Here is a 57671-nt window from a genome sequence, read left to right on the forward strand (position 1 = left end):
AAGTGATGATTCTGCCCCGCCATCGGCCCCAACCCACCCATTTGCCAGAACAACCACTGCAAGGTTTCGTTGCGCCCTCGTAGATCGCCAGGAATGAACTGATGAGTTTTATCTGCCAGGTACAACAAAATGGCGCCCGATTCGAAGACTGACAACGGCTGACCACCGTCCAGTGGCACATGATCGACAATGGCTGGAATGCGGTTATTGGGCGCGATGTTCAGAAACGATGGAGTGAACTGCTCCCCCTTCCCGATGTTCACCGGCACGATGCGATAAGGCACACCCGATTCCTCAAGGAACAAAGCGATCTTGTGGCCGTTTGGAGTAGTCCAGTAATGCAAATCGATCATGACCTGGCACCTTTACTGAGCAATCTGCGGGAACATTGCCTTACGGGCGTCAGCATCCATCTCGGTCTTGTAACTGTGCTGGGTCTTCAGCTCTTCGGTTCGCTGTGCTGCCGGTCGAGCATTGATGTCATCAAGGAGCCGTTTCACGTTTGGAAGTTTTACCCAAGCGTCATTACCTAGGATGAAAGGTACCGCGCGCGCCCACCCCCATACGGCCATGTCCACCAGCGTGTACTCACCTCCGAGCATGTAAGGCCGTTTGGCCAGGTGCTCGTTGATGATGGTCCAATGACGCCAGGCTTCGAAGGTGTAGCGGGTAACGGCGTAGTCTTTTGGCTCAGGTGCGAAGTGCTTAAAGTGGACAGCCTGTCCAGAGTACGGGCCGATGCCGGTCGCGACGAACATGAGCCAGGAGTACATCTCCCCTCGCGCCTTGAGATTGTCAGCAGGCAGGAACATCCCGGTCTTTTCGGCTAGATAGAGCAGTATGGCGTTGCTGTCGAATACCACGTTATCACCATCAATCAGAGCCGGTGTCTTGGCATTCGGATTGATCTTAAGAAACGCCGGATCGTGCTGTTCACCCTTGCGCGTATCAACAGGGATGAGTTCGTACTCAAGGCCTGACTCCTCCAAGAACAGCGCAACCTTCGCGGGGTTAGGAGACGGGTGATAGTAGAACTTGATCATGTTGACTCCGTACAGTGGCCTTCATTGAGTGTCGCAACGAGCCAAGGGCGGAAGCCCCAGGCTGGTGAGTGCAATTCCAATAGCGTCGGTTACACACGCAGGATCCGGATTGATCCGTGCCAACACGCGAATCCCAAGTAATACGCTGAGCAAGTGATGAGCGCCCTGCTTTGCATCGATCCCTGTGGCGACTGCGCGTTGCAAGCTGAAGGCACGTAGGCGGCTTTCAAAAAAACTGCGGATGGTCTCAAGTTCTTCTGACACTGCCTGACGCAAGTCTGCATCTTCTGCATTCGTTTCGAGGGCAGAGTTCACCAACAGGCATCCACGATGAAGTGGATCGGTTAGCGTGCGATTCAGCACTTCAGCAAAAAACCCTGTAATGGCCATTCCTGCGTTTGGCAAAACCTCAAGGCGGCGGATGCGGTCACGCACGCTGCACTCCAAGTAGTGCTCAAGGGAACGAAGATAGAGACTGCGTTTGTCGCCAAATGCGTTGTAAAGGCTCGGCTGGTTTAGGCCGGTGCACTTGACGAGATCTCTCGTCGAAGTGCCTTCATACCCCCGCGTCCAGAATGCTTCGACTACAGCGGTAAGAACCTTTGATTCATCAAATGCACGAGGGCGAGCCATGGACTAAATATCTCTGCGGGTTTGTCGTCGACCCTATCATAGGTTTTGTATCAACCGCCACAATATAAAATAGCAAAAAACCTCACCTGAGCCGAGCTTCCATAGCCAGCGAAATCAGGATCCATTTGGACATTCCTGGAGACAGGAGCGGATAGCGCCTACATTCAGCCCTCCACCTTTCTCACAAAGCTTCAGTCGGCATCAGTAGTCGCTCGATGAGCGTGAGGGGAAATTTGATGGACGACCTGAAGGCTTTCTGACGCAGCATAGGGAGTGCAATGCCCATCAAGCTGGGAACTAAAACAGCCCAAGCCGCGGTTGCACGCAAAAAGCTGTAGTCAAACTCCATAGCCTCAAGTCGGAATCGGAAAGACGTCTCTAAAGCACGCATCTGTCCTGCCAGGGACAACATACTATGAGGCAGCGTGACACAATGCCCACCTAAACAAACGGCGCCATGAGGCGCCGTTTTGATGGTGCAGTATCGAGCCTCGGCCCACTCGGCTGGCCGATTCAGACCGATGCTGGGATCGCTGGGAAATCGATGGTGGTGTCATTTACTCGGTTGAACAGGTTGGTAAAGGTGATGATCGATATCACCAGACTGATTTCTGTCAGCTGTACGTCGCTATAACCGACTGCTTTGATAGCGTCAAATTGATCCTTGCTGACTGTACCGGATGTCTTGACAAGCAGAGTCACAAAGCTGATCAAGGCGTCCCGCTTGATGTCGCCGGTCGGACGTCCCAAACGAATGTTTTGAAGTACTTCTACACTCAGGCCAATCATTTTAGCAATCGTAAAATGCGCGGTTTCGCAGTAATCACAACCGGTGAGATTGCTCACCAACAACTTGATAACTTCCTGATCCTGCTTGCTCAGTGTGCCTTTGGCCAGAGTGCCGTCTGCGCCGAGGATTGCACCCAGACCTGCTGGAATCAGAGCACCGATTGCAGCGTAGGCGTTTGGCACCATACCTACAGCTTTTTTGATGTTGGCGTAAAGTTCAGCTGTCGCGCCGGTAGCAGTGCTGATTGCTGGGGTTTGAATACGGCTCATGGTGTGACTCCCGGGTAAATCGTTAATGGGTGAGCCGTTACTTTATAAAACACCCCCATTACAGGTAAGCTCGAAAACCCTCACAAATAACCTTAATCGTATCAATTTGGAAAAGTCTGCTATGTCACCCCCATTGGATTGGTTAAGCCAGTTGCTGGCAATGGTTCCTGTCTCTGGGCACTTGGATACCCGTTGCTACTACGGCGCACCTTGGCAGGTTACCTATGACCTTTCGCCTGCAGGGGAGATGCCATATCACATCGTGCTCAAGGGGTCGGCGATAGTAAATGCACAAAGAGATTACCCCGCGCAGCAATTGGATGAAGGGGACATCATCCTATTCGCCCACGGAACAGAACACGTTCTCCACGACGGTGGCGCAAAAACACCTCGAGAAGCGAGCTTTAAACAGGAGCTGAATTTCGTCGTCAGTGAAAACAACGAAATCGGTGAGCGACTGGACATGCTCTGTGGACGCTTCATTGTCCGACCACCGTATGACCGCCTCCTGCGCACGTATCTACCTCCCCGACTGATCGTACGCTCAGTGCCGGAGACTCCGATCAGTTATTCGACCGCAAGCCAACTGGCAAACCTCGTTAACCTGATGCGCCATGAATCCGCAACTCCGACTCTTGGTGCCCACGCTATGCTTGGCGCGCTTTCCGCAGCCTTGTTCACCCTTGCGCTACGTCTGGCCGGTGAGGACGAGGAGGCCCCGTCAGGGCTTTTGGCAATGGCCGGACACCCTCGTTTGGCACCTGCGTTGAACGCTATTCTGCATGACCCTGGGCACCCATGGACTCTGGAGAACCTTGCCGGACTCTGCAATATGTCACGGGCAACTCTCGCCAGGCATTTCAAGGAGCGAATCGGCTCTACCACAAATGACTTCATCACAGACGTGCGCATGACGATGGCGATCACCGAACTAAAAAATCCTTCGCACTCTACTGAACAGGTCGCGGAGCGCGTGGGATACCAATCAATCTCTGCCTTCCAAAAAACATTCAGACAGCGCATTGGAATGAGTCCCGCGCAATGGCGCAAACATCGCGACACGTAGCCATCGAAACATAAATCACCTGTGGATCTACCGGTCTTCGAGCATCAGGCAACGACGTAAAAGGTACATTCCGCGGACGGTTATTCGACGCTCACCTAGCCTGGAAGTTTTTTGCCACGCATTCGGTTTTGATATCAACGCATCCCTTCTTTGATGGCCACGAAATACTGAAACCGAACCTATCGAGCGCACCAGATATGGCACTGAGAAACGAGCTGCTGCCTGATTTTCGACGATACCTTTTCGCCACCACGTCCGGAAAGACACGAGCGTGCTTTGTGCGGTGTTGTTTTTCGATGTACAGCGCCCTACTACTTACTGCTCTTCTGTAGAGCAATTTGGGTATCAGAGCCTAACTGCGGCTCGGTAGGCAGCAGACTGAAATCCCGCAGGCTCCGTGGATCGTGAGGGTTGCCAATCAGCATTCGCGTTGGTTTGAATCCAGCGTTCACGATGCTTTTTGCAGGATCGAATTCATCGAACCGCAGCCCCGCAAGATCCACCCAGCTATGAATAAAGTGCGATGTACTGTAAGGGCGCGCTAGGTACTCAAGGGGCTCCACCATCGCACCTTGTACTGACTTCCAGCTGGGCGATTTCCACACAATGAAGGGCACGGTATACATCGGCCGTGTCGGGGCTGCTTCATTACGACCCAAGACATCCGGAGCGACAGGGTCGTAGACAGACTCTCCGTGATCGGACAGGTACAGCAGAAAGCCGTTGGGGTCGGTTTCACTGAATCGCTTGATCAGCGACGACACTACGTAATCGTTGTAGCGTACGGCATTGTCATAGGCGTTGTAGAACGCCAACTGGCTTTGTGTAACGTTGGCCGGCACCCCTGTTCGATCCTTGAAATAGTCGTACGGCTCAGGGTAGCGGTACTTGTAGCTCATGTGCGTACCGAGCAGGTGAACCACAATCAGCTTTCGCGGGGCATCGTCGTCCAACACCTTTGAGAAGGGTTCAAGCACATCCTCATCGTACTGGCTGGTCTGGTTCTGGTCACGATTGTTGTTCAGGTACGTCTGCTCATCAGCCTGCTTCGAGAACAGCGTTAACATGGTGTTGCGCTTGGTCATGGTCTGCTGATTGGTGATCCAAAAGGTTTTGTAGCCGGCTTGCTTCATCACGCTGATCACCGTCGGAGTGCTAAGGAAAAGTTCCGGATGCTCCTCGTCTGCAAACGTCAGAACCTGCTCCAGCGTCTCGATTGTGTAGGGCCGCGGTGCAATGACGTGATCGAACACCTCCAATTGACCTCGCAGTTGATCCAGGTTTGGCGTGGTCTGCCGGGAGTAGCCATACAGACTCATGCGCTGACGGTTAGTTGATTCTCCGATGACCAGCACCAGCGTTGAGCGCTGTCCGGCATGGATATCGGAGAGGTTCTTCAACGGAGGTATCTGCGCCTGTACAGTCAGCATTTTCGACATTTCATCCAGTTGCTGAAGGTACTGGTGATAACCAACGACCATTTGCCATAGCGCCGCAGCCTCAATGTTTTCTTCGAATTTGGAGATCGCAAGGCTTAGTGTTGGGCGCTTGCGCAACTGATTGACCGCATTGAAACCTGCCCCCACTACGACGAACATCGCGCAACACACAACGATCGCGCTGCGAGACAGGTATGCGGGCCGAACACGAGTCCAGAGCGCCAACCCGCCAATGCTATAGGCGGCGAGCACGCTAACAATTGACCAGGAGAAATAGTGCCCCAAATATTCGGACGACTCCTGCATGTTCGAATCAAACATGATGAAAATTACGCTTTGGGAAAACTCCTGACCGTATATCAAAAAGTAAACCAAGCCTGAGAGCGACGATGCCCAGAGGACAATGCCGATCAGCCCCCCCAGTACCCGCGCTCTGGCTGGGAAAAGGATCAATGGAATCAACCACAGCAGCGTGACCATCGATGCCTGAATCATTCCTTTCCAACCTGCCACACCTGCATGAACAATCAGCAGTTGCGTCACCCCTGAGAAGTACCAAAAAAAAATGAAACTCCAGATTAGACCAGGCCAATCTGTAGGTTGCCGGACTGAATCAGATTTCTTCGCGCTCATGAAACCCTCTTTGTATTCAAACAACGTCCCTCAGCACCACCCTCGCTGCAGGTGCCGGATCACGTCGATGTTTCGAGAAGAACAGCAGTACATGCCGACTGTTTAAACAGCCCCTATCGCAAGCGAACGATTAGGCACCGTTCATCATTTGCCTGATCAGATCCAAACACCTGCTCTGAACTTCAGGGAGAGGCAGCTTCGCGTCGACATCAACGATTCGCGCGCCGCCGAAACGCAGCAACGGTGTCGCATCCACTTTTCTTTTGATCAACTCTGGGATGTGATCAGGCTTGCGCGCCAAAGCAGTTTCCACGTCAATATTCAAACGAATCACCAGGGTGGGTCGGTAACGAGCCATGTGCTGATATAAAGCAAACTCATCAATAGCGAGCAAAGCCGTCAAATAACCACGTGGTCGCGCTGCGCTAAGACCCGGTCCATCGTAAAAACCAGATATCTCTACTTGCGGATAGCGATCACAGATGATCAGCCCGGCCTTTTTACGCACATTCAGCATCTGCTTGAACCGACGAGCCCGCATCCTGGAAAAGACGTAAATGGTCAGCGCAGTGAAGAGACCGGGAATGCGTTCTTCCACGGTACGTGCTTGCAGCGCTTTGGATGACAAACTGCGCTCTAATATAGGGCCTATCAGTGGCCATGCTCGAATCTTCAATCCGATTGAGCCGGAGCCAAGCCCGAGATACAAATAGGTTGCTCCATCGCCTTTCAAGGCGTCGCACAAATAGGACGCGATCGTGGTTTTGCCCGCTCCGTCAGAACCGATAATGGCAATCAAAGGTGCTGCTGAGCGGTGGCGTTCTCTGGACGGAATGTAAAACTTGGAATCATTACCAGGCATAAATCACTCAACCATTTTCTAAATGAGGAGACACAGCTGCTTTTGCCCGTGCGATGACTTCCTCAAGAGGCAAGCTGCTATCCAAATCCAGAATGGGTGCACCTTGGTATTCGAGCTGCGGAACACTTGCGATTTTCAGTGCGAGAGACTCATAACGATGATCCGGTTTGCGCGCAAACGCGGTTTCCAGGTCAACGTTCAAGCGGATGACAAGATCCGGTCGGTAGCTGATCATGTAGGCGTAAAGCATCCGTTCACACCCAGCGAGAAAGCGAACAAATCCGTTGCGATGCTTGACCTTCAGAAGTCCCGGACCATCGATCTTCATGTTCGCCACTGCAATCTGGGGATAGCGATCAGCAACAACAGCAATCCCGCGGCGACGAAGCGCCATCATCTTTCGGTATCGCCTCCATCGCCGAACAGACAATAGAAAAACTACTAAGGCAACGAGTGTGCTCGGCCCTTTCCCAGTACTACGAAATGAAGAGTTACTGCGAGCGGAATTCGCAACAATCAAACGTCCGATGGCGGGGCCCACCAACGGCCATTTCACCACCGCTTCACCCAATGATTTGGACTGGATACCCAGGTGACAACTCTGCGCGTCCCGTGATTCTTTTATCCAGGCAAGAACAGCGTCGGACACAGTAGATTTGCCGGCACCATCGCACCCCACGAAAGCAATCAGTGGTGCCAGTTTGCCTGGTAAAACATCTGAATGAGGCGTTTGAGGGTATACAACCTCATCTTGAATATCCCGCTTCGTATCCTTGCCAGCCACCGTCTGTTTTTTATGGATTGTGCTGCTCATTGAAGGTTCTCCACCTCGATCATTGGGGGCAGTACGGAGTCACTCATTACTACTGAATGTCTCGTTCGTCGTCGCTGTAAAATTGAAGACGCTCGTTACCCGCCCATCCCTCACCTGCATGACCCGGTCAGCTAGTTCGATCAGGCGAGGTCGGTGAGAAACGGCGATGATGGTGATCTCTGGCGTCAGTGCTTTAAGGGATGTGCAGATATCGAACTCCGATTCGGGATCAAGCGCACTAGTCGCCTCATCGAGAATCAGGAGGCGCGGACGATGAGCCAGAGCGCGGGCAATCACGATGCGCTGACGCTGCCCGCCGGAGAGTTTTCCGCCGCGCTCACCGACGACAGAATCCATACCATTGGCAAGGCTCTGTACGAAGTCCCATGCTCCTGCCTGGCGCAGTGCCCGTTCTGCGTCCTCGCGCGTCAGCGCCGGTTCACCTAGCGTAACGTTCGCGAACACGCTGTCATGCAACAAAAGGGTTTCCTGAGTGACGTAGCCAATCAAGCGGCGCCACTTACGGCGATCGAGGTCATTCAGGGAGGTGCCGTCAACACGTATTGTTCCTGCCTGAGGATTCAGCAATACGCAAAGCAGGTCGAGTATGGTGGTCTTACCCGCTCCAGAAGGTCCAACCAGCGTGGTCATCGTTCCGACTTCAAATGAAAAGGATGTCTTTTCAAGAATCGTGCGTTGCTCGTAGGTGAACGACACGTTGTCGAAATCGATGTGTTGGTGAAGCGTGGGCTCACCATTACCGCCTTGAGGTTCTACTTGGGATTCAGCAGTCTCTACCGCACGACGTAATGCCCAGAATGCACTCTCCTGCCCCGCCATACGGTGATATCGCTGTTGCGCCTTGTGCATTAGGCCAAGCACGCGAACGACCATAAAGATCAGCACCATCACCGATGACAACGGTAACTGCCAGACCACTAAACCTGCGTAGAGCCCGGCAGCCGCGAGGATGGCTAACAAGGGCTCCTGCAGGGCACGCAGTGTCTCCCGGCTGGTCACCTCTTTTTCCATCGCCGCATTTAGCTCGGTGGCTTGGTGTCGCAACAGAGAGTCGGCGATGTCTTCTCGTGCCATGGCCTTCAAAGGCTTAACCGATCCGAGCGTGTCGGTGAGGCTCACCAATAAATCCTTCATGAGGCGAGTCTGACTTTTACCTGCGCGACGCGATGTTTTGACCAACCCTCGAAGACCAATAAGAATGGTCAACCCCACAATCAGGCATACCGCCGCCGCCTGCCATGACACGATCAGCGCAATGGCTGCGTAAGCCACAGCCTGGATCGATAGTGCAAGCATATTGGCTGCGTGTTCATACGCAGTGGACGCTCGGTAGGCTTCCGTCGCCACCGCATTGGCCAACGCCCCACCTGGTTGATGCAGGTAGTACTCCCACCGGCTTTCCAATGTGGCGTTGATCAGATCCACCCGCAGGTCAGTGGCCACACGTGCAACGGTGTACCCCACTTGACGGTTGGCCAAAAGGATCAAAAAACTGCTGATTGCCATGCCGACGACAATGACAATCAACAATGCCGGTATCGTCGGCTCCAGCCCCATGCTCTGCAGTGCGTCGATAACGCGCACACCAAATTTCGAATGAGCGTTGTCGCCCAACATCACCGAAACTAGTGGCAACATGGTGGTCAGGCTCACGCTCTCCACCATTCCAGCGATCACGAGACTAAACAACATCAAGGCGGTACGTCCCGGGTAGGATCGACCAAACGCAAAGATAATTCGCATAGCACCCACAGGTAATAACAGGCTAAGCGCCTTCAATATTTTTGTCGCACGCCCCAACCTGATGACTCAGCTCAAAAGCGGGCTCGCTATCAACCAAACAACCCGACCACCGTCAACCGACCAAGCTCGCCGTTGAACGTAGCATCGTGAAAGCATGGATAATCTGGTCGATCTGATCAGGGGTGTGGGCAGCACTGACGCTGCATCGAACCAGCGTCACTCCCGCTGGGGTCGCAGGCGGCAGTACCAAATTGACGTAGACACCGTGCTCGATCAGCGCATGCCAAAACTGCAGGCCTTGTTCTTTTGTACCCACCATGACGGGTACGACCGGGCTGACATTCGGGCCTAACGAATAGCCGAGCTTCTCCAGCCCGTGGTACAGACGATGGGCATTGCTCCAAAGCTGATCTCGAAGCTCGGGACGTGTCGCGATCGAACGCAGCGCTGACCGAACCGACGCGATGGCCGAAGGCGACGGTGATGCCGTAAAGATGTAAGGTCGACTTGCATAACGCAGTATTTCCATACTGCTGCTCTTGCCTGCTGCAAAACCGCCAATCGCTGCCAGACTTTTGCTAAAGGTGCCCAGCAGAATGTCGACCTCGCTCTCTACACCGAGTGCTTCGGACAGACCTCGTCCATTGGCCCCCATAACTCCGAAGGAGTGGGCTTCGTCAACAAGCAGATATCCGCCAAGCCTTCCCTTGATCTCAACGATTTCTCTGAGCGGCGCGGTATCTCCCAACATGCTGTAGATGCCCTCTACGATAATCAGCGCATGTTTGGCACGTTCGCCCAGGCGAAGCATCCGTCGTTCGAGATCCTTGGCATCGTTATGCTGAAACCGGATAATTTCAGCGCCGCCCAGCGCGCACGCGTCATAGATACTGGCATGACAATCTGCATCCAGAAGCACTACCTCTCCTGGCCCAGCTAACGAACCGATCACCCCCAAGTTCGCTACGTATCCCGTGGAAAACACGATGACTGAGGGCCGATTCAGAAAGGCCGCAAGCTCAGCCTCTAGCGCCATATGACCACCATAGCTGCCGTTAGCCATTCGCGACCCTGTGGTGCCCGTACCGTCTATAGCCAGTGCCTGTTGAGCGGCCTCAATGGCGCCAGGATCAAAAGTCAGCCCCAGGTAATTGTTCGTTCCTGCGAGGATGACGTTTTGATCGCCTATGCGCCCCTCGGTAGGCGAATACACCGCATCAATACACGTACCAAATGGACTCGGCGTCGTATTCTGCAGAGTAGAACGCTCGGCTGCCAGGCGGATGAAACGGTCATACAACCCCATGGCTTTTCTCCACATAGGCCACCACAGAACTAGCCAACTGTTGTGGGGTTCTGACGTCCATCAATATGTTGATGGGGATGGACAGGTCGTACTCGTCTTCCAACTTCATCAATAGATCCATCATTTTGACGGACTCCAAACCCAAGTCGTTGACCAAGTCACTCTCGGCGCCCACTTCTTCCGATAACGGAACGATTTCTCGCAGGCATCTCAGGACATTTTTTAGAGTCGTGTCTAGCGTAACCATGGCCAACCTCTTGGACGATTGAATTGACGCGTTTTTAGAACAGCCGGTCTTTCAGCGCGCGACGCAGCTTTATCTGGGGTACCCACCCAATGGCATCGGTAATGACAGCGTTGCTGCATGTCCAATCGTCGTGAACGAGCTCTTTGACCTTGCTGGTCGTAAGCATCGGCTCACCCGGAATCAGGTAGGACAAAATGAGGTTCAGTCGCGCCAGGCTGTTCAGCGCAACATGGGGAATAGTCATCTGACGTACAGGTGCCTTGCGTACATCAACCCCAATACACGCCAAGCCATTCCAACTGTATCCACCCAACGCACCGTCACTGATCTCATACATCGCCGGCCTCGCCAACGGAGTAGTGATCCATTGCAATACGGCAGCGGTGAGATCAAACACATGGACGAAACTCAGGCGCGAATGGCCCGCACTCAACCTGATCAACAACCCACGCAGCAACCAGGAAAACAAAGGTTGCAACTCTCGATCGCCCGGGCCATACACAGCGGTAGGCCTGAAAATACTGACTTCGATCTTTCCGGCCCCATGAAGGACTTCTTGCTCCGCGTAATACTTGGAATTCGAGTACCAGGAAAGCTCGGGATGACGTGCTGCCAGGGACGACATATGCAGAAATCGCTCACAGTCTCCGCCGACACGTGCGGCTTCCATGACTCGACGGCTACCGTCGACGTTGGTGACATGAAAGACACACTCCTCTCGCCCTCTGACGGCTCCCGCACAGTGAACAACCGTGCGTGCGCCCATCACCAGCTCAGACAGAGACCGTGAATTTTCAAGCGAGCCTCGCACCCAATAAATTCCGTTGCGTAGACCTGACTGCGTCCGACTCAACGCACGAACATTGAACCCTTGGGTTACCAACATTCGCCCAATCAGGCTGCCGATGAATCCGCTCCCTCCGGTCAGGGCCACTGTCGGCACCATCACGCGGAACCTGCGACGGCGAAGGTTTCCTGGCGCACCACCAGCTGACTGAGAAAGCGCTTACGCGCTTCAGCTCGCGCAGGTTTGCCTGATGAGGTGCGAGGAATGCTATGTGGTGGAACGAGCTCGATCATGGGTGAGAGCCCGAACTCACTGTGGATCTTGGCAAACAAGGTGTGCAGTAGTCGTTCGCGCGCCTCTTGAGCGACGATCCGACATTGCACCTGTACTACTACCGACGTCTCCCCGTTGTCTTGCACAATGAACACGATGGCGTCTCCCGGCCTGACCTCGGGCTCTGATTCGGCGACCAGCTCGATATCCTGGGGCCAGATGTTCCTACCCCGGATAATGATCAGGTCCTTCTTGCGCCCGGTGACATACAAGTCACCGTCAAGCAGATAACCCAGATCACCGGTGTCCAGCCATCGTGTAACTTCCAGCTGCTGTCTCGACTCCTGATCCTCAAAGTACCCTGCCATGAGGCTTGGGCCAGAAATGACAATTCGACCGATGCATCGCTCGGCGAGTGCATGGCCAGTGTCATCTAGCACCTGTAGTTGATGACCCGGCAGAGGGCGACCACAATTAACAAATGTGCTGACGGCCGCGGATTGTTCAGTGGCTTTAACTGCCCGCCCTTCTAGTTCCAGAATGTCCCGGTCCACTCGATCAACCTGCCCGCCAGCTCCAGGCGCTGCGAAGCTGACGGCTAACGTATTTTCGGCCAGGCCATAACATGGCATGAATGCACTTGCTTTAAAGCCCGCAGGAGCAAAGTGCTCGGCGAAGCGGTTCAGCGTGGAAATCGCAATGGGCTCCGCGCCTACACCAGCCACCCGCCACTTCGAAAGATCAAGGCTTTCGACCTCTGCAGAACTGCAGCGTCGTACGCACAAGTCGTACCCAAAAGGCGGTGCGACAGACACCGTACCTCTGTTACGACTCATCAGATTCAACCATTGCTTGGGGCGCATGGCGAAATCTCGTGTCTGCAGATAGTCAACCGATAGCTGAGTGGCGACCGGAGTCAGGACGAAACCAACCAACCCCATGTCGTGGTAGTACGGCAACCACGAAATGCAACGATCGTGGGGCTGTAGCCTGATTCCATGAAGACTGATGCCTCGAAGATTAGCCATTACTGACTGCTGCGTTACGACCACGCCCTGAGGAAAGCGGGTACTACCTGAAGTGTACTGCAGGTAGGCAATATCATCCGGTTGCGGACGCACGAGTTTGACGTCGGACATGGCGAGCGCTTCGACCGAATCAAAGTCACCAGTGAATTTCAGTGCGGAGGCATCTACAGCCTCATTCACATACGGTAACCACTCTCGGCCGCCGACAATTGCCGAGGGAGAGCAACTGGCCAGCAATCCTCGCAGCTTTTCAACGTACGCATGATGGTGTCCTACCCCTGCGGGAATAGGCAGTGGCACCGGAATGAGACCTGCGTATTGACATGCAAAAAAAGCTTTAACGAAGCAGGGTGTCGTGTCTGCGATGAGTGCTACACGATCTCCCTTCCTCAGACCAATACCTAATAACTTCTTGGCCGCGGCTACGGCTCGAGCCTGCAATTGTCTGTACTCAACAACGGCCACTAGATGACAACGTCGGTCGTAGAAATTCATGCCCGTCTGGCCAAGCGCCGCGTAGTCAAGCGCTTCAGCCAATGAAGAAAAATCTGCAAATCGTTGAGGCAGTGAACGTACAGCGCTTGTCTCTGACAAATAGAGAACGGTCATAGGTCTGAGCTCTTTATCAGGCGCACTACTAAATTTCGCGCTAAGTTTTAGGTCACTACATGCATGGGAGAAAACTTCGCCCTACGCAATTAGCGAACAATCCAAAATCATGTCACCAGCCGACAAGTCATATAGATATCTGAAAATTTCTAATTCGTGCGCCTAGGCATTCCTGCTCTAAAAATGCATAAAGTCAATCCACAGCAGCTGATAAGCACCGTCATTTAAGACCCACCTTCAAACATATCATACGAAAAAAAACAGCTTAGCCACCGATGACAGACCAGCCAACTTATGATGCAACCTCAACGAAGGCACATCATGTTCAACGCATGGCTCACCTAGCAATCCGCACACCTGAAAGCAACCGAAAACCGGGCATTTCAGAGGAGTTTCATTCTCCTCGCTGGTTCTATGGCTTATTCGCTTTGTCGTGTTATATATAGCCGTAACGAAATATTTCAGCAACAGATAAATACAGTTTTTTATCGACCGAGCTCAATGGTTCGCAGACACGCGAATTGACTAACCATCCATTAATGCAGAAAACAGATAACAGTCATGGACAAAATGAACCCTTCAATAAAAACAACAATGGTTAAAGATCAGCAAGATCTTGATATCTTTATTTCGCTTCCTGGCATGCTATATAAGAATGATCCTTGTTGGATTGAGCCGCTGCACTTAGAACGGCGTGAACATCTGTCAAAAAGGAATCCAACTTCCGAACATATTACTTGGCAAGCTTGGATCGCAACGTGCGAAGGCGTACCTGTGGGTCGCATCCTCGCGCAGATCGATACGCTGCACCAAGAGCTTCATGGTGCAGATACCGGTCATTTCGGGATGCTTGATGCAATTGACGATCCAGAGGTGTTTCTCAGTTTATTCACCACCGCGGAAGCATGGTTGCAAGCGCGTGGAGTCAAGCAAATTACCGGGCCATTCAGCATGAATATCAATCAAGAGAGCGGATTACTGGTTGAGGGTTTTGATACGCCTCCTTCGGCCTTCATGAATCATCACCATCCTTACTACCAAAGGCACCTGGATACTCTAAATTACCGCGAAGCCGTCGACCTTCTAGCCTACTGGATGCGTACCGACGAGCTGAATTTCCCTGCAGGGCTTCAGAGGATGATGAATCGCGAACGCTCTCGAATTCGCATCAGGATGCTAGACAGGTCAAGGTTCAACGAAGAGATGCAAACGCTGCGCGATATTTTCAACGATGCCTGGGAGAACAACTGGGGCTTCGTACCCTTCACCGAAAGAGACTTCGGCGACATGGGCAAGCAACTGAAATTCCTGGTGCCGAATGACCTCATCTACATCGCTGAAATAGACGATGAGCCCTGTGCATTTATCGTCGCCATGCCGAACATCCATGAAGCAATCGCACCCTTGAAGGGCAAGCTTTTGCCTTTTGGTTGGCTCCGGTTGCTATGGAAATTGAAGATCGCCGGCACTCGAACGGCACGAGTTCCATTGATGGGCGTCAGGCAACGTTATCAATTCAGTAGGCAGGGGCCGGTATTGGCGTTGCTGCTGATAGAGGCGCTCAAAGCTCCCTTTGTAAGACGCAAACTCGATGCTTTGGAGATGTCATGGATTCTTGAAACGAATACCGGCATGCGCACGATTCTTGAACGCATTGGTGCGACAGACTACAAGCGGTATCGACTCTATGAAAAACGTATCTGAGCCGGTGCGCTTTTCAGCGCTAGTACTGGCGGGTGATCGACAAGCCAATGATCCTGTAGCTGCTATGAGTGGTTTGGGGTGCAAGGCCCTCACGAAAGTCCAGGGTATACCGATGCTTCATCGCGTACTGGCTGCCTTGAGAGCTAGCGATCGCGTTGCTGAAATTACTTTGATGGGACCTTCGCGCCAGGCTTTAGAAAATGATCTGCGCATGCACACATTATTGGGACGCAGAGAAGTTTTCGCTCTGGAACCTGCCTCCACGCCCAGCGCCAGTGCGCTACGGGGACTACTGCATGTAAAAGCCCGCCCCGTATTTGTCACGACAGCTGACCATGCACTTCTGCGCCCGGAAATCATTGACTATTTCCTTGATCGCTCACGCGAGAGTGGTTGCGACGTCTCTGTAGCTTTAACGCCTCTGGAAACGGTGACGACGATGTTTCCTGGCCATCGTCGCACCGCAATCAAACTCAAGGGTGGTCCTTATTGCGGCAGCAATATGTTCGCGTTCATGACGCCGCAAAGCGAGAAGCTCGCTGCATTCTGGCGATCTGTCGAAGAGCAGCGCAAAAGCCCGAGAAAGGTGATCGCAAGCGCCTTGGGGCTGAGCGCGACCTTGAAGTACCTCATGGGGACGCTATCGCTCGAACAGGCGCTGGAGCAGGTCTCATCACTGGTGGGATTGAAGATCGGCGCTGTCCTCATGCCATTTGCGGAAGCTGCCGTGGACATCGACTCCATGAGTGATCACGCGCTCGTGGAGCGATTTTTATTGGAGCGAGAGCGTTGATGCGAAAGCTCCTTTAACAGCCTGAAAATTCAACGCCTCTTACGTTGTGACGCTCCGTCGAATCTACCCAGCCGAATGTCGCCACGGAATGGCAATAGGAACACCCCATTGCGACGCCTGACCACAAGGTCCAAATATGCTTTTGATCGAGCGCTACATCATTGCTGAAATTCGTCGCCCTGTATCGATCATGGTGGGCATTTTGACGTTTGTATTTGCAAGCTATTCAGCGGAGCGCTACCTGACACAAGCAGCAAACGGTACCCTAGCTTTGCAATCAGTGATCGACATGGTGGTTTACAAGGTCATCATTGCGCTTGAAATGCTAGTGCCGGTCGCGCTGTACGCATCGGTGGCCATTGCCATGGGCAGGCTGTACCACGACTCAGAGATCACCGCCATTCTGGCCTCCGGTGCGAGCCCATTAAGACTTTATCGTGCCATCGCGCTGATCTCCATTCCGATCGCAATTGCCGTGACGGCTCTTTCAATCTACGGCCGCCCCTGGGCATATACCCAGACATATCGGTTGGAGCAGGAGTCCAAGACTGATCTGGACGTGAATCATCTGCTGTCTCAACGATTCAACCTCAACCCCGACAACGGCCGAATGATTCTCGCAGAACAAGTTGACCATGAATCAGGCAACCTGAAAAACGCGCTCATCTACGATCCGGGCGAAGGGAAGACTCGTATCTTTCGCTCCAATTTTGCGAGAGTGGCCGACCCTAATCCGGATGATCCGATAATCGCAATGACGAACGGGACATCGTACACACTGCAGCATGCCGGAACGAAAGACATCACATTCCTTTTCAATACTATGGCGCTGCACCTGAAGCCCATCGAAGCGGAGGAAGACAACAAGCGCAAAGCAACATCAACAGTGCTGTTGAACGCATCCCCCCTGCCGAAGGACAAAGCGGAATTACAGTGGCGTGAAACGCGCGGTATCAGTGCATTTCTCCTCGCACTACTCGCTGTCCCCTTGAGCCGAAGCGCGCCTCGCAAAGGCCGTTTTTCCACCTTGCTACCCGTCAGCATGCTCTTCGTAATCATCTTTTACGCCGGCAATATCTTTCGGACGTTAGTGGCAAATACCACCATCGCTCTTACACCCGGCCTCTGGCTGATGCCGTTACTCATGGCATTGGGAGTTCTTGCGTTCATGGCGCGAGATCTGTCTCTGTTGCGACGGCGCCCACAATGAAAATAGCGAGCTTTTACCTGATTCGTAATGTCCTGATCGGGTTCGTCGCGGCAGTAGCATTGCTACTCCCCTTGTTCACCACTTTTGACTTGATCAATGAGCTGGAGGATGTAACCCCCAATGGCTATCGATGGAATCAGGCGCTAATGGTTGTACTGATGACACTGCCCAGACGCGCTGTTGATCTGAGCCCCTTTATTGCGTTGCTGGGGGGTATCGTCGGATTAGGCCAACTAGCAACCACGCAAGAATTGACTGCGATGCGCGCAGCCGGCGTCTCAATCGTGCGTATCGCAGCCACAACCGTTTTAGCTGGTTTGATTTTCGTCTTAATGATGGGAGCCATGGATGAATGGGTTGCATCGCCATTGCAGCAGGGCGGGATGTTCATCAGAAACGAAGCCATGGCAGCCTCAGGTCAGCCAGCAAGCCCCAATGGCAGCATCTGGGCGCGACGAGGCGATGAGGTGGCGCGAATCGGCACGATGGCACGACACAACACTCCAATCAGCATTGAGATCTTTCGATACAGCTCAGACATGAGACTTACGTCTTACGTGTTCGCCGACAGTGCTGATATCCGTCCAGGCGGAACCTGGTTGCTCAAGAACGTCCAGATCAAGGAATGGCAGCAAACCGATGAAAGAGTTAGTCAGCAAGATCACCTCGTATGGCAGTCGGTGTTTTCAGAACAACGCCTGAATGACCTGACCCTGCCTATCGACAGCTTCTCCATCAGACAACTTTATCGCTACATCAAGTTCTTGGCCGATTCTGATCAACCTACGGCCGAGTATGAAATGGCGATCTGGCAAAAACTCGGACGTCCCGTTCTGACACTGGCGATGATCCTTTTTGCTGTGCCCTTTACGTTCGTTCACCAGCGCTCTCCCGGGCTAGGCGGGCGCCTGGCGATAGGAGCCGTATTAGGCCTGCTGATCTACGTATGCAATCAAATCATAGCCAATCTCGGTTTGTTGTTCGCAGGCAACCTAATGCTCACTACGTTACTGCCATCGTTCGCTCTGCTTGGCATCGGCATGATGCTCGTACATCGATTCGACCGGGTGCGCTGATGAACATTTTCACAATACTTTCAGTGAACCGGCACGACTGCTTCCCCCCATCCATCACTTCTGCAGGTGATTCGAATGATTGATCCGATAGCGCTCCCGAGGCACATTGGTGTCGTACTCAACCCCCTGAGCGGACATGTCAGGCGAAATCTCAAAAAACTTCGAAGACTCGTATTACAAATACCGCAGTCCACGGTAATCGAAGCTTCAAACCCTGCTGAAATCGCACAGGCGTTAGACATTTTCAACCTCGGGGTGAACGATCTATTAGTAGTTATTGGTGGAGACGGCAGCCTTCAGGCCGCGCTTACCGCCTCACTCAGGCGCTCTATGGAGTTGGCGCCCTTCGTTCTGGCGCTACCTGGCGGCACAACCAACATGAGTGCGATTGATCTGGGAGTTACCATGACACCGGCGTCCACGCTCGAGGCACTGATCAGCTGGCTCGCGGGAGATGCCCCCCCGCCCTCGGTCAGCATTCGATCAATCCTACAGGTCTCCGATGCCAGTTCTACCCTTCCGCAATTCGGGTTGTTTTTTGGAGCAGGTGCGATCATCGATGGCGTCAAATACTTCCACTCCGAAGTTCGCCCTAAGGGCATCCAAGGCAATTTGGGCCCTGCCTTCGCGTTTATGCGCATGCTGCTTTCCTTGTTTCGACACAATGAGCAAAGTGTCGCCTCAGCCACCCTGGCCGGCCTGCAACTGCAGCATCAGTATCTTTATTCCCCATGGCTACTGATCCTTGCCACTACGCTTGATAAGCTGTTACTCAAGAGCACTCCCTATTGGGGACTGGAGCGCGCGCCGATGCATTTCACCGCAATCGCCCACCGCGCACCGCGTCTTCTTTCATCTCTGCCGTTCCTGTTGCGTGGCAAATCCAACGCCGCCATGCAGGACAGCAGAGCATATGTCAGCCAAAACCTGACTCATGCAGTCATTGATGACCTGAGCGAATATCTGTTGGACGGGGAACTCTTTGCGACCCGAAGTTCGCTATATCTGTCAGCGGACGTTAGCGCTCGGTTTATCCTATTTGATGACGAGCTACACAATGCGTAGCACACGACTTGTCGAGCCTGCACCAGCATTACTGCAAAGCGTGAATCAAGAAAGCTCACGTCCGGTAGCATCGGACCTTCTGACGATCACGGAAACGCTACGAGCGCGATTCGGTTCTGCGCTGATGGCGCTGCTGTTCTATGGCTCGTGTCTTCGTGAGGGAAATTTGAGGGACGGTCTAGTCGATCTCTATGTGCTCCTGGATGACTACACCAGTGTACGCACGGGTCTTGTGTCCAGATTGGCCGGTCGATGCCTGCCGCCCACCGTCTTCCTACTCAAGTCACCAGCACCAGGTGGTGGGTTCTTACGTGCAAAATGTGCTTTGGTAACCCTGAAAGATTTCGAAAAAGGAACATCGATCTGGTTTCAAAGCTATCTGTGGAGCAGGTTTTCGCAACCCTCCAGGCTTGTGTATTACCACGATGAAATTATCAAATCACGTATCCATTATGCGTTGAGTCGGGCAGTGATAAGAATGGTGTCCGAAGCTGCCTCCGTTGCACACTCCGCCATCTCAATTTCTGAACTCTGGGAGCACGCCCTGTCGCTAACCTATGCGACCGAATTACGGCCTGAAAAATTGAGCCGCTCGAGAGAAATTGTCAGTGCCAACGCCGAGTACTTTATCCAAATGACACACGGAGCCGCCGCGTCGATACCTGATCTGAGCCCAGTTGACGGTCGACGGGAACTGTTCGTGTACAGCGGCGATGTATCAGGAAGGCAACGCTACCGGTGGAAATGGAAAGTCAGGCGTCTGCAAGGTCGTATGCTGAATATCTTGCGGTTGATCAAGGCTCTTTTTACATTTGAAGGCGCAGTCGACTACGTCCTCTGGAAGCTGCTTGCTCGCGGAGCCTCCCTCGACAAGATCAACGACCCTGTATCACTTACTCCCATCGTCCAGTGAGGTGGTTTCAATCACTCTGAATCTTGCGTGCATGGTTGTTTTCCGTGCCGTCGTGCGTGCCTTCTTTGTAGGCTTCCGGCCAAGTCATCTACCCAGCCCCGCAAAGCCAAGACATGGTGTGCACTTAAATTTAAGTGGGCACCAGTTCTAGCCTTTTAAGCGTGTATTTCATGCAGCCAACACGCCGTTCCTATTCCAAGTCTTTCAACGCCCAATTCATTCAAGAGTGTGCCCAGGCCGGTGCTTCGATTGCTACCATAGCGCTCAGCAATAGCCTCAACGCAAATCGAGGTGAGGTAGAAGGCGGGCTCCAAACCAGCCCGGTAGAACTCGTATTTGGCTTCCCGACGTAAGTTTTTACAACGCCAAAATTCCGAAATTCGCACGCAGCAGCATCGAATATCTGCGTTGAAATCCAGCACCCGCGCGGCACCGTCAAAGTGAACTGGCCAACCGAGAACAAGCAAAAGCCCAAGCGCACTGCGTTGCCGACTGAGTTTCCACGCACCTTGATCCATCACGAACTGGACAACACTCACTGCCCATGTGGTTGCGCACTAAAGCGTATCGGTGAGGGCGTCAGCGTGAAGCTGGACTACACGCCCGGCGTGTTTACCGTTGAACGCCATGTGCGGGGCAAGTGGGTCTGCGATGACTGCGAAACACTGATCCAGGCGCCGGTTCCGGCGCAGGTCATCGACAAGGGTATTCCGACCGCCGGGCTGCTTGCCCACGTCATGATCGCCAAGTTTGCCGACCACCTGCCTCTCTACCGTCAGGAATCGATCTTCGGTCGGGCGGGCTTGGCGATTCCACGCTCAACCTTGGCTCAATGGGTTGACATGACTGGCGTGCAGTTGCGGCCACTGGTCGACGCGTTGCGCGTCGTGGTGCTCGGGCAGCAGGTTATCCATGCCGATGAAACACCCGTGCAAATGCTCAGACACATCCCTCCCGCGTCCCCTATCCGCTATTGACCCCTCTCCCTCTGGAGCCTGACGGCTGCAGATCTTGTACACAGCGTATACCGTGGAAATAGTGGTATGAGCCCGATTTCATTCTCATAACTTCCCGCAAGGCTGGAAAGGTAAGTTGGTCTGCAACGATTTTAGCGGTTACAAGGCCAGCTTCGAACTCGGCGCGACCGAGCTTGGCTGCCTGGCCCAGGCCCGGCGCAAATTCTTCGAATTGCGCGCTACTAATAAGAGCCAGCTCGCCGAGCAGGCCCTGCGTTGCGTCCAGTGGCTGTACGAAATTGAGAGTGTTGGGGGGCAGTATTCAATCAGCGCCAACAGCCTGAACCCAGGCCCACTGAGAATCCGACTTTTTCAGCAGAATCGGCCATGCCTGGATGGTCGCCCAGCGCGACCTTGTGCCGGAGTGATCGACTATTGCCAATTTGCTGGATTACAGCCTAAAGCGATGGGTAGCGCTGACACGCTATCTCGATGATGGTGCTGTGTCCATCGACAACAACTGGGTGGCCGGCCGCGTGCACTTGGGCGCTTGAACTGGCTATTTGCAGGATCGTTACGCAGTGGCAAACGTGCGGCTGCGATCATGAGTCTGATCCAGTCGACACGGCTCAACAGGCATGATCCACATGCTTTTCTGAAGGACGTTCTCACGCGCCTACCGACGCAGTAAGCGAGTGCAATCAGCGACCTGCTGAGACATAAATGGACGTCAATCTAACCACGCAAGTTGAATTGGGCAGACACTTACGTCGAAATCGTTCTGGTTGTGAGTGCTGACGAGCTGATACGGTCGTTCAAGGCAGCCCGAGATCCTTGATCCTTCGCTACACCGAAGAAGGGGCTGCTGTTTATTCCCCCATGGTACTAAAGCTCTATGACTGGTGGGTACTAGGCGTCTCCAACCGCTTTGCTTGGCGATGTCCAACAAGGGAAGTGTTGCTACCTTTCTTCAAACAACATATTGGCCTGCAGCACTTAGATGTGGGAGTCGGTACAGGCTATTACCTACGCAATGCTCATCTGTCCGACCAGACTCATCTCACATTAATGGACTTCAATCCCAATAGTCTGCGAGCGGCTAGCGTTGGCTTGGATTGCGCATTGATACAATTGATCCACCATGATGTGATGACCCCTCTGCCCCTTCAGTCGGGTGGTACCTTTGATTCGATCTCCATGTTCTATCTGCTGCATTGCCTGCCCGGCACCCTGTCCGATAAAAGCGTGGTGTTCGACCACCTTAAGCATCACCTCAAGCCTACGGGGATGCTCTACGGAGCTACCATTCTCGGCGACAGCGCTAACCACAACGGCCTTGGTCAAAAGCTAATGACGGTTTACAACCGTAAAGGCATCTTCGGTAATCGGTACGATAACCGTGAAACGTTGGAGACTGAAATGAATAAACACTTTGGCGATGTGCGGATCAAAGTGCACGGCAAGGTGGCATTGTTCGAAGGGCGTAAGCCGATCGAGTGAGCTGCGGCCAAGACTTGCCCGTGCCTTCGGTTAGGGACACTCTGAAGAAGACTTCCTGATTTTGGCAAAATACCCAGATTCAACCGACGAGTTTTCCGATGATGCAGATGACCTTCGCCGATGCCTAGTTCGCCGGTGGCGTTAGTAGAATTGGATCGGGTGGTGCCGTGAAAGGGGCTGATTGTAGTGGTCTAATGAAACCGAACATCCATTTAGGCGAGAATGCTCGCCAGATCGAGATGTCAGATGACCAAACAACGCCGTTCCTTTTCCGCTGAATTCAAACGCGAGGCAGCCGGCCTCGTGCTCAAGCAAAACTACAGCTACATCGAAACCAGCCGTTCACTCGGCGTAGGCAAATGGGCCCTGCGCCGCATCCCCCTAGAAGTGGCGATGGTTAAAGGAAACTATCAGCTGTTGCGCCAATTTCCGACTTCGGGTCAGATGCCTTTGCTGGACGCTTACCGCGCACCAGATCAATAAAGAGCTAAAGACAAAACAACTACTATTGATTATATATCAGCACGATCAATCATAAGATTAAGCTTATTATTCTTCGAATTGATCGTCGTTGATCCGCGACCTAGCCATTCCCCTGATGCTGACTTCCCATTTTTTGAGATTCGAGCAGTCACCTGAATCGTGCCCGCTCGCGACAAAGTACTACTGCTAATCATCACGTCTGCATCTGAGAATTCCAGTTCTACAGGAAGATTTGAGACCTTTAACCGCTTAGCAGCAAGAGGAACTTTTGACCCCGAAATCGTCTGAACAAACACGAACACACTGTCATTTAAACTGATCTTATTTATAATTCCTGGAGCAATTTCAACCCGCACCCGAAGCAAAACGGGGGCTACATCAACTCCACCAACATTGATCAAATCGGTGTTTTCTACTCCCTTTGAAGCACCTTCTTTGGCTTGTTTAATAGCCTCGACCAAAGCAGAGCGTGATGCATCATCAGGGCTCATTCCTGCTAATGTTTGATTCCAATATTTTAAGGCCTCAACATAACGTTTCTCTTCAAAGGCTGCTAATCCTAAGAGGCTTAAGCTCACTAGCTCACTCGGATCATTCGCTAGCGCCTCATCTGTCAGGGCTTGAATCGTCGCCGACCATTTTTTTCTATTTGAAAAATATAACGCCTCAGCCCATCCACCTAACAACTCTGGTCGACGTCCGACCAATGACACCGTTCGCTCAAACATTTTGGCCGCATCCTCAGGCCGTCCCCGAGCCATGTAGTTTTGAGCCAGGAGATACGCACTTTCAGCAGACTCTGGCTGCGCGTTAACCGCACGCTCTAAACGACTGGTCATTTGAGTCAATGAGCCAGCTGGTTGGGCAAACTCGCGACTTAGCTCAACCTTGTCGCGGGCCCCAAAATGCAGGTACAAGCCCAAGCCGAGTACGGGAACCAGGATCGCCACCAACAACGGGAACAACTTACCCAGACGAGACATGCGCGGCGCTGCAACATCCTCGGTGTCAGCCAGCAACTCACGCGCCGCTTCGGCACGACCGCTGTTCATTTGCGCAGCATTGAGCACGCCCTCTTCCTGCTGAGTCTGTAACTCAGCTACGCGCTCTTGGTACAGCGCGACGTTCAGGGCCGTACGATCCTCTTCGAGCTGGGCGCGACGGCCTCGCAGAATGGGGATCAACAGAAAACTCAGGGCAACTAGAATTAGCAGACCTGCAGCGAGCCAGAAATCTATCATTCTTGATTTAATTGGTCGAGGCGCTTGCGCTCTTCGGGGGATAGTGCGTCGGACCCATCGGTGGGTGCGGCGCGACGACGGCGGACAATCACGGCCATGACCACCACGCCGGCCAGCAACAGCCCGGCGGGGCCGAACCAGAGCAGTGCGGTCTTGCCGTTGAGGGCCGGTTTGTAGCGCACGAAATCACCGTAGCGGTCGACCATGAAGTCGATGATCTGCTGGTTGTCCTTGCCCTCGCCCAGCATGCGGAAGATCTCTTTGCGCAAGTCGGCGGCGATGGGCGCGTTGGAGTCGGCGATGTCCTGGTTCTGACACTTGGGGCAGCGCAGTTCCTTGGTCAGTTCGCGAAACCGCTCGCGGTCACCGTCCTTGGCGAATTCGTAGGTGTCGATGGCGGCGTGGGCCACGCCGGCCAATCCCAGCGCCAGCACCGCAGCAGCTAACAGACGCTTCATGGCTGGGCCTCATCGACCAGCGCCTGGTACTTGGCGGCCAATTGCTCGCGCCAGACCACTTCATCGATCACGCCGACGTATTTGTCGCGGATCACGCCCTTGGCATCGATAAAGAAGGTTTCCGGGGCGCCATATACGCCAAGGTTCAAACCGAGGTTGCCGTCTTCATCGCGAATGTCCAATTGATAAGGGTTGTGGAACTCCGCCAGCCACTTCAAGGCCGCCGCATTGTCGTCCTTGTAGTTGATGCCGTAGATCACCACGCCCTTCTCGGCCAATTTGTTCAGCACCGGGTGTTCGACGCGGCACGAGATGCACCAGGTCGCCCACACGTTGACCAGCGCCGGTTTGCCCAACAGGTCGGCCTGGGTCAGGGTCTTGTCACCCTGCACGGTCTTCAGGCTGAACGCCGGGAAGGGCTTGCCGATCATCGCCGAGGGCAACTCGGCCGGGTCCAGGTACAGCCCGCGATACAGGAACACTGCCACCACCAAAAAGGCCGCCAGCGGTAACACCATCAACCAACGCTTCATGCCGCCGCTCCTGAAAGGCCGAGGGCTTCGCGCACCCGGCTCTTGACCTTGACCCGATAACGCCGGTCCAGCGCGGCCAGCAAACCACCAAAACCGGTGAGCAAACCGCCGAACCAGATCCAGCGCACGAACGGTTTGACGTGCACACGCACCGCCCAGGCGCCGTCGCCCAGCGGTTCACCCAGCGCCACATAGAGGTCGCGGGTGAAACCGGCGTCGATCCCGGCTTCGGTCATCATTGAGCTCTGCACGGTGTACAGACGTTTTTCCGGATGCAACACGGCCACTTCCTTGCCGTTGCGCACTACACGGATGGTGCCTTTGTCGGAGGTAAAGTTAGGGCCTTCGAAGTGCTTGGCGCCTTCGAAGATGAAGTGGTAGCCGGCCAGGTCCATGGACTCGCCGGGTGCCAGGCGCAGGTCGCGCTCGGCGCTGTTCTGGCTGGAGAGCACCACGCCCAGAGCGCACACGGCAATGCCGATGTGGGCGATTTGCATGCCCCAATAGCTGCGGGTCAAGGTTGGCAAGCCTTTGATCAGGCCTTTGTGACGGGTCTTGTCGACAATATCGCGCACGCCGGCCAGTAACACCCAGGCGGCGAGCAGGAAGGTGGCGAGCACCGCCCAGTTGAAATCGCCGTAAGCGAACCCGGCGATCACCGCCAGGGCCACGCTGCCCAACAGCACTGGCATCAGCATGCCGGCCAGCCATTTCACCGGGGTGTCTTTCCAGCGCACCAGCATGCCGACCGCCATGACCACCATCAACAGGCCCATCAATGGAATAAACAGCGCGTTGAAATACGGCGGGCCAACGGACAACTTGGCGCCGCTCAAGGCATCCAGCACCAGCGGGTAAAGGGTGCCAAGCAGAATCATCGACGCGGCCACCACCAGCACCAGGTTATTGCCCAGCAGCAGGGTCTCCCGCGACCACAGGTTGAAACCGACCTGGCTCTTGACCACCGGCGCGCGCAGGGCGAACAGGGTAAGTGAGCCGCCGACTACAAACAGCAGGAAGATCAGGATGAATACGCCGCGCTCAGGGTCGGACGCAAACGCATGCACCGACGTCAGCACGCCCGAACGCACGAGGAAGGTGCCGAGCAGGCTGAGGGAAAACGCCGCGATGGCCAGCAACACGGTCCAGCTCTTGAACACGCCGCGCTTTTCGGTGACGGCCAGCGAGTGAATCAGCGCCGTACCGACCAGCCATGGCATGAACGAGGCGTTTTCCACCGGGTCCCAGAACCACCAGCCGCCCCAGCCGAGTTCGTAATAGGCCCACCATGACCCCAAGGTGATACCAATACCGAGGAAGGCCCAGGCGACGATGGTCCACGGCCGCGACCAGCGCGCCCAAGCGGCATCGAGGCGCCCGCCGAGCAAGGCGGCGATGGCGAAGGCGAAGGCCACCGAGAAACCGACGTAACCCATGTAGAGCATCGGCGGGTGCACGATCAGGCCGATGTCCTGCAGCAGCGGGTTGAGATCATGCCCGTCTACCGGGATCTGCGGCAGGATGCGGCTGAACGGGTTGGAGGTCATGATCAGGAACAGCAGGAAGCCGATGCTGATCATGCCCATCACCGCCAACACCCGCGCCAGCATGACTTGTGGCAATTGGCGCGAGAACACCGACACGGCGAAGGTCCAGCCACCGAGGATCAACGCCCACAGCAGCAACGAGCCTTCGTGGGCGCCCCACACGGCGCTGAACTTGTAGTACCAAGGCAGCGCGCTGTTGGAGTTATTGGCCACATAGGCGACGGAAAAGTCGTCGGTCATAAACGCATAAGTCAGCGCACCGAAAGCAAACAGCAGAAAGGCAAACTGCCCCCAAGCAGCCGGCTGAGCCAGGCTCATCCACAAACGGTCACCGCGCCAGGCGCCAAGCAACGGAACCACTGCCTGAACCAGGGCGAGNATCNCCAACTGACCCAGCTCCGGAATAAACAGTGCAGATGTCATGGCTTAACCCTCCTTGGCAGGCTGTGAAGTTGCGCCTGGGGCGGATTGGCCGCTGTCTTTGAGCGCCTTGGTAACTTCCGGCGGCATGTATTTCTCATCGTGCTTGGCCAGCACTTCATCGGCGACGACTACGCCCTCAGCGTTGAGCTTGCCCAGGGCGACGATGCCCTGGCCCTCGCGGAACAGGTCCGGGAGGATGCCGCGATAGGTAATGGTGACGGCCTTGTTGAAGTCGGTGACCACGAAGGTCACGTCCAGAGAATCGCCGGAACGCTTCAGCGAGCCCTTCTCTACCATGCCGCCGGCGCGAATGCGCGTGTCCTGCGGGGCTTCGCCATTGGCGATCTGGGTTGGGGTGTAGAACAGGTTGATGTTCTCCCGCAGGGCGCTCATCGCCAGGCCCACGGCAATACTCACGCCGGCCAGGATGGCAAGGATGATCAACAGACGCTTTCTACGCAGCGGATTCACTTTTCGGTCTCCCGGCGCAGACGACGCGCCTCTTGTTGCAGGTAACGCTTGCGGGCCAGGATCGGCGCGGCGACATTTATGGAAAGAACAAGAAAACAAATGCCATACGCTGACCAAACGAACAAACCATGGTGTCCCATGTCAACGAAATCACTGATGGAAGAAAAAATCATTGCTTTAGCCCCTCGGATAGCCGGCCAAGTGGCTTTTTAAAATCTCGCTTTGAACCCAACTAGTTCGAGATTCACGCTTTAGTAGTTCTAAACGAATGCGCAACAACAATACCGCGCCGAAAAAACAATAGAAGCCGAGCATAGTCAGTAACAAGGGAAGCCACATATCAGCCGGCATAGCTGGCTTTTCAGTGAGACTAAAGCTTGCGCTTTGATGTAAGGTATTCCACCACTCGACCGAATATTTGATGATAGGAATATTGATCACACCTACGATTGCTAATATTGCGCAAGCTTGAGCTGCACTATTACGGTTGGTAATCGCGCTACCTAGAGCGATGATTCCGAAATACAAGAATAACAAAATCAACATTGAAGTTAACCGTGCATCCCAAACCCACCATGACCCCCAAGTTGGCTTACCCCAAATAGCCCCGGTGACCAGCGCTACTGCTGTCATCCATGCGCCGACTGGGGCCGCGCACTGTAGAACGACGTCAGCAAGTTTAATCTTCCAAACTAGCCTGACCACCCCACATATCGCTAACATTACATAACACGACTGTGCAAGCATCGCAGCTGGAACATGAACATACATGATACGAAAACTATTACCTTGCTGATAATCCGGAGGAGCAAAGGCCAAACCCCACACCACACCGGAAATAACCAGGAGCACAGTAAGCCCACTCAACCAAGGCAAAAAACGACCGCTCAGCTCATAAAACCATTTGGGCGAACCCAACCGATAAAACCATTGAAATGCCATAGCCATATGTCCGAATTATGAGTGCAATAACCGTTGTAAACAAACAACTGCTGTAACAACGGACACGCAAGCGCATCACGAGACTACTTACTATTTACCAAAGGTCGCGATATACGCAATGACATCACGACGAGCTTGTTCATCACTAAGTTTTACTGACATTCTCGTAGTAACTGACTCATCTTGCACCACACTCCTGATGTAACTCTGTGGATTTCCAAGCCAGCTAAATATCTTTTCCTTATCCCAATTAACCCCTGCCATCGACGCCTTTTGCAAACCGGTGTCATAAGAAAAATCTGCAACCGATCCCATCTTCCTGTTCAACACACCCGTCAAATTCGGGCCGATTCCATTAGTTGCCGTCGGCCCAACCTGATGGCAAATCGAGCACTGTTGAAAAACTATTTCACCGTGCTTGGGATCGCCCTCCTGAGCAAGCACAGACTTAACGGAAACAAGTGTCATTAGACCAACAAAAACTGAAACAGAGCAATTACTTGAAATGAGTTTCATATATAACTCCATGCTAGTACGTACTAGTCAGTCGATTCTACCGAAACGTCAAAAGACGCTAAATTCAGGTACACCCAGCAGCACACAAAACGAAACCGTAAGAAATTTACAATACGCCATAGAGATCTTAAAAGATCCTTCCTAGTACCGGAGACGAATATATTTCCTAGATCGGTCAACCTCTTCAGGAGTGCAACAGGTATGCCTTGCTAGATTTTATTCTCGGAACGTCCCCCCCCAATGTCAAGCGACGCGGCCAATGAATGACAAAGTCCGCACGTTTTTGAAAGAGGTGCATCAGCACGTGCGCTAGCCTCCAACTCGCACCATAACTAAACATCCATGTCCTAGATCAGAAAATCTAAATTTTTGCCTACCTGGAGAACATACAATGAAAAGCCTAAGACTCAATACGGTAACCGCAATAGCAGTTACTACATGCATAGGTCTATATGCCGCTGTTGCGCAATCCACAGAAGAATACCCTAATGTAAAAATCGGGCCAAAATTCAACGAAAAAGGCCAATTAATGCAACCTAAAGATTTTCGGCAGTGGGTATTTATCGGAGCTCCAATTACACCAAACGGACTAAACAACGGGAAAGCCAACTTTCCTGAATACCATAACGTTTACGTAGAGCCAGCAGCTTTTGAATACTATCGAAAAACAGGTACTTGGCCTGAAGGCACAATGATGGTGAAAGAATTGCACCTGACTGAAAAAGGCCAATTACCGGACGGGTCAAGTGTAGAGCCATCTGGGAGAGGCTATTTTCCGGGCGGTGGCCCCAGCGGTCTAGACATATCAGTCAAAGACAGTAAACGCTTTGCAAAAACCAAAAACTGGGGCTTTTTCAACTTTGGCCATCACGCACCTCCCTTCGAAGCAGTTTCTACTGAAGCACCGAAAGAATCTTGCGCTGGATGCCACATCGATAATGCCAAAGAAGACATGGTGTACGTTCAATTCTACAAACCAATCCTGACCCCCCTACCACTTCCTTAAACAACGAAAAAGGGTCAAAAAATAAGTCTTATTTTATCGAAAAATAAGGCTTATTTTTCATTTGAAATTACACACATACACTAGGTAAAACTTTTCTATTATGCCTCGCACCGGTTCATACGAATCGCCCTCTGCAGAAACACCCGCACTGAGCGTCGTATTTTTCCCGCCCCGCCCTTGAATACCCTATACCGCAGAGCAAAAGCGCAGGTTTTTGAAATATCCCTATAAAACAATAGCTTAAGATATCTTCGACTCTAACGCTAATTCGAGTTAGATACCAACGAATGAATATATCACTCAGCGCTCCAATCTGACCTTACTTCATATCTCAAACCGCCAGAATAAAACTAACTATGATTAAGGAAAATTGATGGTATTTTGCACGCAAATGATTGATTTTTTAGCTGGAGATGAAAATCCGCTTGCGGCTGAGGATCAGAAAATTTTACGAAATTCGATTGTAGAACTTTGCGAATCAAAAGTTTCAGCAGGTTCATTCAAAGCCGGCGAACGCGCACCTGACTTCACTCTTGAAAGTATTGAAGGAGGCGAAGTTCGTTCGACTGACCTAGTTCGAAAGGGACCGTTGATTGTCGTTTTTTTAAGAGGATTATGGTGCAAATATTCGTATGCGACTCTTACTGCTCTTGAATCAGTTAATAAAGCCGTAATCAGTAGAGGGGCCTCAATTGTCGCTGTTTCACCAGAAATACATTTGTTCAACGCAGACATGCAAAGAAAAAAACTCTTAAACTTTCCATTGTTACGCGACCCCTACAGCCGAGTTGCAATGGAATTTCAGGTGGCATGGCGTTTGTCATACCTATTGAAAAAAAAATATCAAACGCTAGGTGCGGACCTCGACAAACTGAATGGAGTAGACAGCGAGATGCTGCCAATGGCTTCTCTATTTGTTATCGACAAACAGGGAATTATTGTATACTCCGAAGTTAACGCTAACTATACTCAACCGATTAACGAAGAGGAGATTCTCTTAGTACTGGACAACACACCGTCACTTCGAAAAGCTCGCGGGATAGAATAGCTGCATACCCTCTACAGCAAAACGAGATGAAAAATGCGACACCAAAGACAACTACAAAAAAAAAGCGGAGAACACTACCACCCTATGGTCTTGGTCAGTGCGCGCATTTTAAACTGCGAATCGCCGAGCAGTTACGCGTCAAACACAGGGCGTTTCACGCTAATCATTTTTCTTAGTGACAACGGACGCCTGGTTTTCAATACCGCTTCTGCCAGTATCGATGTAGAAGCAAAAATAGGGACCACAGTACTAATCGGTGATGTCGAAAAAGATCACACGATGTCCTGGAGCGCGCCAAACAAATTACTTGAAATTGCTATTGAAGATAGGTTCGTCTCTGCAGTAATTGCAGCTGTTACGCCAAGTAAAACAGCCCTGTCAGACGTTATTGGAGTTTACGGACCTGAGGCTGGGTTTGGCGCACTTGCAAAGCGCTTAGCAGGAAAAATGTTCGGCCAACGAAATACTAACGCCAGCTTGGTAGCGGATGGATATTATTGTGCCCCTGCAGCACGTTTTCTGATCGCTATGATGGTTAACATTCAGAAAAATAAAGATGCAAATAAAAGGAGCAAGAAAAATCTCCATCTTTCTGAAAGGACATTAAAGGCTATTGTTGATTATATTGAAAGTGAAATTTCACTTGCGATAAGCGTTTCAGAAATGGCTGAAATCGCAACTCAGAGCAAATTCTATTTCGCCCGTACTTTTCGAGCAAGTACCGGTCGCTCCCCGCATTCGTATGTTTTGGACAGTAGGCTGCGCCGTGCAGAGTTTTTACTATCTGAAACTGATATCAGTTTGTCACAGATAGCAAACGACTCAGGCTTCAACTCCCATTCATATTTCACGTCAACATTCAAGAAACGGATAGGCATTACACCAGGGCAGTACCGAGATCTTCATCGTTGAAAATGGCAATATCAGTCGAGTTCCGCGTACAAAAATGGTTAGAAGGAAATCAACAAAAAACTCACTTCTCTTGAGCAGAAGCGAAAACGTTGCTCTAGACCTCCTCCAGCAGCTATTTGAACAATTTTTCCTGATCTTCGTAACTGCCCCAACTGAAATGAGTAAAGCGGTAGGCAACCGACCTTAACGTCACAAACGATAAAGTCGGTACCTTCGCAGCGATGTTAATTGACAATAGCCTCGAACAAATTATTTTAAATCCGTTCTCGGTATAATTGCGATATTACTCCCAACGTTTGACAACATAGTCTTTTAAAGGCGCTTCTTAGATGCGTTTAAATTTCTGGATAGTCTAGCACTGTGTCATTAATGCGATTAACCGTATTGATAAACATTGTAGAAGCGATTGTGAGCGAGATCCCTATGATCTGACTTTGAGAATAGCCCGCTATAATAATCGACTCCACATCTAACGAGCTAAGGGTACCCGTTCCTGATACGATATTTCGAACAAATTCAATGAGCGCATCCCTGCGCGGATCTTCAGTGCTTCTGGACCCTCGTATTCTCAAAATTTCATCGTAGGAAAGTCCAGCGAATTTAGCCTTGAGACTGTGGACCGCCACGCAGTAGCGGCACCCCGAGCAGACACTTACAACTAATCTTATGATCTCTAAATCCGCATCTGAAATTTCGCTCCGAGAGATTACTTCATCCAGATGCAATACAGCATGCAGCCCCTCAGGGCTGTGTGTTCCAATGGTTAGGTAGGTGTTAGGAATCATACCCGCGGCTCTTTTTATAGACGCAAACGTTTCAGCCACTAATCCGGTAGCTTCATGCGGCTCCATAGTGGTAAGGCGTGACATCGAGAACTCCTCTGGATATAGCTTCCAGTAGCGATTTATGACAGCTTCCAGCCTAATCCTCGACGTTCGCCATGTTAATGCTATTATTTACCATTATTATGCTCGAGCGTCTCAAATGGACATCTTAAGCAGCTTACTTTTCCTCATGCCCGTGAGCGGCGCGCTCGACACCCGATGTCATTTCAGCCCTCCCTGGAGACTGGATTACGCGGCTACCGGACCCAGAGAGATCCCTTACCACGTCCTCTTGCGCGGGACTGCGCAGGTGGATGACGGTGAAAACCCCGTTCTGTCTATGCAAGCGGGGGATATTTTACTGATACCCTCCGGTGTCCCCCATGTTCTGTATGAGGGCAGTGGGTCACCATCTACAGCTGGTAAAATGCATCGCGAAAGGGGACTTAAGATTCGGACTAACAGCGAAGATCCGAAACCAGTCAATATGCTGTGTGGGAGATTTATCTTGCCATCCTCCCCACGGCAAATAATCAAGGAAAGCTTGCCTCGGCAATTAATCATCAGAGGAGTAGACGTACCCGATGAATTGGCTCACTTGACAGAGGAACATGTTGCCAGTAGTCGCTTGGCTCGCTTAATTACGTTGATGCATGAAGAGGCGATAGAGCATGGCCCTGGCAGTGAATCAATGATGAATCACATGTCTGGAGCTCTTTTTGGCATGACCTTACGTCTAGCCAGTGAGAGCGCTGAGCCCCCGATAGGCCTTCTTCGCCTGGCACAACGACCAAGACTCCAGCCAGCTTTCACAGCAATGTTTGAAAATTATTCTAGGACATGGTCTATGGCTGAGTTGGCAGACTTGTGCTTAATGTCCAGAGCGACCTTCGCAAGACAATTTGCTGAAGCTGCGGGTAGGTCTGCCAATGATCTGCTTGTTGAGATACGGATGGCAAATGCAAGTAGACAACTTGCCGAAACATCAGACTCTATCGCCAAAATAGCTCAAGACAGCGGATACAAATCAGACGCAGCATTCCAAAGAGCATTCAAGAAGCACATGGAGATGACGCCTGCAAGATGGCGAATTCAATCAGCGTACGTTGCGAAACGAGACTTCACTGACCAATCATAAGCTAATCTTGGCCTGCCATAGCTCCCTACACTATGCCACCCAGATCAAAAATGAAGTCAGATAAATTTAGTGAACACCAAAGCTTTTATTTCAAAGCCTATGATTACGTAAAATACGCACGATTTTGAAATAAATAGCCTAACAAGCAAGATAATCTGCACTAGGTCTAAAGCTGAACCATGCATCCAGACTTTAACTTAGTCTAAGCACCACGGATCTCACTAAAGGACATAGTAAGGTCATCCCCTTGGGTGGGTGCACGCCTCGAAAATCTTGCACCCACTCTTTTTTAAATATTAACCAGTTGCAAAAAAATTACTTATCAAACTCATTAGACCCTCCGAACCAGGTGACATATCAATTATAAATCTCCAGTGCCAACAGATCACTTAAGTAAAAATCCATGTCATCCAACCGAAACTGATCGACATTAGCAAAATCGAATTTTTATTCATCTTGCTAAATTCTAAACGCGACTACAGTGCCAAAGCTCAACTATCAAAGTCTCCTTTGGTAGGTCACGGACACCATCTAACAACCACATCCCGAGGTAATACGATGAACACTCGCCTGAAACAACCTAACGATGAGATGAAATTCCATAATGTAGTAACTAAACCTGCAGGCCCACTCATCACTCGCATAGGCGAGATTACTACTTTTACTGCTTTAACCATAATTTATCTATGGTTCGGCGGAATGAAATTTACTGCATATGAAGCGAATGGAATATTTGGTTTTGTGAGCCACAGCCCGCTCCTATCCTGGATGTATAACTTCATGAGCATCAATGGATTTTCATATTTTCTAGGAGTTCTTGAAATTGCGATTGGGTTGTTAATCGCAGCAAGGTGTATATCTCCAAAGCTGTCGATTGTAGGTGGTATATTATCTTTAGGATTATTTGTAACAACGCTTTCCTTTATGCTCAGTACACCACTCGTATTTGAACCGGTAATGGGCTTCCCTGCCATAACTGTTGTTCCAGGACAGTTTTTATTAAAAGATATTGGACTATTGGCTGCCTCCATCATTGTAATCGGAAACTCTATCTCAGCCCTCGAAACTCGTACAAGATAGATATAAGCAAGCGCGACCAACATGACAAAAAACTAAGCCCAGGAAGAAATCCTACATGCGAGACTCCCCGCTTAGCTGTTCAGGGGAGCTCGATGTAGAGATCTTGTTTATGGAACTCAGAAGCCAAATGACTAACAAAGGATCGTGCGACCGTCTTCGATGCAGCGCCCGCGGGAAGCGAAGCATACAGTTTAATATCCCCCATATCCCAGCCTTCAAGCACGCGAATCAATGTACCTGAATCTATTTCTGCCTGACACGACCAAAGGCCTGTGGACAAAATGCCGGCTCCACTAACAGCAGATGCCATCGCCATCTCACATGCATCTGCGGTGATTTTGCCATCAATACTGAGTGACACCGCTTTTCCATTCCGGGAGAACAACCAAGGCCTTCCTCCTGAGGGGGAGGGCCCAACGATAATGGAGTGCGCAATTAGCGCTGCAGGTGAACTCGGCATTCCTTTACGTACAAGATATTTTGGGGAAGCCACTAACACCCTAGGAGTGCTCGTAATGAGTCGCATCGCCGCTTTTGCCTCTTCAGGTTTTATGATTTGCAGAGCAAGATCTACCTGCGCCCTTAATCCGTCCCTACAAGGATGATCTGAAACTAGGTCAACACTAAGCGTCGAGTGGAAATCAAGAAACGCAGACAATTTAGGAATAACCTCTCTCAGGGATACACCAGCTTGTATACCTAATCTCAACCGCCCCCGAAGCTCCCCCCCCCCCTGGGCCGCAAAGTTCGCCTCCTCGAACGCTGCCAATATAGGTTCTATATTCGCCAGGTAACTAGCACCTGCGGGCGTTAACGCCATAGCACGCGTAGTTCGAACTAACAACATTACTCCCAGATCACGCTCTAAAGCGGCAATTATCCGCGAAGCTGATGACTGAGAAATACCTAGTTCTTTGCTCGCTCGGGAGAAACTGCCTGTATGCGCAACGCGTACGAACAACCGAAAGGGAAAAAGATACTCATTCATGCAAAATCCAAATTTATGTTATCCATGTTGGACGGCTAGTCAATTAAGTAATAATAACCGACTATCTCAGAGATGGGGAACAACACTATAGAGAAAAGGGATAGAGAACATGATTAACGTCCATCTACAATATTGCTGCAAGCATTTTTTGCTGTGCAGCAATAGGCCATCAAATAGCTTGAGAAGCTTTGGACCACATTACTCACTGCAGTATTTCGTCGCATCTATCGAAACCTAATAAAAGCAAGCGCTTTATCAAAGAGCTTAAAAACTACCACATCATCAGACCAGGGGGAAGCTTCAATGTCTCGCTTATCCACAACCAACCCTTCTTCAGCTCAAGGCACCACTTCAGAAATTTATAACTCTATAAAGAAGTCAGCCGGCATTGTACCTAATGTTTATGCGACAATTGGAACGCATTGCCCATCGGGGTTAAAAAAAATACTTGAGTTAGATAAAATCATAGAGGGAAGTACACTTTCAGAAGCTGAATTGGCTGCAATAAGACTAAAGGTAAGCACAAATGCGATCTGTGATTATTGCATAACCGCATATGCCTTTCTTGGACAATTTGCAGGATTATCTAAAGCCACCATAGAAAATATAAGAACCGCACAACCAACTTTAAACACTAAAATAGACAAATTACTCGATTTTGTATGCACCCTGCTAACCTCAAAAGGGGTTATCGATTTTTCAAGCATTCAGACACTTTTAAGTGCTGGATATACGGAAAACAACCTAATAGAGATTTGCTTAGTCATTAGCAACACCACGTTTATTAATTTAGTTAACAGAATAAATAACACGACAATTGACTTCCCTCAGTTTGACTTCAAAAATGAAGCCATGGGAAAAAAATCATAAAAAGCGCACGTTTTTGCAATCGTTCGACTCTCGATTAGGCTAGCCTTGACTCATCTATCATGGACCATGCCCGTCAAACTGTGACGTTGCGGCACAGCAACAAAAACGGCCGCATGTCCACCTTAGAGGCCTCGGGCTCTTCGAGGCCCAAGAGAGGTTGAATAAGCTCGACGCCGCAAGGGGGGGTATGCTTTCCTAAACGCGTAGGGCTTTCGAACGCGGCAGCAGCAGCGCAAAAAGGAAGGCGCAACTATACCGGAGCAAAAAATGTGCCACTACATCCTTCTATCCATGGGCTTTAGACTAAGCGTCTCAAGGACTTGCCCCCCTGCCCAGGTTTTACAGTGCTGCCCAGCACTGTGAGACAAGATTTGGATTCCGGTCGTGGTTTCCCGCAAACAAACCGCGGGACATTTAATAAGAGAGGCTAATATGGCGACGCTACTCCTCCCTAACTCTACTTCCAACTCTATGGCAACGCAAATATATACCGTTGTCTGCGCAAGATTCATGAAGCAAAAAGGCAATCAAAGATATTCATCAATTAGCGGACAGATGACGATTATAATTTTCCTAACGGGAAATGGTGTGCTTTCGCTAACAGAAGCCAATATGCGTAAAGATGTTGAAATAAAATGTGGCACTTGTATCGTCCTCGGATGTACAGAAAGTGATCAAATTGCATCATGGGACCTACCGAATAACTTTGTCGAGATAATGATTGATGATTACTTTTTATTAAGAACAATTGAAACCTTAAAGCTAAATCTTACATCCCTAAAAAATGTAGTCGCGCATTATGGCCCTGAGTCAGGATTCGATTGTGTAGCACGTCGCGTTGTCGAAAGAATCGGAGATGGCTTTAGCTCTTGCGCAAGCTTGGTCAGAAACGGCTTACACTGCCCCGCTGCGGCAAAATTTATTCTCGGAATCTTGCTGAAGGGGCGAAAAAAAACTCAATTTAGTTTTGAGATGGCAATACCAAAATCACAATTACCAGAGCCAAGGTTCAATAAAGTCGCTGAATACATTGATCAACGTATTAGCTCCGCAATCCATGTAGGAGAGCTCGCGAGTATCGCCTCACAAAGCCATTTTCACTTCACACGTACGTTCAAAGCCAGGACCGGACGATCACCTCATGCCTATATTTTGGAGCATAGAATACGCCGTGCTGAATACCTGCTGGCAGAATCAACCTTGGGCTTGGCACAAATCTCTCAAGATTGCGGGTTTAGCTCTCAATCCCATTTCAGTACAGCGTTCAAGCAACATATTGGCATAACGCCAGGGCAGTATAGATATCTATGGCTTTGCTAGCTTCATGTGAAACAACAATTGATCCATGAAAAAGTATTAGCCAACCATGGCGAATACACCTTAATGATGCTTATCAAGCAACAGACGTTCAGTTGCGCACATTAATTAAGCTGCATCCTAAATAAACTTTAACGATTTAATTCCAAGGCAGGTTACTAATATGAGCGTTAAGAATTTTAAAACTGTGTTCACCTGTATAACATTGGCCTTCTGTCTTCATCCAGCGTTATCAAGTGCGAGCGCCCCTAAAACTCACTCAGGCAGCAATGCCCCCAGCTACTCACGCACTTTTGAATTATATGTCGACAAGGACGGCAATATAAAAGTCCCTAAAGATTATAGAACTACGTTCATTTTTTTGGGCTCATTCGCCGTACCTGGTGGGGATTCGTTGGGAGGATTAAAACAACTACATCAGGTATATGTCGATCGAGATTCAGTTGAGTATTACAAATCCCACGGTGACTTTCCAGATGGAGCTATCTTAGTTAAAGAGTTACAGGAGACCACTGCTGCTAACTTAACGACAGGCCACGCATCATTTTGGGATCAAAATGCCGGATGGTTTGTGATGATAAAAGACACTAAAGGGCGCCATCAAAAAAGTGGGATATGGACTGACGGTTGGGGATGGGCGTTAATCGCCCAGGAAGCTCCAACAGTAACAACCAATAAAGATACAAGCACATGTATTTCATGCCACACCCCTGTTAAAAAAACAGACTGGGTACACGTTTGGGGTTATCCCCTTCTCGAAGCACACGACAAAATTTCAACTCTTAATGCTCAATAGCCAAGTGTAATTCCGAATATTGCTGCAGGTAAGTTTTATCGAGAAAAGATCAGTGGAACTCTATTGCCCCATGAAAATTCTAATCATCAATGAGTATCCAAAACTCACCTAGTTTATGGTGTCGATAACTAACCTTATGTAAGTTTCATTTTCAGTATCTCAGCGGACGTGAATGTGATGCCATTGAGTATGCTAAACATCTGCGCCCGCTGCCCCACTCCCCCACCTGCACACATGGGAATACTGCAGATCTGTTATCTGTCCCAGGGAGTTCGACGTACCTAGCAACAAGAATATCGAGACAGCACAAGGTGTTGTCCAATTGCCCATCCCAGGATTTGTTTATTTATCTACACTGCTTGCCTGTTACCCTAAACACGAATCGCACCATATTAATCATGTGTAGCACGCCATTGACTAGGGTTACACACGATACGCTTACGCTGCACTCCAGCATGATACGCCCATATTTTGTACGCACTAGCTGTTGCGAAATAAGCTCCCCCCACCAGATGCCAAACAACCAAATCATAATGGATTGTATATACCAATGTATACTTGAGAACATCACCCTTTCTCTAGCACGGAGGGTTAATGCAATTGTCGCAATTAATCATTATATTAGCCGCAAGCATGTCCCTTGCGTTTACCATGGGTTTCGCCATAGGCCGCGGGGATATTTGTGCAGTAGCTGCGGTAAATTATTGGATAAACCATAACAGAGCGTCCTATCTTCGTGCTTTCATCGTAGCAACAGCATCAGCTGGGCTTATTCTTTTACCGAGCGCATGGGTTTTCCCCGATATCGTTAGCTTATCTTATACCTACCAACTATCTTGGATGACGTTCATCGCCGGGGCACTTTTTGGTCTCGGCGCTTTTTTGAATGGTGCCTGTGTGTTCGGTACTATCGCGCATTTATCAAAAGGGGAAATAAACTATATCGGTACGATTGCTGGCATGTTTATCGGGGCTCTCTTAGCGCCATTAGTTACATCCCGAACTGACGGATATTATTTTGTAGAATTATCGAAACCCTCCACGCTATCCCTTTTCGTATGGCTGGTATTTGTTGCGATCGTTTTTCACGAACTGGTTTTAAAACATTACTTGATAAAATCCGGAAACTTTATCAGCTCGTCAAATCGTATTTGGAACCCTACTTTATCAATGTCGGTAATCGGTATTACTGGAGGATTGCTCTATGCGATAATTGGAAACTGGGGTTATCTGACAGTGCTTTCCCATGGTGCAGCTAAGCTGGTCAACCCCTATATGCCTGATGTAACTCTTCAGGTATTTACAGCTACGGCAGCACTTATTTTTGGTGCCATTGTTGCAGCGTGGAAAACTCACAGATTGAAAATACAGAAACCTTGCTTTCTTCTATTTTTTCGCAAACTGGTAGGAGGTTTGTTCATTAGCTTTTCTGCCATAGTTATTCCTGGTGGTAACGATGCTTTATTATTATATGGAATTCCATCTCTCGCGCCTCACGCTTTCATTGCGTATTTTATTATGTTATCGGCATTAGCCGTTCTCCTTAAGATAGACTACAAACCTGAAATCTGATTGCCGTGACTAATTTTTTGATACATAGATCTATAAATAATACCTATTTGAACCTCCATTTTTTAGTGCTTTACAAGTGCCTCCACCACATCCTCAGAATCATCATTACTGGCTTCCAACCAGCCGACAGATAAGCAAGAAAGACTAAAATCATAGATCAGCACAGTCAACGAAGAGCATAATTCGCAGGATTCTGAAAGAGATCTTTCGAGTCATACGCTAAACTCACTTCCGCACCAAATCAATATCCCGCCTTCTTGACCAAGGTAAGCATCGCTGCAGCATAGATACTGCTCGCACGGCTCATTTCCTATTAGTAAGGTGGATTTGAGAAACGACTCTCCAGCTGATGGCAGTCGATGTGCAAAAAAGATTCTGAACACTATCCCAGCAAACCAGAGAATCATGATGAAATAAATCCCCTGAATACTCCGGATGTTTTGACATGTGTTCATAGTCGGGAACGCTCATTTTATCGAAAGGTTGTTTCACTACTTTCAAATCTTGTCGCAACTACCTATTCCTACTCAGGATGACTTGATCCAATCAAGGAGAGTAAAACTTGTCTATTCAGCGACTTTTTACAATCATTTTCGCCGCAATTATTATCAGCGCGATGACCCTCAGCCTGGTCGTAATGGCGATGATTAATAACCAACAAAACTTGAGCGACAGCGAAGAAAATCGTTATAAGTCATATTTACTAGCAGATGAATTACGACAGAGCTCTGACGACTTGAGTCGAATGGCTCGCACCTTTGCAGTCACCGGAGAAAATCGTTACGCCCAGTTGTACCAGCAGATCTTGTCGATCAGGAATGGAGAGGAGCATCGACCTACTAATTATAACTACCCATACATGGACTTCCTTGCTACTGGTCAGCAGGTTGAGACTGGATTCGATCCAGCTATGCCTCTACTAGAGTTAATGCGTCAACAAGGAATTAGTCAAACTGAATTTGCGAAGCTTAAGGAAGCTGAGCGAGCGTCAAATGAACTAGCAAGAATCGAATCTGAAGCGATCGAGACCGCCTCTGGGGCTAAAGGTAAAGTACCTGATCTGAATGCTTCCACTCACCTAGTCTACAGCCCCCGTTATGACGCAGAAAAAGCACGTATTATGGCGTCTGTGAAAGAGTTTTTCATTTCGCTCAACCAACGAACTCAGCAAGAAGTAAATGACTTACGCTTTACGAACTCTGTTTATATGAGCGTGGTGTGCGCAATGGTTCTATTACTGATCGTTATTGCAGGAATAGGTATTATAGCTATACGGCGTAAAGTAAGTGGTGCTCTATTACGTCTTTCCAATGACGCGCAACGGGTAGCCGAAGGAGATCTCAGTACCAATTTAGATACTCAAAATGGAGGAGAGTTTGGGGTGCTTTCTCATGCATTCGGAAAGATGGTTATCAAATTAAGAGATGTAGTGACTAATGTCGTAAACTCTAGCAGCCAACTCGGGGTATCTGCAGAGCAGCTCACCAACACTACTCGCACAACACTGGAAAATATGAGGCAGCAAGAGTTACACACTTCAGAAGTAGCAACAGCCATTACGGAAATGGCAGCGACCGTTCAAGAAGTCGCCCATCATTCAGCTCAGACAGCAGAAGCGGCCCAAAAAGCGGATACTTCTGCCACAAACGGCCGCGCGGTGGTAGAGCAAATGGTGAACACCATCCAGCAGCTATACGATGATATTGGCAAAGCTGCCGAAGTAATTCAGATCTTGGCTACCGACACTTCTAGTATCGGGGGGATCCTTGATGTGATTCGTAGTATAGCCGACCAAACCAACCTGCTAGCTCTCAACGCTGCAATCGAAGCGGCAAGGGCTGGAGAACAAGGCCGTGGTTTCGCCGTTGTAGCAGACGAAGTACGAAACTTAGCTAAACGCACTCAGGATTCGACTCAGGAAATTCAAGATATGATTATGCGCTTACAGGAAGGCGCCAAACAAGCAGTGTGCGTTATGGATCAAAGCCGTATTCAAGCTGAGGCAGGCTCACGCCAAGCCGACAATGCCGGCCATGCTCTCGAAGATATTACTAAGGCCAACCGGGTGATCAGTGACATGGCTGTTCAAATCGCCAGTGCCGCTGAAGAACAAGCGGTGGTTGCTCACGATATAAGTCAACGAATCGAGCAGATTCGAGAGTTAGCTAGTCATAACGCTACGGGTTCCGATCAAGTGAGTAGCGCCAGCGAAGGGGTCGCTCGCCTTGCTCAAGGCCTGAACGCCCAGGTAAGCCATTTCAATCTCGTACGCACCTAACCTTTAAAATTTCGGCCGGAGCCACCATGAGCCCCAGTCAACTGACCACTACATAGAGATAAATCCCCTATAATAGAGCGCACAAGTAGAACAATAATTTTTAACACTATCCTATCGGTTATGATGCCCGGGTGATTCCGAGCTTGATATACCATCGACAAAACAGGCCCTTGAAAGGGCCCGTTTTATTTTTGCTCAATCAAAAATCACCTGATTAGCCAAGATTCGACGGTCGCAGAACCGTGCTCGGATTTCCACTCTTTCAACGTCTTGTGGTTGCCGCCTTTGGTCTCGACAATTTCTCCGGTGTGAGGGTTTTTGTACACCTTCACTTGGCGCGGCTTACGGATACCGACCTTCGGCTCGGTGGAAGAAGTGCTACGACCTTGAGGATCTAGCAGGTTGATAATGTTTTTTAGGCTGAAGCCGTACTCAGCCAATAAAGCACGTAGTTTACTCTCAAACTCCATTTCTTTTTTTAGACCGGAGTCACCTTTCATGGCCTCCAGCTCTGCTAGCTGCAGAGCGAGTTGCTGTTCGAGTTTACGAAATTCCGCCAGACGAGACATGAGTCAATTCCCTAATATGTGGATAGTACGGGTTGCTGTGGTACGATGATATACGGTTTAACGAGCCAAATCCTTTTCGAGCTGATCCATTCCAGCGCCATCTCTAGCATAGCTATCATTCTCCAGGAACCACTGTAGCTGATAGTGCTTACGTGAGATTGTGCTGCTAAGCAGAATGCTAACTATAAAGATCTCTACGCCAAATAGCAGCGTATGTTTTTTGAATCTCGAATTGAACCGTCTCGGCCCCTCAATTTTCAACGTACACACGAGACGCCCCACGACGACTAGCCTCCGCATAGACATGCTCGATCAAAGCCCCGCCAATACCGTTACCAAGCGCGTAACACGCGACAAACAAGTCTTGAGGATAACAGTGGTCACCCATTGCCCCCCGCAGATCGGTGGTAGATCGAATGCACTAAGCCTGATGCTTGCCCATCCACCACGGCAAGCGCTGCAAACATCGGCTCCACTGGTTCCGAGAAGCGCGTCCATGTGTTGAGCGTCACAGCTTCAGGGATATCTACTTCGTAAAATCGCTGATAGCTTTCCCATAGCGAAAGCAAGATATCAAAATCGTTGTCATTAATGGCTATGATCTCGATTGATTGCATGGAATGCTCCCGAAATTTAGTTGGCCGCCCCGCTCCTTCATGGCCACGTGTACAAAGAGGTGGGTTAACACTTCCAACTGACAATCGAAATGATCTGTTCAGACGATCCGCCCAGCACAAATTCGCAGCCGAAAAGGGGGCGATGAAGCCGCCTAACCCGCCTCCCTAATCAATGATCACAAGCCTTGCATGTTCCAAGTCCAGCTACCTATACGCGCCTCTTACCCGCAACGGATGCCTTCTCTGCCTGCTTAACGTGGGTCACTTCTACGCAGCGCCTAGTCTGGGATTGGTTTCACACCGCACATTTGAAAATAGGTACTTTTGATTTCGTCCTGACTTCGAGGAGAGTGGGCAAGGATATGGGCTGGAGACAGCAACTCGTACTCGAGACCAGTTTACTCAAGCATGATGCTGACCTTTACCCCATTGGGCGTCGGCAGGGAAAAGAATTGCAGTCGATGGGGCACAGCGCTGGCCAGCGTGTCAAAATCGGATGATCAAGTGTCACTTTCTAGCCCCTAAACTTGTCGACCCATACAAAAAACCGGATGCGGTCCCAAGAATCTCTCAAGGGTGCATCCGGGCTTTCGCACTACGCTCGCATCACGATAATCCTCCAAATGCCTTCGGAGAGATGCGTCAGGATAGAGGTCAGATCGAACCTGCCGGTGTAACGGCGGGAAAGTCTTTCTCGGGATCAAATACGTTATTGAAAAAGTTCGTCAGGGAGTACATGGCCACCAACGCGATGATCTCCATGACATTCGCATCACTGTAGCCTGCGTCGCGAACGGCTTTCAGATCAACATCACTGACCTTGCCGCGAGTCTCGATAACTTTGTGCGCGAACTGAAGAGCAGCGTTACGCTTTGGGTCGGAGGCCTGCCCCTTGCGAGCAAGAATCACTTCATCGGCCGGCAGCTTGGCCATATGCTCGGCCGTAAAGCTGTGAACCATCAGGCAGTAGTTGCAGCCATTCGCTTCAGAGACGGCGAGGCCGATGCTGTCACGCGTCTTCACATCGAGCGCTTTGCTCATAGAGCCGAGCAGCGTCGCCCATGCGTTGAACGCGATTGGGCTCCGCGCGAAGATTGCCATCATATTTGGAGTGAACCCGATGTTCTTGGTGAACGCATCGAGAGTCGGTTTCGAGTCAGCCGGCACTTGTTCTGGCATTAGAACTTCACATCTAGGCATTGCAGTCTCCCTAAGTTACTGGTTTCATTGATAATTAAACGAAATCCAACACTTCAGCCAACGGACGGCGGAGCTTCTGCGGCCAGTTTCCTGGACGCTCCGTACCTATGGACAACAACATGACCGGCACTTCGTTTTCAGCCAGTCTGAACTCACGGGCTACCCCTTCGGCATCGAAACCGATCATTGGGGTCGAGCCGAAACCCAGCGAGCGGGCGGCATAGATGATCGCCGACGCACCGAAGGTGGCCGTACGAACTGCCTCATCGCGCTGACGCTGCGGGTACTCTAAATACAGGTCGCGCGCAGGTAGTTCCCAATCCGACACCATCTCCACAGGCATAACGCCTGCTTTAACCAACGGTGCTAGACGCTCCGGTATTACGCTGGAGTCAGCCAATTGACCGCAGATAATGAAGGTAACGGCTGCTTCCGTAATCGGGGGCTGGCTCCAAGCAATCGGACTTAACCGCGCTTTTGCTTCAGGTGTGCGTACCGCAATGAAACGCCAGTTCTGTAAGTGGAAGGATGTCGGCGCAGAGGTACCTATTCGCACCAACTCTGCGATTTGATCGTCGCTTAAAGTTGCAGTAGGGTCGTAGTACTTAGCGGCGCTACGACTTACGATACATTCGATAACGGCATTGGTCATAATGGTTCCTATGATTGAAGAGATAAGTTGAAGCTCAAGAGAGCTGCCTCCTATGCGCACCTGGTTCGCTTGAAATATCGCGTAATTTTTTTCCTTTGCTTCTGGTGGTTATTAGACAAATGATCTGCTTGCTGCTTGCACATAGAACGAGCAAGACCGACAACAAGCTTGTTCTTTTGTTTTTTTGTTGATGGATGAAAACTTCACAGGCACAGAGGTAGCGTCATGCCTTTCACCCCCCTGCCCCTCACTCTCTCATCGGTCGAGGCTCTGAAGATGACTGTATTGGCCTTTTGAATTGTTCCTACAATGCACCTTGATTATCGATGAGAGATTCCATCACCAAGCAAAAGGGTTCCACCTCCGCTATGTGGCACAAGGGTTACCACTATCTCACGCTCCGATATCATGCTATATCACCTTCTTGCGGTGTTTCAGCATGCGTGTTCAAACACAATGTTTACTTGAGTGGCTTGGTCAGGGCATAAAGAATCGCACCGCCTAGTGCCTACTTTTCGACAGTTAAGTCAGCGTCGGGTTAAGCCACGCGTGTAGTTGTTCTAACTGCGGCTTTGCCGAACTGCCTTTCTCTGATCGGGTGGAGGTCCGCGAATCTCGCTTTCGATGACATACGGAGCCGCAATCCATAGCAACACCTCGGCGGCGAGCGGTGAGGCCTGAACTTTTTAGACATCCTAAATTTGTGTCGAGCGTGCGCCCAACAGGCACCTTCATGAATGGTGCCCGCGGCATACAGAGCTTGCGAGATCCCTATGAAGTTTTTGATATGTGCGCAGGAATACTGACCTTTGCGATCTGGCGAATATGCAATCCATACAACCGCTGGCGTCGCTAACTGGCAGGTCGGTCGTCAGGCACCATGCCAACAAGCGAGCCGTTTTGGTTTTGCCATTGTCCGGCGCAAAATACACCAATCGGCGTGTCGTCGGCATGGACTTTAAAGCCGCTCATGACATGACGCTCAAGGGCGTTGAATAGCTGCGTGAGCAATTGACTGCTCTTGCCTTTCCAGTCAGCCAAAGTTGAGCGCTCCAGATCCACGCCCTCACGGGCGTAGATCTCGGATTGTCGATACAGTGGCAAATGGCCGACAAACTTGGAGACCAGCACACGGACCAGTACCCCAGGGCCAGTAAAGTCTCTGGCTATCGGGCGAGTCGGTGCTGGTACTCGGGCGATGTGCTCGCAACAGCGGAAAACCGCCTTCGGACCCGCATGGAGAATCACCTTAAATCGCGCGGGGACGTACTCCAGCACCTCAGACACATCCCCCCCCCAAATAGCGAAGCTTCCGCCGCAACCCTAGCATTGCGACTCAGGCTGGTGGACATGGTTTTCGCCTGGCAGGTGTTCATGCAACGGCTTGCACTGAGAGACGACGCGAGGTGTCGGTTCGATTGGCGGTGTCAGTTCAGTTTAACTTGCGTTTGAACTCTGTCGGGAAGTTGGAACGGAGACCGCGTCGACGGGCTGAGGCAGCGGCATCCAAGACAGTGTCTATTAAAAAATGATGGATACTATTTTTGCTAATTCTGAAGGTCGTCAGGACTGGTTGCCGGCCAGACGGTTACGATCGTCCCGCTGTTCATTGTTCTACTTCCGAAGCGTCTTCAGCTATTGATCAAACGTCTGTGCCCGAGTCCTCATCAAAGCGATTGTTGATCACACTCTGATGTTCGAGTAAGTCGTCGGCGGCGTCCAGATTTTCTGCTAGCACTCACAACGAATCATGTGGGCGCGGAGAGTCGCCCCTCTAGCGTCATGGGGAGATACAGAGGTTGGTGCGCTCTCAACTACATTCCTTAAACTTTGGTGATCTGTGTCTTGAGTATCATGTTCAAGCTAAAATGACGTTTGGTAAATGTCTTAAAGCGACCTTCTCGCAGCGTCGCAACCAGAGGCGCGGTGCTAGTTTTACACATGCCGAGCACCACAACCTCTTCTCCATCCTCAATGCTTTTGAACCACGCAGATGGGGCGATCAGATACTCACCTCCACACCAATTCCGCTTTTGGGATTCTCGGGATCTGGCTGGAATTTGCCCATCAGCAGGTTGATCATATTTTTGCTGGTATCTCCTTTGAGTCAACAGCGAATGCTGCTGACTTGGCGCTCTTGGAACTGGGTGTTGCAGTTCTCATGGTAGCGTCGATCGACGGATCACCTGCACACGTAAGGCTTTGCTGAAGGGGTGATGGCTGAGCATCGCGGACGGGCCACGTGGGCAGTAAACTCGACACTAGGAAGTGAGGGCATCCCGATGGGGCAAACAGTAGCCGCTACATTCCATACGCATCAGCCCGATAAAGCTGGCCAGGTGAATCGAAGCCGACCCAACGCTCTCTTCGTCTAGATCATCAACGGCGCGCACGTTAAATTCTGGGTAGGTAATTGTGAATGAGCCGCCCATGCGGGACTCGATTAAAAATCGTCTGCACAACATATCCAAGTGCTCGTCACCGCCATCATTCTCACTGAGCGCCTCCCGAGCCCCGGTGATTGCAGGTGGGTTTTGGCTCATGTCCGCGGCCATCGTGCAACACGTGCGCCGTCCCGTGCGACACGCCCTTTGAGCACGATGTGGTAAAGAATTTCATGAGCTGCGGACTGCACTATGTCTACACGCCTAGGTGCCCCGTATGTGCAACGGAACTCCAACTGGCCAGCGATAGTGATCATTTTTAGGAGGTGGCTGAGCCGGTCGATTAGGGACATTGGAACTCAACAACTGAAAGCGTTCTAGCATCTTATTGCGGTTGCACATTACTGCGCGGGTTTGCTTCACCAGAAGCAAGGGAGAAAAGGTGCGCCTGGTTCGCCTGGTTCGCGCCGCGAACGAGAGGGAAAAGTTGCCAAGGTTTCCAACGCCAAATATCAGCAAGGGCCATCGAGTTGTTCGACAACCAAGCAGCTCAAGGTCCTCATCGGGAAACAATCGATCATTGAAGCCGCCTTGCGCCTCGTTGATCAAATGATCCCTTAGGTAACAGGAGACACCTTTTCCAAGCTTTGTACCAAATTCCAGAGGCTCGTGGCCAATCAAACACCGGTCGAGCATGAAATGGCTAAAAAGACATGTTCGAGACGATCTGCACCAAATTCTGCACGTTTGGAGCACATTGATTTCCACTTAAAGGTAACAATCTCTGCACCCCAACGCGCTAACCTCGTTGGATTTTAAAACGACATACGGACAGTCAGAAACAAGCAACCCCAGGCTGACGTCATGCAAAATCCGTTACCAATATTTGGAATTCAATCTCATGAAAACTCTGACTGCTGCAAATTACACATTGGATGGCAATACTCAGAAACGGACATTGGGTGTCACCACAATGAACCTAGGAATTTTTGGTGTTTATATCGCTCTTGCCGTGATCTACTTCTGGTTCGGGGGTATGAAATTTACCCACTATGAAGCGCAAGGTTTAGTTCCATTGGTTGGAAACAGCCCACTCCTCGGGTGGGTATATAAGATTTTCAGTGTCGACATCTTTTCCGGCTTGCTGGGTATTCTTGAGGTGTCCATCGGGGCACTGATACTGGGTCGTTTCGTTTCTCCGAAGCTTTCTATCCTCGGAGGTGCTCTATCTGCTGGTTTATTTGTCACGACTGTAAGCTTTATGTTTTCAACTCCGGGCGTGTTCGAACCTGGACTTGGTTTCCCAGCCATCACTATTGCTCCAGGTCAATTTCTGCTCAAAGACATTGGTTTGTTAGCCGCCTCGATTTTCGTGGCAGGGCATTCGCTAGTTGAGCTTGAGTCCCGTTCTAATTGATTGATGACCGTTTCAATGGCCTGAGTGCGAATCGTACTCAGGCCATTGTTTGTGCAGGTTCATAGACCGTTGCTACTTATCAGAAAAATTTTTACCCTTGCCCCTCATATACCGTTTGCACCTTTAATCCATTCACGGGGACTGACTCCTGTTTTTCTGCGAAATGCTCGTGACAGAGCCGACGGGCTGTCATACCCCACATCTGCAGCAATCAAATTGATAGCTCGGCCTTCTCGTAATAGCTTCTGAGCCAGACTCACACGCCAGCTCAATAAATATTCTGCGGGTGTTTGCCCTACGATGGTTCGGAAATGCGCCGCGTAGGCAGAGCGTGACATGTTAGATTCTTCAGCCATCTCCGCTATTGACCAAGGGTGATGAGGTGCGTCATGGACACTTACCAAAGAATGCGCAAGTCGAGGGTCTGCTAATCCAGCCATCAACCCGGTTTGCAACTGATTCTGATCAAGCAGATGCCGGAATAACAATATAATCAGCAACTCGAACAGCCGATTGATCACGGCTTCCTTACCACAGTGTCCTTCGGCTGCCTCTTCGAACATCCATGTAAGTGTCGTAGCCAGCAATGGTAATTCGTTCAAAGGCAAAACAAGCATATCCGGCAGCGAGGATGACAGCGGATTATCAATTCCACCTTCAAAATCCATGGTAGCGCAGAGGAGCCAAGCGCCCTCGGATTCATCAGCAAACAATCGATGTTGACGCGAGCGAGGTAAGAATATCAAGCTGGGCTGGGTAAGAACCATATCGCGTTTGTCGACGCCTTGCACCGTCACCGTACCTGACTTCAGCAGGTGGATATGACCACGCTGATCAAAACCACCATAATCCTGAACCCCACAAAGTTTGTCGTTGTAGAACAGGTTCGCGCGAACGCCAAAGCGAGACATCAAACTAGACAGACGATCCAAAATCAATTCCTCAATAGATGAAATCTTGCTCCACAATTTTCAGCCGAAACACCATTGTGAATTGTCTTTAGCACAATGCAATGCTGCCCTGTCAACTCATTTGCTGGAACAAATAAAGTAGCCAGGCAAACGTGCACTGCGCCAAGGCCCAAAGGCAATCTGGAAATCGCGCTAATGGCCGATGGTGTGCCAGTAGCGGATGCCTGCAAAGTACTGACGACTCCGGATCGCCTGAACTCGTATTTGCCAAGCTGGATCAAATCAAGGATCAGTTGCTGTTCTGGAAACTCGGTGGCCAATCCATGCAGCTGCTGGCGAAGCCGCCATGACCACCTCCTACAATGGTTGAGTGACCAATACGATCAATCAGGATCAAAATCCTTTTGGTCTGGTTTGTTGACACCCAACTGTTTTTTTAAATAGGTTTATGGATGGATGTCGCCTTGAAAACTCGAACATCACCCGCAAATCAGAAAATACTCAACGGGTACTCAACGATGCTGCTGGCTGACCGATCCAGTGCGGACAGTCGGCATTTAGGCCCGTTGGCCGCAGATTTGAATCGGTTGTTAGGTCGTTTTTGCGTTTAGACGGGCCTGACTTCGTGACGCGTCAAAAACCTTCACAATGCTCTGCATTTGCTCGATGCAAGTGTCGTAATCGGGGAGTTTCGCTTCGGTGTAGGTATTGTAGATCGCATGCTGCATCTGCTCAATGCACATGCTGGTGCGAGCACTTGACCGTTGGCCAGGGAGTCGACGTACTTCTTTGTCCGCGCCAGGAAACCGATCGCGGGGTTGGCGTCGAACAGCTTGATGAAGCCTGCGGAAACGGTATGGATCAGCAGCCATACCGATGCACACCCTGCGTCATAGAGAATACTGTTGCAACCGAACGAGCCCTGAGTACTAACCTGCACAAGCGCGTTAGACTATTAATTTTCGGTACTGAATGAAACTGGAACGATCGGCGATACGGTTGTAAAGCTGCATCGCATCGTGGTTGGATTCCTGTGTAAGCCAGTGCACACGAGACGCCCCGCGACGCTTAGCATCCGCATAGACATACTCGATCAACGCCCGGCCAATACCGTTACCACGTGCGTAGTCCGCGACAAACAAGTCTTGGAGATAACAGTGGTCGCTCATTGCCCAAGCAGATCGATGGTAGATCGAATGCACTACGCCTGATGCTTGTTTACCCACCATGGCAAGCGCCGCGAACATAGGCTCCACTGGGTCCAAGAAGCGCGCCCAAGTATTGAGCGTCACAGCTTCAGGGATATCTACTTCGTAAAATCGCTGATAGCTTTGCCATAGCGGAAGCCAGATATCAAAATCGTTGTTATCAATGGCTTTAATCTCAATTGATTGCATAGAGTGCTCCAGAAATTTAGTTGGCCGCCACGGTCCTTCATGGGAGCGTGTATGAAGAGGTGGTCGAACACCTCCAACTGATAATCGAAATGATCTGTGCAGACGATCCGCTCGGCGCCAATTCGAAAGCCAAAAAGAGGGGCAACGAAACGGACCAACCCGATGACCACAAGTCTTGCACGGTGCAAGTCCAGCAACCTTTACGTATCTCCTACCTGTGGCGGACGTCCTCTCGGCCTGACTTGATGGCAACGCGGTTTAATTCAGCACTGCGCCTAGTCTGTGATTGGTTTCACACTGTACTTTTTGAAGTAGGTACTCCAGATCTCATTTGGACTTTGAGGAGGACTGGCCATAGACACGAGCTGGAGATAGCAACGGAGTAATCGAAGTCGCTTCGATCTTGATAACGTGATGGACCGGGTGCTCCGGGCCATTCGCCGCTCGAACCCAGTTCGCGATCACTAAAAACTCGTCTTCGTTTGACAGAAGTATCAACGCCCTGCCCTTGAATCGATAACCGCGCCTTTGGGTGATGTCGATCACATTAATTTCTACAGCAGGATTGAGCCTCAAATTCAATATCGTCTGCGGCGAAGCGATATCAATGAAGTAGAGCCCACCACTCACGACTGTCAAAGAGGCCTTCAGCGAAACATTGGGTGTTCCATTTTCGTTGAATGTCACAACAGACGACAATATTGCCTGCTTGATGATCACCTCCATGTCAGCCGTGATTTCAATCATGAACATCTAACCTCTTGCATGACCGTGAAGTCGATTGTTGCCAACGCTTCGTCCCTTGCTAATGTGGCTTGGTCTCGATCGAGAAACGCGGTCGCCTGCACGGAGAGAAATTGCAGGGTTTTCAGCCCAACGCAGTCCAGCACCACCGACAGATACGGAATGAGAAAATCTGGTTGATTGGCTCGATCGCCGGTAAAAACGCCACCGGAAGCGATACCTATAAACACCGGACGATCCTGGAGCATTCCCACCTTCCCGGCCGGCGTCGACTTGAACGTGCGACCGGCACGAAGAATTTGGTCGATCCATGCCTTGAGCACCGACGGAACGGTTAAGTTGTTCATGGGCGTTCCGATAACAATCACATCCGCTGCCTCGACTTCCTGGATAAGTACCTCGGAAAGCTCCAGCGAACCCCGCGGCGGGGCTGCCAATGTAGCCGGCGTTGACAGGGCGATCGCGTAGTCAGCCGAAGCGTGCGGCAAGGGGGAATCTGCAAAGTCTCGTCGGGTAATTCGTGCGCCGGGCACAATTTCAAGGAGCTTATTGACGATGGACGCTGAAAGCTGGCGGCTTTGCGATTCTGGACGCGAGCTGCAATCAATATGGAGGATGTTCATGTAAACGATCCCATAGGTTTTACGAAACCGATCAAGACTATCTTCATAAATTTATCCTCAATTAGTTGCTGTCACTACGAGCCCGCGTTGCACCGCTGGACGCTCGAGGCTACGGTTGAACCATGCTTGAACATGAAGAAAACGGTCGATGCCCACCAGGTCGCCGGACTCGTAGAAGCCAATCAAGTTGCGAATCCACGGGAACGTGGCGATGTCCGCGATGCTGTATTCGTCGCCCATGATCCAGGTGCGGCCCAGCAGGTGTTTTTCCAGCACGCCCAGCAAACGCCGAGACTCGGCGGCGTAGCGATCGCGCGGGCGTTTATCTTCGTATTCCTTGCCGGCGAATTTATTGAAGAACCCGACTTGGCCGAACATCGGGCCGATGCCCGCCATCTGAAACATCAGCCACTGAAGGGTTTCGTAGCGGGTGGCCGGGTCTTCGGAGAGCAACTGGCTGGTTTTTTCCGCCAGGTAAATCAGAATCGCGCCGGACTCGAACAACGCCAGCGGCTGACCGCTCGGGCCATTGGGATCGATGATCGCGGGGATTTTGTTGTTGGGGTTCAGGGACAGAAACTCAGGTGACATCTGGTCCTGGGTCTCGAAACTGACCTCGATGCGCCTCGTACTCGAGACCAGTTTCCTCAAGCATGATGCCGACCTTCACCCCATTGGGCGTCGGCAGCGAAAAGAGTTGCAACCGACCAGGGTACTGCGCAGGCCAACGTGTGAAAATCGGGTGATCAAGTGTCACTTTGTTGCTCCCAAGCTCGGCAGTATTCAGATCGAGCCAGCCGGCGGAACAGCGGGATAATCTTTCTCTGGATCGAACACGTTATTGAAAAAGTTCGTCAGGGAGTACACGGCTACCAACGCAACAATCTCTGCGATGGTTGCATCCGTGTAGCCTGCGTTGCGGACGGTTTTCAGATCCGTGTCGCTGACATGTCCCCGAACCTCGATGACTTTGCGCGCAAACTGGACGGCGGCGTCGCGCTTCAGGTCGGTTGCATGCCCCTTCCGCGCAAGAATGATTTCATCGGCCGGGAGCTTGGCCATATTGGCCGTATAACTATGAACGGCAAGGCAATAGTCGCAGCCATTCACTTCGGATACAGCGAGACTGATGATTTCACGCGTCTTCAGGTCTAGGGCCCTATTCAAGGAAGCGCGCCAAGTAGCCCATGCGTTAAATGCGATCGGGCTCTGCGCGAAGGTGGCGAGCATATTGGGTGTGAACCCGAGATTCGTTGTGAATGCATCGAGAGTCGATTTTGAATCGACCGGCACCTGGTCCGGCGTTAAAGCTGCACTTCTAGGCATCGTATTTTCCTTAAGCTGCTGGTTATCTGGTGGCTTATCTCAGCGGCCAGCACTTTGTCCGCCGTCAACGTGCAGGATCTCTCCAGTGATGAACGGCGAAGAATCGAGAAAGACGATGGCGTCGGCGATATCGCTTGTTTCACCCAAGCGTCCGACAGGGTTGAAAGCTCCCAGCGCTTCGTAAATTCCAGGTGCATGCATCGGTGTCTTTATGTTCCCCGGAGCGACGGCGTTCACGCGAATGCCCTTCTTCGCATACTCGATCGCCAGTGACTTTGTGGCAGCGTTGATGCCACCCTTCGTCAAAGCCGCCAATACCGAATAGATCCCGCTGATTGCAGCATCGCCTATGCTGGCCGTGACGCTCACCACGTGGCCACTCGAATGCTTTTCCATCTCGGCGATCGCGAGTTGCGTGATGTAATAGAACCCCGCCATGTTTACATTCATCACGGCGGCGTAGTCTTCGGTAGTATGTTCGGTGAAAGGCTTTCCGATATAGATGCCGGCGTTGTTCACCAGCGTATCGATCCGGCCAAATCGTTCGACGCCTTCGCAAATGACACGTTGGGCCGTCGTGGGGTCGCCGATGTCACCAGCAATGTTCAGGATGTTCTCGTCGTCCGACGACTTGATCGAACGTGAGGTTGCCACGATGCGGTAATCGAGCTTTCGGAATGCCTTTACGACTTCGGCGCCGATGCCTTGCGACGCACCGGTGACAACAACAACCTTCTGCGACTTGTTCATGCTTTAGCCCTGAAAATAGTGATCCGCTTCAACGCCGATTGTCGACACATACGAATAGCCCAGACGCGCCCCCAAGAATCTTTCCTATTTCCTGAGCGCATCTGGGCCTTATCGTCATGCCAGCATCACAACAATCCTCCAAGCATCCTCGGACAGGGTCGATGCGACTGGATAGAGGTCAGATCGAACCCGCCGGCGTTACGGCAGGAAAGTCTTTCTCGGGATCGAACACGTTATTGAAAAAATTTGTCAGGGAGTACATCGCTACCAACGCGATGATCTCCATGACATTCGCATCGGTGTAGCCGGCGTCGCGGACGGCTTTCAGATCGGCATCACTGACCTTGCCGCGAGTCTCGATTACTTTGTGCGCAAACTGAAGGGCAGCGTTGCGCTTCGGGTCCGTGGCCTGCCCCTTGCGAGCAAGAATCACTTCATCGGCCGGCAGCTTGGCCATATGCTCGGCCGTAAAGCTGTGAACCGTCAGGCAATAGTTGCAGCCATTCGCTTCAGAGACCGCGAGGCCGATGCTGTCACGCGTCTTCACGTCGAGCGCTTTGCTCAAAGACCCGAGCAGCGTCGCCCATGCGTTGAACGCGATTGGGCTCTGCGCGAAGGTAGCCATCATATTTGGAGTGAACCCGATGTTCTTGGTGAACGCATCGAGAGTCGGTTTCGAATCAGTTGGCACTTGTTCCGGCATTAGAACTGCACATCTAGGCATAGTTATCTCCGAAAGTTACTGGTTTCACTGATAATTAAACAAGATCCAACACTTCAGCCAGTGGACGGCGCGGCTTCTGCGCCCAGTTTCCTGGGCGCTCAGCGCCTATGGCCAATAACATGACCGGCACTTCGTTTTCAGCCAGTCCGAACTCGCGGGCTACCCCTTCGGCGTCGAAACCGATCATCGGCGTCGAACCCAGGCCTAGCGAACGGGCGGCATAGATAATTGCTGACGCACCGAAGGTCGCCGTGCGCACTGCCTCGTCGCGTTGGCGTTGCGGATGCTCTAAATACAAATCGCGTGCAGGGAGTTCCCAATCCGACACCATCGCCGCGGGCATGACGCCAGCCTCAACCAACGGTGCTAGGCGCTCTGGTATTACGCTGGAGTCAGCTAATTGACCGCAGATGATGAAGGTAACGGCAGCCTCTGTAATCGGAGGCTGACTCCAAGCAATCGGGCTCAACCGAGCTTTGGCTTCCGACGAACGCACCGCGATGAAACGCCAGTTCTGTATGTGGAAAGATGTCGGTGCGCTGGTGCCGATTCGCACCAATTCGCGAATCTGGTCATCACTCAAAGTGGCGGTAGGATCGTAATACTTAGCGGCGCTGCGACTCTCGATACATTCAATGACAGCATTGGTCATGATGGTTCCTATAGTCAAAAGGATGAATTGAGGTACAAGAGCGCGATAGCTCTATGCGTACCTGGTTGCCCTCGCGTTATTGGGCTGCATTTTCCTCCTCTTCTGGTGGTCACTGGACAAATGAGTCGCTTGCAGTCGGCATATAGAATTACCAAAACCGGCAGCGATCTTGTCCTTTTATTTACTAATGCCCGTTGCAAACATTTCACCTGCGCAAGCAGTGCACTGGCATACCTTGAACTACGCGGAGTATTCGCCCTATATAGCTCGAAGCCTCCGAAGATGATTACATTTTAAGTTTAAAGCAGGCCACACAACTTATCGGGGTCGACTATAAATAGCTCCATCGCCAAGTTGAACTCGCAGGCACATCCGCCTACTGACTGCTTTGCAAGACACAACCAAAACTACTGCCGAACGTTTTTGAAATAAACCCAGACGATCTACTCATGATGGGACTATATGCCCTTTCTTACTCCGAA

The 57671-nt window shown here is 51.0% G+C and carries 53 protein-coding genes and 7 pseudogenes (1 of these 60 only partly in view); 22 read left to right on the forward strand and 38 right to left on the reverse strand.

Annotated features, from left to right (window positions below):
- The 4 genes from B7L09_RS07645 to B7L09_RS07665 form a co-directional block, all read right to left on the reverse strand.
- On the reverse strand, positions 1-353 hold the 5' portion of the coding sequence (locus B7L09_RS07645; protein WP_094468386.1) for a glutathione S-transferase N-terminal domain-containing protein. Its footprint begins 346 nt before the window's first position; only the first 353 of its 699 coding nucleotides appear in the window; its start codon is at positions 351-353; its stop codon lies off the left edge, out of view.
- A 12-nt stretch (positions 354-365) separates the two neighbouring features.
- Positions 366-1043 (reverse strand): glutathione S-transferase family protein, encoded by a 678-nt coding sequence (locus B7L09_RS07650; protein ID WP_094468387.1) that lies wholly within the window; start codon positions 1041-1043, stop codon positions 366-368.
- 21 nt (positions 1044-1064) lie between these two features.
- Complete coding sequence (locus B7L09_RS07655) at positions 1065-1676, reverse strand: TetR/AcrR family transcriptional regulator (protein WP_094468388.1); 612 nt, start codon at positions 1674-1676, stop codon at positions 1065-1067.
- Between the two features lie 513 nt (positions 1677-2189).
- On the reverse strand, positions 2190-2735 hold the full coding sequence (locus tag B7L09_RS07665) for a carboxymuconolactone decarboxylase family protein (RefSeq protein ID WP_010461427.1): 546 nt from the start codon (positions 2733-2735) through the stop codon (positions 2190-2192).
- A gap of 25 nt (positions 2736-2760) precedes the next feature.
- Between B7L09_RS07665 and B7L09_RS07670 the strand changes: the two genes are divergently transcribed.
- A complete protein-coding gene (locus B7L09_RS07670) occupies positions 2761-3801 on the forward strand; it encodes a cupin domain-containing protein (RefSeq protein ID WP_202964475.1) in 1041 nt (346 codons plus the stop codon).
- 311 nt (positions 3802-4112) lie between these two features.
- On the opposite strand, the gene cptA is transcribed toward B7L09_RS07670, so the two are convergent.
- The 8 genes from cptA to B7L09_RS07710 all read right to left on the reverse strand — a co-directional run bounded on the left by cptA (position 4113) and on the right by B7L09_RS07710 (position 13563).
- Entirely contained in the window at positions 4113-5873 is a 1761-nt protein-coding gene (gene cptA / locus B7L09_RS07675; protein ID WP_010461431.1) for a phosphoethanolamine transferase CptA, read from the reverse strand.
- Between the two features lie 130 nt (positions 5874-6003).
- Positions 6004-6735 (reverse strand): nucleoside/nucleotide kinase family protein, encoded by a 732-nt coding sequence (locus B7L09_RS07680; RefSeq protein ID WP_010461432.1) that lies wholly within the window; start codon positions 6733-6735, stop codon positions 6004-6006.
- Between the two features lie 7 nt (positions 6736-6742).
- The gene (locus B7L09_RS32305) at positions 6743-7549 is read right to left on the reverse strand and encodes a nucleoside/nucleotide kinase family protein (RefSeq protein WP_238547516.1); all 807 of its coding nucleotides are present in this window, start codon (positions 7547-7549) and stop codon (positions 6743-6745) included.
- Positions 7550-7588: 39 nt separating this feature from the next.
- Positions 7589-9313, reverse strand: coding sequence for an ABC transporter ATP-binding protein (locus B7L09_RS07690; protein ID WP_042932248.1), 1725 nt, complete (start codon positions 9311-9313; stop codon positions 7589-7591).
- 112 nt (positions 9314-9425) lie between these two features.
- On the reverse strand, positions 9426-10619 hold the full coding sequence (gene spt / locus B7L09_RS07695; protein ID WP_010461435.1) for a serine palmitoyltransferase: 1194 nt from the start codon (positions 10617-10619) through the stop codon (positions 9426-9428).
- Positions 10606-10866 carry an acyl carrier protein gene (locus B7L09_RS07700; RefSeq protein WP_010461436.1) on the reverse strand — a complete coding sequence of 87 codons (261 nt, stop codon included), beginning with the start codon at positions 10864-10866 and terminating at the stop codon, positions 10606-10608. Before B7L09_RS07700 ends, spt begins: the two co-directional genes overlap by 14 nt.
- A gap of 34 nt (positions 10867-10900) precedes the next feature.
- Entirely contained in the window at positions 10901-11812 is a 912-nt protein-coding gene (locus tag B7L09_RS07705; RefSeq protein WP_010461437.1) for an NAD-dependent epimerase/dehydratase family protein, read from the reverse strand.
- Positions 11812-13563 carry a fatty acyl-AMP ligase gene (locus B7L09_RS07710; RefSeq protein WP_010461439.1) on the reverse strand — a complete coding sequence of 584 codons (1752 nt, stop codon included), beginning with the start codon at positions 13561-13563 and terminating at the stop codon, positions 11812-11814. The genes B7L09_RS07705 and B7L09_RS07710 overlap by 1 nt, the downstream gene beginning before the upstream one ends.
- A 561-nt stretch (positions 13564-14124) precedes the next feature.
- Here B7L09_RS07710 and B7L09_RS07715 point away from each other — a divergent pair.
- The 9 genes and pseudogenes from B7L09_RS07715 to B7L09_RS31300 form a co-directional block, all read left to right on the forward strand.
- Entirely contained in the window at positions 14125-15267 is a 1143-nt protein-coding gene (locus B7L09_RS07715; RefSeq protein WP_010461441.1) for a hypothetical protein, read from the forward strand.
- Positions 15251-16060 carry a nucleotidyltransferase family protein gene (locus B7L09_RS07720; RefSeq protein WP_042932249.1) on the forward strand — a complete coding sequence of 270 codons (810 nt, stop codon included), beginning with the start codon at positions 15251-15253 and terminating at the stop codon, positions 16058-16060. The genes B7L09_RS07715 and B7L09_RS07720 overlap by 17 nt, the downstream gene beginning before the upstream one ends.
- Positions 16061-16196: 136 nt before the next feature.
- On the forward strand, positions 16197-17270 hold the full coding sequence (lptF, locus tag B7L09_RS07725; protein WP_010461446.1) for an LPS export ABC transporter permease LptF: 1074 nt from the start codon (positions 16197-16199) through the stop codon (positions 17268-17270).
- Positions 17267-18346 carry an LPS export ABC transporter permease LptG gene (gene lptG / locus B7L09_RS07730; RefSeq protein WP_010461448.1) on the forward strand — a complete coding sequence of 360 codons (1080 nt, stop codon included), beginning with the start codon at positions 17267-17269 and terminating at the stop codon, positions 18344-18346. Before lptF ends, lptG begins: the two co-directional genes overlap by 4 nt.
- 75 nt (positions 18347-18421) lie before the next feature.
- Positions 18422-19411, forward strand: coding sequence for a diacylglycerol kinase family protein (locus B7L09_RS07735; RefSeq protein ID WP_010461450.1), 990 nt, complete (start codon positions 18422-18424; stop codon positions 19409-19411).
- Entirely contained in the window at positions 19404-20324 is a 921-nt protein-coding gene (locus B7L09_RS07740; protein WP_255141768.1) for a BTB/POZ domain-containing protein, read from the forward strand. Before B7L09_RS07735 ends, B7L09_RS07740 begins: the two co-directional genes overlap by 8 nt.
- A gap of 452 nt (positions 20325-20776) precedes the next feature.
- Positions 20777-21971: pseudogene (tnpC, locus tag B7L09_RS32770) on the forward strand (IS66 family transposase); the annotation flags it as partial.
- 143 nt (positions 21972-22114) lie between these two features.
- Positions 22115-22780, forward strand: a complete 666-nt coding sequence (locus tag B7L09_RS07760; RefSeq protein WP_255141769.1) for a class I SAM-dependent methyltransferase — start codon at positions 22115-22117, stop codon at positions 22778-22780.
- 246 nt (positions 22781-23026) lie between these two features.
- Positions 23027-23155 (forward strand): annotated as a pseudogene (locus B7L09_RS31300) (transposase); the annotation flags it as partial.
- A gap of 137 nt (positions 23156-23292) precedes the next feature.
- Here the strand turns inward: B7L09_RS31300 and ccmI are convergent.
- From ccmI to B7L09_RS07805, 8 genes are all read right to left on the reverse strand, one after another.
- Positions 23293-24504 carry a c-type cytochrome biogenesis protein CcmI gene (ccmI, locus tag B7L09_RS07770; RefSeq protein ID WP_010461456.1) on the reverse strand — a complete coding sequence of 404 codons (1212 nt, stop codon included), beginning with the start codon at positions 24502-24504 and terminating at the stop codon, positions 23293-23295.
- Positions 24501-24962: a cytochrome c-type biogenesis protein gene (locus B7L09_RS07775; RefSeq protein ID WP_094468389.1), complete on the reverse strand. Its 462-nt coding sequence runs from the start codon at positions 24960-24962 to the stop codon at positions 24501-24503. The genes ccmI and B7L09_RS07775 overlap by 4 nt, the downstream gene beginning before the upstream one ends.
- Entirely contained in the window at positions 24959-25495 is a 537-nt protein-coding gene (locus B7L09_RS07780; protein WP_064451573.1) for a DsbE family thiol:disulfide interchange protein, read from the reverse strand. Before B7L09_RS07780 ends, B7L09_RS07775 begins: the two co-directional genes overlap by 4 nt.
- Positions 25492-27465, reverse strand: coding sequence for a heme lyase CcmF/NrfE family subunit (locus B7L09_RS07785; protein WP_094468390.1), 1974 nt, complete (start codon positions 27463-27465; stop codon positions 25492-25494). The genes B7L09_RS07780 and B7L09_RS07785 overlap by 4 nt, the downstream gene beginning before the upstream one ends.
- Positions 27466-27468: 3 nt before the next feature.
- Complete coding sequence (gene ccmE, locus B7L09_RS07790; RefSeq protein WP_064451571.1) at positions 27469-27936, reverse strand: cytochrome c maturation protein CcmE; 468 nt, start codon at positions 27934-27936, stop codon at positions 27469-27471.
- Complete coding sequence (gene ccmD, locus B7L09_RS07795; RefSeq protein ID WP_094468391.1) at positions 27933-28109, reverse strand: heme exporter protein CcmD; 177 nt, start codon at positions 28107-28109, stop codon at positions 27933-27935. Before ccmD ends, ccmE begins: the two co-directional genes overlap by 4 nt.
- Positions 28110-28113: 4 nt before the next feature.
- Positions 28114-28878: a heme ABC transporter permease gene (locus B7L09_RS07800; protein ID WP_042932252.1), complete on the reverse strand. Its 765-nt coding sequence runs from the start codon at positions 28876-28878 to the stop codon at positions 28114-28116.
- A gap of 90 nt (positions 28879-28968) precedes the next feature.
- Entirely contained in the window at positions 28969-29394 is a 426-nt protein-coding gene (locus B7L09_RS07805; protein ID WP_010461464.1) for a c-type cytochrome, read from the reverse strand.
- A gap of 391 nt (positions 29395-29785) precedes the next feature.
- Here B7L09_RS07805 and B7L09_RS07810 point away from each other — a divergent pair, with 391 nt between their 5' ends.
- The 3 genes from B7L09_RS07810 (at position 29786) to B7L09_RS32310 (ending at position 32360) form a co-directional block, all read left to right on the forward strand.
- Positions 29786-30400 (forward strand): cytochrome P460 family protein, encoded by a 615-nt coding sequence (locus B7L09_RS07810; protein WP_081853957.1) that lies wholly within the window; start codon positions 29786-29788, stop codon positions 30398-30400.
- 391 nt (positions 30401-30791) lie between these two features.
- Positions 30792-31448 (forward strand): peroxiredoxin-like family protein, encoded by a 657-nt coding sequence (locus B7L09_RS07815; RefSeq protein ID WP_042932902.1) that lies wholly within the window; start codon positions 30792-30794, stop codon positions 31446-31448.
- Positions 31449-31481: 33 nt separating this feature from the next.
- The gene (locus B7L09_RS32310; protein WP_238547518.1) at positions 31482-32360 is read left to right on the forward strand and encodes a helix-turn-helix transcriptional regulator; all 879 of its coding nucleotides are present in this window, start codon (positions 31482-31484) and stop codon (positions 32358-32360) included.
- 335 nt (positions 32361-32695) lie between these two features.
- On the opposite strand, the gene B7L09_RS07825 is transcribed toward B7L09_RS32310, so the two are convergent.
- Positions 32696-33229 (reverse strand): carboxymuconolactone decarboxylase family protein, encoded by a 534-nt coding sequence (locus tag B7L09_RS07825; RefSeq protein WP_010461475.1) that lies wholly within the window; start codon positions 33227-33229, stop codon positions 32696-32698.
- Positions 33230-33344: 115 nt separating this feature from the next.
- Between B7L09_RS07825 and B7L09_RS32315 the strand changes: the two are divergent.
- The 3 genes and pseudogenes from B7L09_RS32315 to B7L09_RS07835 all read left to right on the forward strand — a co-directional run.
- A pseudogene (locus tag B7L09_RS32315) lies at positions 33345-33908 on the forward strand (cupin domain-containing protein); the annotation flags it as partial.
- A 123-nt stretch (positions 33909-34031) separates the two neighbouring features.
- The gene (locus B7L09_RS32320) at positions 34032-34322 is read left to right on the forward strand and encodes a helix-turn-helix transcriptional regulator (RefSeq protein ID WP_238547541.1); all 291 of its coding nucleotides are present in this window, start codon (positions 34032-34034) and stop codon (positions 34320-34322) included.
- A gap of 591 nt (positions 34323-34913) precedes the next feature.
- Positions 34914-35402 (forward strand): YkgB family protein, encoded by a 489-nt coding sequence (locus tag B7L09_RS07835; protein ID WP_094468417.1) that lies wholly within the window; start codon positions 34914-34916, stop codon positions 35400-35402.
- 79 nt (positions 35403-35481) lie between these two features.
- On the opposite strand, the gene B7L09_RS07840 is transcribed toward B7L09_RS07835, so the two are convergent.
- Positions 35482-36390, reverse strand: coding sequence for a LysR family transcriptional regulator (locus tag B7L09_RS07840; protein WP_042932253.1), 909 nt, complete (start codon positions 36388-36390; stop codon positions 35482-35484).
- A gap of 303 nt (positions 36391-36693) precedes the next feature.
- Here B7L09_RS07840 and B7L09_RS07845 point away from each other — a divergent pair, with 303 nt between their 5' ends.
- The 5 genes from B7L09_RS07845 to B7L09_RS07865 all read left to right on the forward strand — a co-directional run bounded on the left by B7L09_RS07845 (position 36694) and on the right by B7L09_RS07865 (position 43223).
- Complete coding sequence (locus B7L09_RS07845; protein ID WP_010461482.1) at positions 36694-37260, forward strand: carboxymuconolactone decarboxylase family protein; 567 nt, start codon at positions 36694-36696, stop codon at positions 37258-37260.
- A gap of 432 nt (positions 37261-37692) precedes the next feature.
- A complete protein-coding gene (locus tag B7L09_RS31305) occupies positions 37693-38580 on the forward strand; it encodes a helix-turn-helix domain-containing protein (RefSeq protein ID WP_141213435.1) in 888 nt (295 codons plus the stop codon).
- Between the two features lie 160 nt (positions 38581-38740).
- Entirely contained in the window at positions 38741-39373 is a 633-nt protein-coding gene (locus tag B7L09_RS07855; RefSeq protein WP_081853959.1) for a cytochrome P460 family protein, read from the forward strand.
- Between the two features lie 594 nt (positions 39374-39967).
- A complete protein-coding gene (locus tag B7L09_RS07860) occupies positions 39968-40945 on the forward strand; it encodes a YeeE/YedE thiosulfate transporter family protein (protein WP_010461487.1) in 978 nt (325 codons plus the stop codon).
- A 562-nt stretch (positions 40946-41507) separates the two neighbouring features.
- On the forward strand, positions 41508-43223 hold the full coding sequence (locus B7L09_RS07865; protein ID WP_010461491.1) for a methyl-accepting chemotaxis protein: 1716 nt from the start codon (positions 41508-41510) through the stop codon (positions 43221-43223).
- A gap of 206 nt (positions 43224-43429) precedes the next feature.
- On the opposite strand, the gene B7L09_RS07870 is transcribed toward B7L09_RS07865, so the two are convergent.
- The 6 genes and pseudogenes from B7L09_RS07870 to tnpC (B7L09_RS07895) all read right to left on the reverse strand — a co-directional run.
- A complete protein-coding gene (locus B7L09_RS07870; protein WP_010461493.1) occupies positions 43430-43792 on the reverse strand; it encodes a histone-like nucleoid-structuring protein, MvaT/MvaU family in 363 nt (120 codons plus the stop codon).
- Positions 43793-44172: 380 nt separating this feature from the next.
- On the reverse strand, positions 44173-44409 hold the full coding sequence (locus tag B7L09_RS07875; protein ID WP_010461504.1) for a copper resistance CopC family protein: 237 nt from the start codon (positions 44407-44409) through the stop codon (positions 44173-44175).
- 401 nt (positions 44410-44810) lie between these two features.
- Positions 44811-44920 (reverse strand): annotated as a pseudogene (locus B7L09_RS31310) (glutathione S-transferase); the annotation flags it as partial.
- Positions 44921-45063: 143 nt separating this feature from the next.
- Positions 45064-45588 (reverse strand): carboxymuconolactone decarboxylase family protein, encoded by a 525-nt coding sequence (locus B7L09_RS07885; protein ID WP_010461505.1) that lies wholly within the window; start codon positions 45586-45588, stop codon positions 45064-45066.
- 55 nt (positions 45589-45643) lie between these two features.
- A complete protein-coding gene (locus tag B7L09_RS07890; RefSeq protein ID WP_010461506.1) occupies positions 45644-46261 on the reverse strand; it encodes a nitroreductase family protein in 618 nt (205 codons plus the stop codon).
- Between the two features lie 525 nt (positions 46262-46786).
- A pseudogene (gene tnpC, locus B7L09_RS07895) lies at positions 46787-47686 on the reverse strand (IS66 family transposase); the annotation flags it as partial.
- A gap of 1860 nt (positions 47687-49546) precedes the next feature.
- On the opposite strand from tnpC (B7L09_RS07895), the gene B7L09_RS07905 reads away from it, so the two are divergent.
- Positions 49547-50062, forward strand: a complete 516-nt coding sequence (locus tag B7L09_RS07905; protein WP_010461510.1) for a YkgB family protein — start codon at positions 49547-49549, stop codon at positions 50060-50062.
- A 104-nt stretch (positions 50063-50166) separates the two neighbouring features.
- On the opposite strand, the gene B7L09_RS07910 is transcribed toward B7L09_RS07905, so the two are convergent.
- From B7L09_RS07910 to B7L09_RS07955, 10 genes and pseudogenes are all read right to left on the reverse strand, one after another.
- On the reverse strand, positions 50167-50994 hold the full coding sequence (locus B7L09_RS07910; protein ID WP_042932257.1) for a helix-turn-helix transcriptional regulator: 828 nt from the start codon (positions 50992-50994) through the stop codon (positions 50167-50169).
- A gap of 665 nt (positions 50995-51659) precedes the next feature.
- Positions 51660-51850 (reverse strand): annotated as a pseudogene (locus tag B7L09_RS32325) (hypothetical protein); the annotation flags it as partial.
- Positions 51851-51920: 70 nt separating this feature from the next.
- Positions 51921-52370, reverse strand: a complete 450-nt coding sequence (locus B7L09_RS07920) for a GNAT family N-acetyltransferase (RefSeq protein WP_010461513.1) — start codon at positions 52368-52370, stop codon at positions 51921-51923.
- A gap of 327 nt (positions 52371-52697) precedes the next feature.
- The gene (locus tag B7L09_RS07925) at positions 52698-53117 is read right to left on the reverse strand and encodes a pyridoxamine 5'-phosphate oxidase family protein (protein ID WP_010461515.1); all 420 of its coding nucleotides are present in this window, start codon (positions 53115-53117) and stop codon (positions 52698-52700) included.
- On the reverse strand, positions 53114-53737 hold the full coding sequence (locus B7L09_RS07930) for an FMN-dependent NADH-azoreductase (RefSeq protein ID WP_010461517.1): 624 nt from the start codon (positions 53735-53737) through the stop codon (positions 53114-53116). The genes B7L09_RS07925 and B7L09_RS07930 overlap by 4 nt, the downstream gene beginning before the upstream one ends.
- Positions 53738-53794: 57 nt before the next feature.
- Positions 53795-54494 (reverse strand): annotated as a pseudogene (locus tag B7L09_RS07935) (glutathione binding-like protein).
- A 26-nt stretch (positions 54495-54520) separates the two neighbouring features.
- Positions 54521-55063, reverse strand: coding sequence for a carboxymuconolactone decarboxylase family protein (locus B7L09_RS07940; RefSeq protein WP_010461534.1), 543 nt, complete (start codon positions 55061-55063; stop codon positions 54521-54523).
- Positions 55064-55102: 39 nt separating this feature from the next.
- A complete protein-coding gene (locus B7L09_RS07945; protein ID WP_010461535.1) occupies positions 55103-55813 on the reverse strand; it encodes an SDR family NAD(P)-dependent oxidoreductase in 711 nt (236 codons plus the stop codon).
- 178 nt (positions 55814-55991) lie between these two features.
- Positions 55992-56516 (reverse strand): carboxymuconolactone decarboxylase family protein, encoded by a 525-nt coding sequence (locus tag B7L09_RS07950; protein ID WP_010461536.1) that lies wholly within the window; start codon positions 56514-56516, stop codon positions 55992-55994.
- Positions 56517-56571: 55 nt separating this feature from the next.
- Complete coding sequence (locus B7L09_RS07955) at positions 56572-57189, reverse strand: nitroreductase family protein (protein ID WP_010461537.1); 618 nt, start codon at positions 57187-57189, stop codon at positions 56572-56574.
- Between the last annotated feature and the right edge of the window lie 482 nt (positions 57190-57671).

The organism is Pseudomonas mandelii (genome assembly GCF_002251635.1).
Taxonomy (GTDB): domain Bacteria; phylum Pseudomonadota; class Gammaproteobacteria; order Pseudomonadales; family Pseudomonadaceae; genus Aquipseudomonas; species Aquipseudomonas mandelii_B.

Coding starts and splice junctions, on each gene's coding strand:
- ccmD (WP_094468391.1), bottom strand. CDS start 28,109: ATGATTTTTTCTTCCATCAGTGATTTCGTTGACATGGGACACCATGGT.
- ccmI (WP_010461456.1), bottom strand. CDS start 24,504: ATGATAGATTTCTGGCTCGCTGCAGGTCTGCTAATTCTAGTTGCCCTG.
- B7L09_RS07805 (WP_010461464.1), bottom strand. CDS start 29,394: ATGAAACTCATTTCAAGTAATTGCTCTGTTTCAGTTTTTGTTGGTCTA.
- lptF (WP_010461446.1), top strand. CDS start 16,197: ATGCTTTTGATCGAGCGCTACATCATTGCTGAAATTCGTCGCCCTGTA.
- B7L09_RS07870 (WP_010461493.1), bottom strand. CDS start 43,792: ATGTCTCGTCTGGCGGAATTTCGTAAACTCGAACAGCAACTCGCTCTG.
- B7L09_RS32320 (WP_238547541.1), top strand. CDS start 34,032: ATGGCTGAGTTGGCAGACTTGTGCTTAATGTCCAGAGCGACCTTCGCA.
- B7L09_RS07670 (WP_202964475.1), top strand. CDS start 2,761: ATGGGTGAGCCGTTACTTTATAAAACACCCCCATTACAGGTAAGCTCG.
- B7L09_RS32305 (WP_238547516.1), bottom strand. CDS start 7,549: ATGAGCAGCACAATCCATAAAAAACAGACGGTGGCTGGCAAGGATACG.
- B7L09_RS07860 (WP_010461487.1), top strand. CDS start 39,968: ATGCAATTGTCGCAATTAATCATTATATTAGCCGCAAGCATGTCCCTT.
- B7L09_RS07715 (WP_010461441.1), top strand. CDS start 14,125: ATGGACAAAATGAACCCTTCAATAAAAACAACAATGGTTAAAGATCAG.
- B7L09_RS07855 (WP_081853959.1), top strand. CDS start 38,741: ATGAGCGTTAAGAATTTTAAAACTGTGTTCACCTGTATAACATTGGCC.
- B7L09_RS07920 (WP_010461513.1), bottom strand. CDS start 52,370: ATGCAATCAATTGAGATTAAAGCCATTGATAACAACGATTTTGATATC.
- B7L09_RS07800 (WP_042932252.1), bottom strand. CDS start 28,878: ATGGCATTTCAATGGTTTTATCGGTTGGGTTCGCCCAAATGGTTTTAT.
- B7L09_RS07710 (WP_010461439.1), bottom strand. CDS start 13,563: ATGACCGTTCTCTATTTGTCAGAGACAAGCGCTGTACGTTCACTGCCT.
- B7L09_RS07775 (WP_094468389.1), bottom strand. CDS start 24,962: ATGAAGCGTCTGTTAGCTGCTGCGGTGCTGGCGCTGGGATTGGCCGGC.
- B7L09_RS07780 (WP_064451573.1), bottom strand. CDS start 25,495: ATGAAGCGTTGGTTGATGGTGTTACCGCTGGCGGCCTTTTTGGTGGTG.
- B7L09_RS07680 (WP_010461432.1), bottom strand. CDS start 6,735: ATGCCTGGTAATGATTCCAAGTTTTACATTCCGTCCAGAGAACGCCAC.
- B7L09_RS07665 (WP_010461427.1), bottom strand. CDS start 2,735: ATGAGCCGTATTCAAACCCCAGCAATCAGCACTGCTACCGGCGCGACA.
- B7L09_RS07740 (WP_255141768.1), top strand. CDS start 19,404: ATGCGTAGCACACGACTTGTCGAGCCTGCACCAGCATTACTGCAAAGC.
- cptA (WP_010461431.1), bottom strand. CDS start 5,873: ATGAGCGCGAAGAAATCTGATTCAGTCCGGCAACCTACAGATTGGCCT.
- B7L09_RS07940 (WP_010461534.1), bottom strand. CDS start 55,063: ATGCCTAGAAGTGCAGCTTTAACGCCGGACCAGGTGCCGGTCGATTCA.
- B7L09_RS07875 (WP_010461504.1), bottom strand. CDS start 44,409: ATGCAATCAATCGAGATCATAGCCATTAATGACAACGATTTTGATATC.
- B7L09_RS31305 (WP_141213435.1), top strand. CDS start 37,693: ATGGCGACGCTACTCCTCCCTAACTCTACTTCCAACTCTATGGCAACG.
- B7L09_RS07720 (WP_042932249.1), top strand. CDS start 15,251: ATGAAAAACGTATCTGAGCCGGTGCGCTTTTCAGCGCTAGTACTGGCG.
- B7L09_RS07840 (WP_042932253.1), bottom strand. CDS start 36,390: ATGAATGAGTATCTTTTTCCCTTTCGGTTGTTCGTACGCGTTGCGCAT.
- lptG (WP_010461448.1), top strand. CDS start 17,267: ATGAAAATAGCGAGCTTTTACCTGATTCGTAATGTCCTGATCGGGTTC.
- B7L09_RS07835 (WP_094468417.1), top strand. CDS start 34,914: ATGAAATTCCATAATGTAGTAACTAAACCTGCAGGCCCACTCATCACT.
- B7L09_RS07885 (WP_010461505.1), bottom strand. CDS start 45,588: ATGCCAGAACAAGTGCCGGCTGACTCGAAACCGACTCTCGATGCGTTC.
- B7L09_RS07705 (WP_010461437.1), bottom strand. CDS start 11,812: ATGGTGCCGACAGTGGCCCTGACCGGAGGGAGCGGATTCATCGGCAGC.
- B7L09_RS07690 (WP_042932248.1), bottom strand. CDS start 9,313: ATGCGAATTATCTTTGCGTTTGGTCGATCCTACCCGGGACGTACCGCC.
- B7L09_RS07955 (WP_010461537.1), bottom strand. CDS start 57,189: ATGACCAATGCTGTCATTGAATGTATCGAGAGTCGCAGCGCCGCTAAG.
- B7L09_RS07925 (WP_010461515.1), bottom strand. CDS start 53,117: ATGATTGAAATCACGGCTGACATGGAGGTGATCATCAAGCAGGCAATA.
- B7L09_RS07905 (WP_010461510.1), top strand. CDS start 49,547: ATGAAAACTCTGACTGCTGCAAATTACACATTGGATGGCAATACTCAG.
- B7L09_RS07655 (WP_094468388.1), bottom strand. CDS start 1,676: ATGGCTCGCCCTCGTGCATTTGATGAATCAAAGGTTCTTACCGCTGTA.
- spt (WP_010461435.1), bottom strand. CDS start 10,619: ATGGGGTTGTATGACCGTTTCATCCGCCTGGCAGCCGAGCGTTCTACT.
- B7L09_RS07945 (WP_010461535.1), bottom strand. CDS start 55,813: ATGAACAAGTCGCAGAAGGTTGTTGTTGTCACCGGTGCGTCGCAAGGC.
- B7L09_RS07930 (WP_010461517.1), bottom strand. CDS start 53,737: ATGAACATCCTCCATATTGATTGCAGCTCGCGTCCAGAATCGCAAAGC.
- B7L09_RS07845 (WP_010461482.1), top strand. CDS start 36,694: ATGTCTCGCTTATCCACAACCAACCCTTCTTCAGCTCAAGGCACCACT.
- B7L09_RS07650 (WP_094468387.1), bottom strand. CDS start 1,043: ATGATCAAGTTCTACTATCACCCGTCTCCTAACCCCGCGAAGGTTGCG.
- B7L09_RS07825 (WP_010461475.1), bottom strand. CDS start 33,229: ATGTCACGCCTTACCACTATGGAGCCGCATGAAGCTACCGGATTAGTG.
- B7L09_RS07810 (WP_081853957.1), top strand. CDS start 29,786: ATGAAAAGCCTAAGACTCAATACGGTAACCGCAATAGCAGTTACTACA.
- B7L09_RS32310 (WP_238547518.1), top strand. CDS start 31,482: ATGCGACACCAAAGACAACTACAAAAAAAAAGCGGAGAACACTACCAC.
- B7L09_RS07950 (WP_010461536.1), bottom strand. CDS start 56,516: ATGCCGGAACAAGTGCCAACTGATTCGAAACCGACTCTCGATGCGTTC.
- B7L09_RS07890 (WP_010461506.1), bottom strand. CDS start 46,261: ATGACCAATGCCGTTATCGAATGTATCGTAAGTCGTAGCGCCGCTAAG.
- B7L09_RS07815 (WP_042932902.1), top strand. CDS start 30,792: ATGATTGATTTTTTAGCTGGAGATGAAAATCCGCTTGCGGCTGAGGAT.
- B7L09_RS07700 (WP_010461436.1), bottom strand. CDS start 10,866: ATGGTTACGCTAGACACGACTCTAAAAAATGTCCTGAGATGCCTGCGA.
- B7L09_RS07735 (WP_010461450.1), top strand. CDS start 18,422: ATGATTGATCCGATAGCGCTCCCGAGGCACATTGGTGTCGTACTCAAC.